This window comes from Amphritea sp. GJ51-11, assembly GCF_055808735.1.
On record NZ_CM147881.1, the window covers coordinates 1411984 to 1469444 of the forward strand.

The window sequence follows — 57461 nt, forward strand, 5'->3', positions numbered from 1 at the left end:
GTTGGAGAGCCGTTGTCACTTGCTGAAATGTGAAGAGGTGGCGGCATAAGCCGGCGATAGACGTTTTATTGTTGGATTTTGAATGTTCATATCGTCAAAGGTAGGCCCGATAGCGTTAACTCATCACAACGCTATCGGGCCTGCTTGGTGAAGGTGATAACGGAGCCTGTTGGTAAATAAAAGGTTGGTTCGCTCTTAGCGTGCCAAGTCTTTATGCAGCATATTTTGGGCTAGTCGGCCACTCATACCCCCCGAATGGTAACAATAGAACGAATAGTCCCAAGCTCTCGCCGGTTAGGCTAATAGCTGCTTTATAAAACAGTAGCGTTGCCACCAGTCACTGCCTCGCAAAACCTTGCTAACCGTTTTTCGCTCCTGTTCGTTGCCGTATTCCACGCTGGCGTTGAAGTCTTGAATCAAGGGCAGCATCCGAGAATAGAGCTGGCGACACTGCTGCTGGTATTCAAGGTAATTCGTGGCGCTTTGTGGCTGATGTAAGCGTGTGCTGATGCGGGCTTGTAGCGCAGCGTTAAAAGGGAAGACCGGCAGCTGAGGGCAGAGATAGAACAGTAGCCAAGCAGCATGTTGTTCATGGTAGCCACTGCCAAACACCTCGGCCGCCGCCTGTTGAATCAACTTGATTGCTTGTTGCTGCTTCTCCTCGTGGCTGAGTAGGTCAAGCTCGTACCAGATAGGCTCAAGTTGTGCGCGCACAAAGGCGTCTAAGTTTGAGGCCATGTTGGTAAAGTCATAGCCGTTATGCGCTAGCTCGGCCGCTTGCCACAGAATATTGAGATAGGTTTTATCAACGAGGGTTCTACCGGCGTTAAGCCACTGATAATGCGCCGCATGTTCAAGGCTGCCATAAAAGATGGACAGTAAACCGTTACTGCTACTGCGGGCATCATGGCCACTGCCAACGCGTGGGCTAGGCTGATGCCATTCTTCGATTGTGCGTTGGGCTGTTACTTTACAGATATCTGTGTTCATTATCTGGTCACTCGTTGTCAAAAGATATCACACTATAAAAATACCCAGGCTATTGCCCAAGCACCAGCTTAAGGTTCTGCTTAGGGCCAACGATTGACGTTCTTCTGCTTTGGATCGAAGTCACTCAGGCTATCGTTAGAGAGAAGGCTTGTAACCTGTGGGAGTCCTTTTTAAGGGCGATGTCGACTCGAATTTTCTGGTTCGACAGTAAAGGTTGGAACCAAAGGCTGACTCTGTAGCTTTAGTATTGTGTTACCTACACCTTTACAGGGTCTATACGGTTAAGGGGGAGCGGAGTCTGTGTTTTATGTCGTAAATAGGAAAAGCTGGGTAGTCACGTTATGCTGGGGCGATGTGCCTAGACAGATTTCTGTCTTATGCTAGCCTCTACAATACTGTCAGCTTATTCAGCTTATCCAGTAGTGTAGAGGCTTTTTGGGTTAATGATTCTGCCTGTACATCAGCCTTCTTTAACGGCGATAGGGATGATCAGCATCGGCACATGGGCGCGGTTGAGTACGTTTTTCGCCACGCTACCGAGGAAGGTATGCATGATGCCTTTTTCATGGGTTCCCATCACGATTAAATCAACTTCTAGCTCTTTTGCATACTTAAGAATGGTCTCGGCGGGAAAGCCTTCGACGACATTGATTGAGCTGATCTGCTGACGCACATGTAACTCATCGGCATGTAGGTTATCCCAGAAATTTTCCTGTCGCTGGTGCAGTTTCGCTTCGGCGTTGTGGACTCTCTCTTGCAGCAGATCGTGCCGTACATTTCGATCCATTACATAGGTTTGCAGTGTGATTTTTGCTTCGTTAGATAGCTTCTCTACAACATGGAGAATATGAATTTTGGCACCGGTTTTTTTGGCGATATAACTTGCATGTTCAAAGGCGGCGGTAGAACTTTTGGAAAGATCGGTGCTGTAAAGAATCTTGCGGACTTCAGGTAGCATAATCGAATTCCTGTCATCAAGTGATTAGGGCCGGAGGATCGCCGGCCCATTGTTAAGTGGGGTTAAGGGGACTAGTAACCAAATTGGCGTGGCAGGAAGAGCGCAATCTCTGGAAAGAAGGCGATCACGAACACGGCAATGGCCGACACAAGGGCAAAAGGCAGGGCTTTTACGGTTACTTCTTCGAGGGATATATTGGATATACCGGATGCCACGAAGAGGTTCTCCCCTAGCGGCGGGGTGGCAAAGCCTATCGATAAACTGCACACCATCACGATGCCGAAATGTACCGGATCGATTCCGAGGTTGTAGGTCACAGGTAGCAGCACCGGTGTCAGAATCATGATGGCCGCTAGGGTTTCCATAAACATCCCGACGAACAGCAGGAAGATAATAATCAAGAACCAGATCAGGTAGATGTTATCGGTCATGCTCAGCATTGATTCGGCGACAACGGCGGGAATCTGATTTTCGACCAGTAGACGTCCGAATACCGTCGCGGTGAAGAGGATCAGCAGTACCCGACCGGATAACCAGGTGGTGGTTTCCAAGGAGCGAAACAGATCTTTCCAAGTAAGCTCTCGATGGATAAAGACACCTACAAATAGGGTGTAAAATATCGCGACTATGGCCGATTCCGTGGGGGTGAAGAAGCCGGAGTAGATGCCGCCGAGAATCACTAGCGGAGCCATCACCGACCAGAAACCGGTGCGGAATGATTCAGCGATATGTTTAATATCCCAGCCTTCTTCTGTACCGGCATAACCGAGTCGTTTACAGCGGAAATAGTTCAGCGTTAATAAGCTGATTGAGATGACTAGGCCCGGCAAGACGCCGGCGATAAACATCTTAGTGATGGAGACACTCTGGAATTCGCCATGGGCGGCAATCGCTTCCGGTGGCACGCTGAGGCCGATGGCAGAGATACCAAAAATAACCATCGGAATGGACGGTGGAATAACAATCCCTAACCCACCGGATGAAGCGGTAATGGCTGAGGCATACCCCTTATCGTAGCCACGCTTAACCATGGCCGGGATCATTAGCATGCCAACGGCGGCGGTGGTAGCAGGGCCTGAGCCTGAAATTGCGCCGAAGAACATACAGGCCAAAACGGTTGCGGCAGAGATACCACCGGTGACCGGTCCGGCAAAACTTTCCGCGAGAGTGACCAAACGTTTGGATATCCCGGCGGCTTCCATCAAGGCGCCAGCCAGAATAAAGGCTGGCAGTGCCATAAGGGGAAATGATCCCACGGAGGTAAAGGCTATCTGCACGAATTTAATCGGGTTTTGATCGAGGTAGAGAAACGATGATAATGCCGCAACACCCAGTGCGACGGTAACGGGGGCGCCCATGACTAACAGGACCAAAAAGGACCCGAACAGTATTATTGCGATGGATGATTCAGCCATGTTCTGCTCCTGATCGTGCGGCGGGTTTGTTATTATTTTCGTCGAGATCCAGTTCGATCAACTCATCCAATTCTTGAGAGTCGGGGTCGCGAATATCGATGCCTTTAACCAGTTTGTAGTAGTTCACCTGAATAATTCGGATGGTCATCAGGGTGAAGGCTATCGGCAGGATGAGATAGAAGTACTTCATCGGGATGCCGAGGGTCTGGGATTTCCAGAATATATTCATCTTGTGGAAGACAAAGTCGTATGACAGATAAACAAAATATGAATTAAAGGCGATCCAGATGATGTCGGAGAGAAACTCCAGAATCGGCGGAAGCCAAGATGGCATTAGTTTGTACTGAAAAGTGACTCGGTTATGTGCTGCAAGTTTGGCAGCATAGCTTGCACCGAAGAATACAAACCAGACAAACATATACACAGAAAGCTCTTCACTCCACGAAAAGGAGTAGCCAAATAGCTGACGCGAGACTATCTGTGCAAAGAGTAGGGTGACAAATAACGCTAACAAGGTGCGGCAGATGTAGCTTTCTATGTTGTCGAGGAAATGGATAATTTTACTGCCCATTATTCGGTCTCCGTTGAACGCCAATCCACCGATTAAAACGCGGAGGATTGGCGGGTTACTGGATAAAGTTTGAAAGATTTAACCCTTAAACTTCATCACGTCCGAGTGCCCGTAGCAGTTCGTTAACCTTCTCTTTGCCGCCAATGGATTCATAGAATTTAGGCCAAACACTTTCTTGCGCTTTTTTCGCCCAGAGTGGTTCGTCTTCCAGACTATCAATCTGCATATTGTATTTGTTTACCAGCTCATCTTTGATAATGGCTTCTTGATCTGTCAGCCACTTCAAACTGTGGGCGGTAGCGGCGGTGCCAGCGTCTAAAATGGCTTTCTGGGTGGCTTCATCCTGATCTTGGAACAGGGATTCAGACATGATTAGCGGTTCAAGCAGGAATAGATAGTGCAGGTCAGCGATGTACTTTTGTACCTCACCGAACTTCATCGCGTAGATGGTGGCATAGGGCGTGTCTTGACCATCGACGACACCTTGCTGCAAGGCGGTGAAGGTTTCAGACCAAGCCATCGGGGTTGGGTTATTGCCCCATGATTTATAGGTATCGATCATGATCTCGTTTTTCGGAACCCGCACAATCACGCCGTCTAGGTCGGCTAGTTTTTTAATCGGCTGTTTCGAGTTACTCAACACCCGAAAGCCTGAATAGGTCCAGCCGACAATGCGCACGCCGGTGTCACGCACAGTGTTATTAATCAGTTCAGCCGCGATTGGGCCTTCGACGGTTTGAGTCACCTGATCGAGGTTTTCAAAGATATAGGGTAGTGAAAGAATACCCAACGAAGGCGAGAAGGGGGCGAGGTTATTACTGGCCAAGATTGAGAAGTCGAGGGTGCCAAGGGCGGCGTCATTGACGGTGTCTTGCTCCGAGCCCAATTGACCATTGAGGAATAGCTTAGCGGAGTGTTTATTGCCGGTTTTTTGTTCCAGCTGCTTAATAAATTCCAGTCCGAGAGCTTCCTGCGCACTGCCTCCACCATCGCCGACCGCAATATTCCAACTAGCGGCTAGGGTGCTGGCTGAAAAGGCCAAGCCTGCGGCTAGCGAAATTACCTTATAGATCTTATTCTTATGTTTCATCAGTAACTCCTGAGTGTTTTTGCGCAACCCATTTGCAAGATTGCTTTATTTTTTTATCTGCTCGAGGCGATAATTGCGTTACCCATTGATGGGCCCGTTTCGTTATGCCAACACTATCATCAGCCACGTTATGCCGTTAAAACTGCCTTGATTCATGCGTGAATCTCAGGGGCCTAACGTGTGCGTGATAATAGCCATACATACTCTGCCCGCCGGCCTTCGATTTTTAGAACCAGCCACTGCAGTCCATTGGAGCCAGCTTGAAAGCCGCTTGAATCGGCCTTTTGAGCCTATGTTGCGTTTATTTGGGCGGCAGATTGTAGCGTAATTAGCTGAAACTTAGGCTTTCATACCGCGCCAGATTGCTAAAATAGGCTGAAAGTGATGAATAATTACGATAAATTACCAATAATATTGTGAAAATTGTTATTTGAAATTCATCGTTATGATATGAGATGGCAATGAACAGCGCATATGAGTGTAGGGATATATGAGTAAACAGAGAAAAGACAGTGCTGACCGAGAGAATTTGCGCATCGGCCGTCAGATTAGAGATCTCCGTAAAGCCAAAGGGGTAACGCTGGTTGAGATGGCTGAAAGGATTCAGCGGTCGGTCGGTTATATCAGTCAGGTGGAGCGGGGTGTTTCTGCCTTGCCGGTGCCTGTTTTACAGTCGATTAGTGAAGTGCTCGGCGTGCAAATTAGTTGGTTTTTCCATGCGGAAAACGAGGCGCCGATTGAGGAGCTGAATCATATCGTGCGCCGGGAATCTCGGCGTAGTCTTAATTTTGCAGGCACGGGTATTCGTGAAGAGCTGCTATCGCCACGTTTATCCGGTCAGCTAAAAATGATTCTCACCAGTTTTGCGCCGGGGGCACAAAGCGGTGCGTCACGGCAGTTGAAAGGGGAAGAGGGTGGCTTGATCCAATCGGGGCGGCTTGAATTACAGATCGGCGATAAAGTTTTTATGCTCAATAAAGGTGACAGCTTTACCTTGACGGGTGAAGATACTTATCGCGCGTATAATCCATCGGAAACGGAAGATGCGATTGTGATCTGGGCGATTACCGGAGGGTACTGATCGCGGTTTGAGGTAGTGTCGAGCTGAGAACGTTAGGCCTTGCGGGTTGTTGGATGGGGTGACGGGGGATTGGTTGGCATGATTGGTAGCTCTGCCTTAAAGAGCAGAGCTACCTATTCGGTCTATTGATTGGGCTGGCCTGTTAAACTGTTGCGGGGCGCCGATCTAACCGGTGGGTTAACATTAAGCGTTAGATTTGAGTCGTTCTCCCTTGGCATCGTAAGCCACCCCTTTTATACGGCTGGCGGGGTAGTGTTGACCCAATACTTGCACCGTTAGCTCAGCATTGAGCATATCGCTATCGATGTAAGCTAAGGCGAGACTCTTTTCACAGCGGAAGCCATAACCACCGGAGGTGACCTGACCAACCACTTTACCGTCACAGTAAACCGGCTCCATACCCACCGCGGCATCAACATCCGTGTCGTGAAGTTCTAAGGTAACCAGTTTCTTAGGTACGCCCGCCTCTTGCTGTGCTAACAGTGCTGGTTTACCCTCAAATTCACCCTTATCAAATTTAGCAAAGAATCCCATATTGGCTTCCAGCAGAGTAAATTCGGTGGTTAGGTCATGGCCCCACATTGGATAGCCTTTTTCTAAGCGCATGGAATCCATCGCACGTAGACCGAAGTTGCAAATATTGTAAGCCCGGCCCGCTTCCATCAACGCATCGTAGAGTTCAATTTGATGTTCGATAGGATGGTGCAGTTCCCAGCCGAGTTCACCCACAAAGTTCATCCGTAATGCCCGTAGCGGCACACCGGCCACGTCGATTTCTTGGCCGGTAAACCAAGGGAAGCCTTCATTGCTGAGGTCCGCGCTGGTTAATTGCGATAGCACCTTACGAGCATCAGGGCCGGCAATCACTAGGCAACCATAGGTTTCGGTAATGTTCTGCAGGGTGACCGAGCCATCCTCGGGTAGACGATTGCGTAACCAATCTTCTTCGAGCAGTTCACCGACCGCCGGGGCCATCATGTAATAGCTACCATCCGCGAGTTTAGTGATGGAATATTCCCACGCGATGCCGCCTTCTTGGGTCAGCGGGTGCGCCAAAGCAATACCGCCGGTGTGGTCTGGGATCCGGTTAGGTGAGATGGATTCCAACCATTGATGGGCGTTGTCACCGCTGATCGAAAACTTAGTGAATGGTGTCAGGTCCAGTAAACCGACGTGGTTTTTTACATTAAGGCATTCGCCGGCAACTGCTTCAAACCAGTTACCGCGGCGGAAGCTATGCTGCTCAACCGGTTGCGTACCTTTAGGGGCATACCAGCTAGGCCGCTCCCAGCCAAAATAGGCACCGAATACAGCATTCTGCTCGGCTTGGCGTTGGTAGATTGGGGATTTCTTCTGGCCCCGCTGAGCGGGACGCATGGCATATTCGTTGGGGAAGCCTAACTGATATTCGTTGGCATAGACTTCAGTACCCTTAGCAACGGAGAACGCATGGTTGGCGTAATCGCCGAATCGACGTGGATCCAGTTCAAATAGATCCAGTTCGGGATGGCCATCGACAATCCATTGAGCCATGAAGTGGCCTGCGCCGCCGCCCTGTACGATACCGAAATTGAAGCCGGTGCAGACGAAGTAGTTAGTGTAACCATGTACTGGGCCGATAAGCGGATGACCATCTGGGGTATAGGTGATTGGCCCGTTAACGACGGTTTTAATGCCCGCGTTGCCGATAATGTTTACCTGCTCCATCGCGGTACACATAATATCTTCGATGCGGTCCAGTGACGGTTGCAGCAATTCTTGGCCGAAGGCGGCCGGTACACCGTCGGTCGCCCATGGAATACCGCCTTTCTCGTATGGCCCAAGAATGAGACCTTTGCCTTCCTGACGCAGATAGTAGGACACATCTGGATCACGTAGCATCGGTAGCATACTGTCTCGTTCTTCCAGTTCTGGGACATTATCGGTGACAACAAACTGATGCTCCATCGAACAGACGGGTAGCTGGTGGCCTACCATTGCAGCGACTTCATTACAGCGGAAACCGGCGGCGTTAACGATAATACCGGCATCAATCACCCCTTTGGCGGTGGTGACTTTCCAACGGCCATTCGCTTGCTGCTCGATGGCATCAACCGGGTTGTTACGCACGATAGTCGCTCCGGCCGCGCGGGCACCGGCCGCCATTGCGTTGGTGACACTGGTCGGATCGATATGACCATCTGCAGGGTCCCATAAACCGCCGATCAGCCCGGTAGTATCCAGGTAGGGGTAAAGCTCTTCCAGTCGCTGATTATCGATGATTTCCAGATCCAGCCCGGCTAAATCAGACATCGCGGCGACACGTTTGAACTCATCCATACGGTCTTGTGTATGGGCCAATCGAACCGCCCCGGTCATATGGTGATCAACGGGCTGGCCAGTTTCTTCCTGTAGACGGCTATATAACGCAATACTGTACTGCTGAAGCTTCATCACGTTATAGCTATTGCTGAAATGTGGCAGGTTGCCTGCCGCATGCCAAGTAGAACCGGAGGTAAGTTCCAGTTTTTCCGTCAGCATGACATCAGTCCAGCCCATCTTGGTCAGATGGTAAAGGGTACTTACGCCGGCGATACCGCCACCAATGATCAGCACATCTGTTTTATTTTTCATGGTTATTGTTCTCATGTTATATGACCGAGGGAGGTCTTGTCTGTCGATACCTAGGGATGGTATAAATCGTTATAGATCACCGCAAACGATTAATTATTGTTAAATAGATAAGCTTTGCTAATGAGTAGGGGTTTTAGTGTGGAGGCTCCATGAATAAAAGGCTTACCAGTAATATCCAGTTGAACTGGCTACGAACGTTTGAAGCGGCAGCACGGCAACTGAGCTTTACGCTGGCCGCCGATGAGTTGAATATGAGCCAGTCGGCGGTGAGTCAGCAGATTCAGCTATTGGAGCATCATCTGGATCAGCAACTGTTTGTCAGGGCCAACCGGGCGATTCAGTTGTCTGATGCTGGACGGGCATTTCTACCTTTAGTGCAAGATTCGATGCGGCAACTGAACGAGGGGGCGGCACAAATTTTCACGCCGTTGAATGCTTCGGTGGTTGAAGTGAATGTTAATACGGCCTTTGGAGTGCTCTGGTTGGCGCCTAATTTGGCCAGTTTTAGCGCGATCTATCCACAAATAACCGTGCGTCAGCTAGGCACTAACTGGGCAACCGATTTCAATATTTCCACGGCCGAACTGGAGATCCGTTATGGCAATGGAAACTGGCCCGGTTACGACGTTTATCCGTTAATTACCCCCCATTTAAGGCCCTATTGTACGCCGCAAAATGCTAAGCGTTTGCGCACTCCTGCCGACCTTGAAGGCCTGCCGCTGCTGGATGTTATTGGCACCCCCGAAGGTTGGAGCAGCTGGTTGGAACAGATGCAACTGCCCGGTCTAAAAGAGCAGCCGCGCCATGTGACGGATAGCCATGCTTGTGCGGTGGCAATGGCCGCGAGTGGCTTCGGCATCTGTCTGATTTATGATGATATGGTGCAGGATGGGGTGTTGGCAAAACAGCTGGTTGCCCCTTTTATTGATCGTATTCCAACAGAGGGAAACTATTACCTGTGTTATTCGAGCGATCGTGAACTGTCGCAAGCAGCCACGGTATTTCGTGATTGGTTGCTTGATAAAACCAGCTATCGGGAGCCGGAAAACCGATGAAACGTCACTTCCCGCCTTTAAATGCCTTACGCTCTTTTGAGGCCACCGCACGGCTGTTAAGTTTTCAGCAAGCCGCTACAGAACTTAATGTCACTCATTCGGCGGTTAGCCATCAAATAAAGAAGTTAGAACAGGATTTGGGCACCTCATTGTTCTCTCGGTTGGGGCGCAGTATCGCGTTGACCCCGGTGGGGGAGCTGTACTATGTGGAAATCCATGCTGCTTTGCTACAAATTGAGCACAGTACCTTAGAACTGTTTGGCGAACCGGATAAAGGTGATCTCATTGTTCAGGCCTATATGGGGGTGGCGTCACGTTGGCTAGTACCGCGGGTCGGGGGCTTTAGACAACAATACCCCGGTATTCAGATACAGTTGAATAACTCTTATCTCGGTTGGGGGATCGATCGCGATGCAGTGGATGTCGGCATTATTTATGCCGAGCAAGTTGATAACAGTTTGTCTTACCAGCGTTTATTTAAAGGCAATTTGATACCGGTCTGTAGCCCTGATCTTTTTGCCGCTGAGGGCTGCCAATCGTTAGACCAATTATTGGCCCAGCCTTTTCTCAATATCACTGAATCGCCGAATAATCTTCCCCATTGGCTGACCGCTCATCAACGACCGGACGATAGCATTACCATTGCGAGTGAACATGATAATCACCTACTGGCATTAGAAGCGGCGATTACCGGAGCCGGGGTCGCAGTGATGCCGGTGTTTTTTTGTTGTAGTGATATTGCCAGCGGAAAACTGATTGTGCCTCAGCCGTTGCCGGTGCCCGAGATAGGGGATTGGTATCTGGTGCAGCAAAATGCCAATGTGGCGAATTCACGCGCCATCTGCTTTAGCAACTGGTTGCTGCGGGAGTTATCTCAGGATGCTGTTTTACAGCAATATCTGTAGCGAGGCTTTATCTGGCAACACTGTTTTGAGCAATGTTGAACGGGTGCTAGTTCAGCTGTTTGCGTGTCAAAAGCATAAGCCTGACTAATTGACGTCGCTAGCCTTGCAAACACTCAGGAATACCCTGTGGGCTTGGGGACGGTGATTGATTGGCTATGGCCGATGTAGAGCGGTGATATTCAGATGACAGCCCGGCTAATTAGCCGGGCTGCTGAGCATTGATTATCTTAATCGTTAGGCTTTCCCTTTCCAGGGGATCAGTCGAGATTCGATTTGCCGCATGAGTATGTCGATACTGTAGCCAATCAGGCCAACGATGATGACCCCGAGCACCACAATATCCGTCGCGAGAAACTTACTGGCGACCATGATCATAAAACCGACTCCCGATTCCGCGGCCACCAGTTCGGCGGCGACGACGGTACCCCAACAGACCCCCATTGCAACCCGCATTCCGGTGAAAATCTCCGGCAGTGAGTTCGGCAAAATAACATGTAGAAGGATCTGCTTTTTGCTGGCACCGAGTGAGTATGCCGCATGAATTTTGGAGAGTTTAACGCTACCCACACCGGCTCTGGCGGCAATGACCATGATCCATAGCGCGGCAAAGAACAGCAGTAAGATCTTGGAGCGTTCACCGATACCGGACCAGATAATCACCAGCGGAATAAATGCCAGTGGTGGAATCGGACGGAAGAACTCCACCATCGGGTCGAACCAGCCTCGGATCACCTTTGACAGTCCCATGGCAAAGCCGAGCGGGATACCCACCAGACAACCTAAGCCAAAGCCGACCAAAATTCGGTATAAGCTTGCCCAGATATGTTCCCATAGAGAGAAGTTACGGTAGCCGTCTGAGGAGATGCTGATAAATTGATGCCATACTCCGGCAGGCGAGGGCCAGAATATCGGGTTGACTAACCCGAGAGCACTACCGATATACCAGACAAAGGCTAGGGTGAATACTGACAGCACACTCCAGAAGCGGCCCTCGGTAACGGCAGAGGTATCGCCGAAGGTGACGGTCTTTCGTTTGGCGATGCCGGTTTCACTCAGGCCACAACGTTGTTTGAAGTTTTGATAGATAGACATGCTCAAGCTCCTGCTACTTCAGTGCGTCCCATTATTTCTTCTTCCATCTCCCAGATCATGGAGAGGACCTCTTCCCGTTTGCCGATAAAGTCTTGTGATGCCTTTATTTCACGTGGGTCGTGATCTAAACCCGCCTCGGCGAAAGGCAGTAGGTATTCCTGTTTAATCCGCCCAGGTCGGGGTGCCATGACAAACATTTTCTCACCGAGAAACAGGGCTTCTTCAACGCTGTGGGTAATGAGGATGATGGTCTTGCCAGTCTCTTTCCAAAGCTTTAATACTAGGCTCTGCATTTTTTCTCGGGTGAGTGCGTCCAGTGCGCCGAGGGGTTCATCCATAAGAATGATATCGGGATCATTGGCAAGGCAACGCGCTAGTGCAACCCGTTGTTGCATTCCACCGGAGAGTTCATAAATGGATTTCTTGCCGAAATCTTGCAAACCGACGGTTTCCAGTAGATGGTCGACCGTCTGTTTAATTTCGTGCTTAGGGGTGCCCTGCATGGCGGGGCCGAAGCCGATATTTTCAGCAACGCTTAGCCATTCAAATAGGGCGCCTTGCTGAAATACCATGCCCCGGTCGGGGCCGGGTGCATGTAGTTCGGTTGTACCGTTGGATATGGTGCCCGTGGTCGGTGCTAAAAAGCCTGCGATGATATTCAGCAAAGTGCTCTTGCCGCAACCGGAAGGCCCTAAAATAGAAAGCAGCTCACCCTGTTGCAGACAGAAATTAACGTCCTGCAACGCTTCCACCTGACCTCCGTCGGGAGTATCAAACATCATTGATACGTTATTAACGATTAGCTCAGACATGGTTATACCCTTATTGTTATGAATCTTAGACGCAACAGCCGCGAAGGCTGTGCGTTCCTTTGGGTTGGTTGCCCTGGTCTGTTGGCTATTTCACTTGTTGGTAAAAGCTGGCGTCGATGGTTGCGCTGTAATCATCCAGTGCTTGCGGAATCTGCTTTTGCTGGACAAAGAAATCAGCCACCTCTTTGGTAAACGCCTGTACTGTGCCGCCCATCCATTGCTGCGATACCTGCTGCTCTTTGAGAGGGAAATCAAATAGGGCGAGCACCTGATTGGAATCGGCAACAGACAGCCCGGATGCCTTAGCGATCACTTGTTCGACTGATTTAGGTGATTGCTTAAAGGTGCGGTTGGCATCATCGGTGACGGAGAGGAATTGAGTCACCAGCTCGGGATGGTTTTTGGCGAACTTGTTACTGGCAGAGATGACATCAAAAACGCGGATGCCGAGTGCTTCTTGATCCTTGGCACTCATCAGTACTTCGCCGTATTCCTTCATACGGCGCAGGGCGCCACCCCAACCACAGGCCATAGCAACATCACCACGGGCCAGTGCGGCAGCACCATCAGCCGGTGCCATATCCAGTAAGCGGATCTTGGTCGCATCAACCTTTAGGTGGTTAATAATCCGTAGCATCTTGTAATGGGCAACGGTGCCAAAGGGGACGGCAACGTTTTTGCCGACTAAATCAGCCGCGTTGCTTTGGCTGATGCCGCTGGCTTTACTGACCACGCAGTTATCATTTTCGGCATAGGATACGGCGATGCCAACCATCGTGATTGGCAACCCCTGAGAAACCGCAACGGTGAATGGCACGAGTCCTTGAGAGTAAGCCATATCAACATCGCCGGAGGCCATCGCGGCAGACATCGCAGCACCGGAATCGAAGGCCCGCCATTCGACTTCGACCCCCATCTCTTTGTCGTAGGTTTTATTCACTTGGGCGGCTTGGTTAGCGGTTGGCCACTCAAGAAAGTAACCGACTGATACCTTGTCAGGTAGGTCTGCAGCTTGAGTCAAGCTAGCGCTAAGGGTTAGGGTCGTTATTGCGATCGACTGTAGAACTGTAGGGATAGATTTTTTCATATAATCCTCGTCTTTTTAGAAAGATTGCCTATGGCGGGCTTCTACTTTTTTATTGTTATGTGACCGAATATTGAGTACATGGGAGAACAACGTCACTCGGTTAAATGACCGTTTCTCGATACTGCCGTGAAACCGCCGTCACGACAATTGAGAATAATTGTTTAGATGTTAGAAAAACTAACAGGTTGTTTTTCTCTATTGAATTTAAATAAAACAATTTAAAATCAATGTCTTATATGTGATTTCTGTTGTTGGTTTAGTGTGTTTTTAGACTGTTGGTTAAATGTTGTTAGACTTTTTAGCGCTGCTTTATCGGCACGAATCTTTGCTGCTCGGTTTTTTATGGCACGACAACGGGCCGTTTATTATCGGGCTGCACCTCATGTGGTGATCGGACTCATCAGCAACGACCGTAGCGGTGCTAAAAAAAACCACCCAGATGTTTGTCCGGGTGGCCAATAGGGGCTTGGGATTAACTTAAAGGCCGCTGATCATTAACATTCAATCACGTTGACCGCGAGGCCGCCTAATGAGGTTTCTTTGTATTTATCGTGCATATCAAAGCCTGTATCACGCATGGTTTTAAGGGCATCATCGAGGCAGACAAAGTGGCTACCATCGCCGCGTAACGCCATCGATGCGGCGTTAATTGCCTTCATCGCCGCCATTGCGTTGCGCTCGATACAGGGCACCTGTACCAGCCCACCCACCGGATCGCAGGTTAGTCCTAGATTGTGTTCAATGGCGATTTCGGCGGCATTTTCGACCTGTTCCGGCGTCGCACCGATCGCTTGTGCGAGGCCTGCTGCTGCCATCGCACAGGCCGAACCGACTTCACCTTGGCAGCCAACCTCTGCTCCCGAGATAGAGGCATTACGTTTACACAGCAAACCGATTGCGCTGGCCGCTAGTAGGAAATCGATGATGCCATCTTCATCAGAATTGGGGCAAAACTTATCGTAGTAATGCATCACCGCAGGAATAATACCGGCAGCCCCATTGGTTGGGGCTGTCACCATGCGTCCGCCGCCGGCATTTTCTTCACTCACCGCAAGGGCATAGAGGTTCACCCAGTCCATAGCACCCAGCGAGGGGGTGATCATATCCATACGGGTTTTGTTTTTCAGATCCCGGTACAGGTCGGGGGCGCGGCGTTTGACATTCAGCCCGCCTGGTAGCACACCTGTCTGTGTCAGGCCTTTATTGACGCAGTGTTGCATCGCCGTCCATAGGGTTAATAAATCTGCTCGAATCTGTTGTTCCGATCGCCAGGTTTTTTCATTTTCGAGCATAACCTGACTAATGCTGAGTTGCTGGGTTTCACAAACGGCTAATAAGGCTTTGGCGGTATGAAACGGGTGGGGCAGCGGTGTGTCTGTCGGCTGTTCCGCAGCCTGTTTGATATCCGCCTCGCTCTGTATGAAACCTCCGCCGACGGAGTAATACACCCGGTGGCAGAGTTGCACGCCATCGGCATCCCAGACGGTAAAATCCATGCCGTTAGGGTGGTAGGGCAGCACGGTTTCCGGCTGATAGAGTAGGTCTCTGGCAACGTCAAAGTAGATCTCCTGACGTCCTAGCAGTTTTAGACGCTGAGTTTTGATCACCGCTTGCAGCCGCGGTTTAATTTGATCAGGGTCGATGGTTTCAGGTTGCTGACCTTCCAGCCCGGCAATGATTGCTGGTGCTGTTCCATGCCCGATACCGGTGGCACCGAGGGAACCAAATAGACGGCAGCGTAGGCGCGCGATCTGCCGGGTTTTGCCGAAGCCATGCATCTCTTCGACAAAAGCAAGTGCCGCTTTCATCGGGCCAACGGTATGTGAACTGGACGGACCAATACCCACTTTCAATAGATCAAACAGACTGATACTCATCTCTGCTTACCTCATCATTATTTTTATTGTTGTTGAGCCAGTCAGAGAGCGCACTTAGGTTCTGACTGGCTAGTATTAGCGGTTGGTTATCTTTAGCCCTAAGGGCTTATTTATACACGGGGTAATCCGCGCACAGCGCAATGACCTGTTGCTGTACCTCAGTGATCTTGCTATCTAATGCCGCGGGTTGGTTTAACACATCCAGCAAATCTGCAATCCAACCGGCGAGCATGCGGCATTGTGGCTCTTTAAAGCCTCGTGTGGTGATTACCGGAGAGCCGATCCGCAGACCGGAGGTAACGAACGGCGACTGAGGGTCACCGGGAACGGCATTTTTGTTGACAGTGATATTGGCCCGCCCAAGGGCAGCATCGGCCTCTTTGCCGGTTAACCCTTGTTTGATAAGGCTTAGGAGAAACAGGTGGTTTTTGGTGCCACCGGAGACAATTTCAAAGCCGCGTTCCAGCAAGACTTCAGCCATCGCGTTAGCGTTTTTAATCACCTGTGCTTGATAGGCTTTGAACTCTGGGGTGAGTGCTTCTTTGAAGGCGACCGCTTTTGCCGCGATAACATGCATTAATGGGCCACCCTGACTGCCCGGAAATACCGCCGAATTGAGTTGTTTCTCTAAGCTATTATCGCGGGCGAGGATCAGACCTCCCCGTGGACCGCGTAAGGTTTTATGAGTTGTGGTCGTGACCACATCGGCAAACCGAACCGGATTGGGGTATAGATCGGCTGCCACCAAACCGGCAACATGAGCCATATCGACAAACAGATAAGCATCGACTTTGTCAGCAATCTCACGAAAGCGAGCCCAGTCGACAATTTGGGAATACGCAGAGAAGCCCGCGACGATCATTTTCGGTTTGTGCTCTAGCGCTAGGCGTTCAACTGCATCGTAATCAATCTCGCCGGTGGCTTCGTTCAGACCGTATTGCACCGCGTGGTAGAGCTTACCGGAAAAGTTTACATGGGAGCCGTGGGTTAGATGGCCGCCGTGGGCTAGACTCATGCCTAATACGGTATCGCCGGGCGCACAAAGGGCCATATAAACCGCGGCATTTGCCTGAGAGCCCGAGTGTGGCTGCACATTGGCATAGCTTGCGCCAAACAATTTTTTCGCCCGGTCGAGTGCCAGCTGTTCGACAACATCGACATATTCACAGCCACCGTAATAACGCTTGTCGGGATAACCTTCGGCGTATTTGTTGGTGAGGGCCGAGCCTTGTGCCTGCATGACCCGCCGGCTGGTGTAGTTTTCTGAAGCGATGAGTTCGATATGCTCCTGCTGACGGACTTCTTCTTTTTCCATCGCAGCCCAAAGCGCTGCATCATAGTTTTGTATATTGTCATCTTGACTAAACATCAAAGATTTCTCCGGTATTAACGATCGCTTCCACGGCCGTTAGAAATGAGCGATAGCCGGTTTGGCGGTTAATCGATAACCGCTCGACCGGCTTGGCATCGGTAAAAGAGTGCTAGAGGATTAGCGCATTATCTGATTCAGGAAACAGTCCACACCCGCTTGAGCGACCACTTCATCCTGATCGGGGGTGCCTGAACTGCAGCCAACCCCGCCGATAATATGATCTTCGGCAAACAGTGGCAGGCCGCCGGCGACAATAGAAAATTTGCCTTGGTTACTGGTATTGATACCGAAAGCGGGTTTGCCCGGTACGCTGATCTCACCGTAGGCCCGGGTCGATTTTCGTGCTGCCGAGGCGGTATAAGATTTACTCATGGCAATATCGATACTGGTGATGCGGGCATTGTCCATTCGCTTAAAAAGCACCAAATTGCCACTGTCATCGGTGATAGCAATATCCATATCAATATCGATCTCACGGGCTTTGTCACGACAGGCCTGCATGATCAGTTCAGCGTCATCTAATGTTAATTTCGGAACCATTCGCATAGTGGATACCTTCTTGTTGTTATTTTTAAAGTGATTATCAGGCTTGCATGACGTCATCGAGGGTGGCTATAAAGGTATTGACGGTACGATCGACATGCTGCAATTTATCAAGGCCAAATAGACCGATCCTGAAGGTGCAGTAATCCTCGGGTTCATCGCACTGCAGCGGCACGCCGGCGGCAATTTGAACGCCCTGGGCAACGAAGCGTTTACCGTTGTGAATATCGGCGGTGTCGGTATAGCAAACCACCACGCCGGGAGCCTCAAAGCCTGGTGCAGCGACACTATTAAAACCCCGCTGCGTGAGTTGTTCGCGCACTTTACGGCCCATTTCTAGCTGGCGGTGCTTGAGCTTTTCAAAACCGATCTCGGCGGTTTCTTGCATTACCTGATGAAAGCGATTGAGAGCATCGGTGGGCAGGGTGGCATGGTAAGCGTGGCCACCTTGCTCATAGGCGTTCATGATTTGCATCCACTTCTTTAAGTCGCAGGCAAAGCTGGTACTTGTGGTGTCTTCAATACGGGCTAACGCGGTAGGGGACAGCATCGCTAGGCCAAATGCGGGTGAGCCACTCCAGCCTTTTTGTGGCGCGCTAATCAGAATATCAACGCCGCTGGCTTGCATATCAACCCAGACCGTACCCGAGGCAATGCAATCCAAGACCAGCATACCGCCAACCTGATGCACAGCATCGGCAACCTGACGGATATAGTCATCGGGTAGCATCATGCCGGATGCGGTTTCGACGTGTGGGGCAAATACCAGATCGGGCTGTTGCTCTAAAATGGTGGCTACCACCTGATCGATAGGCGCCGGTGCAAAAGGGGCTTGGCTCTCATTGGTGATCTGACGGGCTTTCATCACGGTGCATTCAGCGGGGATCGAGCCGGTATCCAATATTTGGCTCCAGCGATAGCTGAACCAACCGTTACGAATAACCAAGCATTTCTTGTCGTTGGCAAACTGGCGGGCAACGGCTTCCATAGCAAAGGTGCCACTACCGGGAACCACAATGGCGGCATCCGCTTGATAAACCTCCTTTAGGGTGGTCGAAATATCCTGCATCACCTGACAAAAGGCTTTAGACATATGGTTTAACGAGCGGTCGGTATAGACAACTGAGTATTCAATCAGGCCCTGTGGGTCTATCTGAGGGAAAATAACGGACATAAATAAATCTCCATGAAATTATTTGTTATTTTTTCACGAGGATGCATCAATAAAATTTGCTTGGCAAGCCTGAAGATTAAAAAATGTATAAAAATCACTCAGTGAACGGTGACTTTAATCGGCAAAACTAGCGGCTTGTTGATGATGCTTTTGATGGCTAATTTATTGTTTTAAATATGTTTTGTTGTATAAATTGCTGGTTTTAAGCTGATTATCTCAATAGCGGTAAAGACTCGTCTAGTTAATATTTTACGTGAAAAAATATATTGAATTTTCATTTTTGCATGTGTAGATTCGCTGAAATTGTTCAGATTCAGTTGTTTTAAAGTAACGCTATCTGGGTCTGCACTACATGCTCCTGATACAGGAGCATCTCTGTAGCTAATGCGAGTCAACCAAGAGGAATAGTCGATGCAACGGGAATCGATGGAGTTTGATGTGGTCATTGTCGGGGCCGGCCCTGCCGGTTTGTCCGCGGCCTGCCGTTTGGCACAACAGGCGCAAGAAAATGATACCGAATTGATGATCTGTGTCGTCGAAAAGGCCGCCGAGGTCGGCGGGCATATTCTCTCGGGCGCGGTGGTTGAGCCGAGGGCATTGAACGAATTATTCCCGGACTGGAAAGCGCAAGGCGCGCCACTCAAGACCGAGGTAACTGAAGATCAGATCTATCTGTTAAAAGATGCGCAGTCGGCTCGCAAAATCCCCCATGCCTTTGTGCCTAAGACCATGCATAACCAGGGTAACTATATCGCCAGTGTCGGCAATCTCTGTCGCTGGTTGGCTGAGCAAGCGGAACAGTTAGGGGTTGAGATCTTTCCGGGCTTCGCTGCTGCCCATATTATCTATGGTGATGATGGTCAGGTGGCGGGTGTGGGCACCGGTGATATGGGGCTGGATGAGCAGGGTGAACAGAAAGATAGCTATATGCCGGGGATGGATCTGCTGGCCAAATACACTCTCTTTTGCGAAGGCTGCCGTGGCCATTTAGGCAAAGAGTTGCAGGCCAAATATGCTTTGGATAAAGAATCCGATGCCCAGCACTACGGTCTTGGCATAAAAGAGTTATGGGATATTAGCCCTGATAAGCATCAACCAGGACGGGTGATCCATGGGGCTGGCTGGCCCCTGACAGAAGGCGGCGCCAGTGGCGGCTTTTTTCTTTACCATGCCGAGCCATGTCAAATCGTGGTAGGGCTAATTACCGACCTTAATTACGCTAATCCTTATCTCAGTCCGTATGATGAGTTTCAGCGTATGAAACATCATCCGCTGATCGCCGATGTATTAGCGGGCGGACGTCGTGTCTCCTATGGTGCACGGGCGATTACTAAGGGGGGCTTTAATGCGTTGCCGAAGATGAGTATGCCGGGGGCATTACTGCTGGGTTGTGATGCCGGCACACTCAACTTTGCTAAAATCAAGGGCACCCATACGGCGATGAAGTCCGGCATGGTCGCCGCTGAAGCGGTGTTTGCGGCGCTGCTTGATGGTGATGAAGGCGGTAAAGTGTTGTCGAGCTTTGATCGTGGCTTTAAAGAATCTTGGGTTTATGATGAGTTGTATCGAAGTCGTAACTTTGGCCCGGCACTTCATAAATACGGCACTTTAGTGGGTGGGGCGCTGAATTATATTGATCAGAATCTTTTCTGCCTGCCGTTTACGCTGCACGATAATATCCCCGATTACGCCAGTATGTCATTGGCCAGTGAGTGTCAGCCGGTTAACTACCCCAAACCCGATGGCATGCTGAGTTTCGATAAGCCCTCATCGGTATTTCTCTCCAATACCAACCATGAAGAGAGCCAGCCCTGTCATTTGAAGCTCGATGACCCCTCGATACCGTTGGGGCAAAACCTGCAACGTTTTCACGAACCCGCACAGCGTTACTGTCCGGCGGGCGTATATGAAATTGTTGTCACTGAGTCGGCACCAACGTTCCAGATCAATAGCCAGAACTGCTTGCACTGTAAAACCTGTGATATCAAAGACCCGGCTCAGAATATCACCTGGGTGCCACCGGAAGGCGGTGGTGGCCCGAACTACCCGAATATGTAAATACAAAAAAATGGAGCGTGAGGCTCCATTTTTTTTGTCCGGAGATGTTGAACGTGTACAGGCTAGATGCTTGATGAGAAGGGTGTAGGCGGCACTCTTTCGGCACCTAAAGTGGTGTCGCTGAAGTTATGGTTAAATATTTTTTCATTAATATAAATTTATTTTTAAACAAAACTATTGACATAAAAAGAGTCTTTAACGAATATGTTTATGAAAATAAATTCAATAATTTCACGAATGTGTTTTTCGTGATGTTTTTAATCGAGGTCTAGATGAAAGTACTGGTCGCGGTAAAACGGGTTGTCGATGCCAACGTGCAGGTGCGTGTTAAAGCCGATAACTCTGGCGTAGAACTGGCCAACGTAAAGATGGCACTTAATCCCTTTTGTGAAATAGCTATTGAAGAAGCGGTTCGTCTGAAAGAGGCGGGTGTTGCCTCTGAGGTGATTGCTGTGAGTGCGGGCGATTCTGCTTGCCAAGAACAGCTGCGGACAGCTTTGGCTCTCGGCGCTGATCGAGCTATTCAGGTCACGACAGATGCCGAACTTCAGCCTCTGGCTATCGCCAAGTTGCTTAAAGCCGTCGTGGAGAAAGAACAGGTCGGTTTGGTTATCTTAGGCAAACAGTCGATCGATAGTGATAACAATCAAACCGGTCAGATGTTGGCTGCGTTAGCGGGTATGCCACAGGGAACCTTCGCATCGAAGGTCGTTGTTGAAGGGGGTGAAGTATTGGTCACCCGTGAGGTCGATGGTGGCTTGCAGCAGGTTGCCTTAACGCTACCGGCGGTTATTACGAGCGATTTACGCTTGAATGAGCCGCGTTATCCTTCACTACCCAATATTATGAAAGCTAAGCGCAAGCCACTCGATAACATCACCCCTGAAGATCTCGGTGTGGATGTGGCTCCGCGGTTAACAACACTCGAAGTGAATAGCCCGCCGGCCCGGGCTGCCGGCCAGATGGTTGCCAATGTAGCCGAACTTGTTGAGAAATTGAAAACCGAAGCGGGAGTACTCTAATGACTATTTTGGTGATTGCTGAACACGATAATCAACAGTTGAAAGCTGCGACAGCAAATACCGTAACAGCGGCACTGCAACTGGCAGAGAAAACCGGTGCGGCGGTAAGCCTTTTGGTGGCAGGCAAAGACTGTGAGCCGGTTGCTAAGCAGGCGGCGGCAATGGCCGGTGTCGCTCAGGTGTTAGTGGCGGATTGCGATGCTCTCGCGAGTCAGATGCCGGAAAATCTAGCCCCGCTGCTGGTGAATCTAGTCAAAGCGTTATCGGTAACCCATGTACTCGCACCGGCGACTACTCAGGGAAAAAATGTACTGCCCCGTGCTGCGGCAATGTTGGATGTGGCGCAGATTTCCGAAGTAACCGCGATCATCGATGCGACAACCTTTGTGCGTCCTATCTACGCAGGCAATGCGCTGGCTACCGTACAGAGCAGCGATCCGATTCAGGTGGTTACTGTACGCGGCACTGCATTCGAGGCAGCGGCGAGTGAGGGTGGCAATGCCACTATTACGGCACTAGAAGCTGTCGCCGATAGCGGTTTGTCTCGCTTTATCCTAGAAGAGGTTAGCCAGTCGGATCGTCCGGAACTGACCTCTGCGAAGATCATCATCTCCGGTGGTCGAGGCATGCAAAATGGCGATAACTTTGTGCTGCTCGAAAATGTCGCTGATAAGGTAGGGGCCGCCGTTGGTGCATCCCGCGCGGCGGTTGATTCAGGTTTTGTTGCTAATGATATGCAAGTGGGTCAGACCGGTAAGATCGTCGCCCCAGAGCTTTATATTGCGGTCGGTATTTCCGGTGCAATTCAGCATCTCGCTGGGATGAAAGACTCTCGCGTGATTGTGGCGATCAACAAAGATGATGAAGCACCTATTTTTGGGGTTGCCGACTATGGTCTGCATGCCGATTTATTTGATGCCCTGCCGGAGCTCGACGCTCAACTGAGCTAACGAGCCTTGCTAATTACCGGCTATCTCAAGATAGTTAGCCGGCAACGAGGATTGATTTCGATGACTAAACAAACGTATCGCATAGTGCTGGATTGTCCTGATCAGGTCGGTATCGTCACCCGGGTGGGTGATGTTATTACCTCGGCAGGTGGCTGGATCTGTGAAGCGGCGCATCACTCTGATGAAGAAAGTAACTGGTTCTTTTCCCGCTTTGATGTTCTGGCGGATTCTTTGCCGTTTGGTTGTGAAGCGTTGGAAGAACGGTTTGCGGCGTTAAAACAAGAGCTGAAGATGAACCTGCGGGTTGAAGATACGGCTAAGCCTAAGCGGGTTGTAGTGATGGCGAGTAAGGGTAGCCATTGTCTGTCTGATCTACTGGATCGCTGGAAAAGCGGCGATCTGAACTGTGAAATTCCCTGTGTGATTTCCAACCACGAAGATATGCGCGGGCTGGTGGAGTGGTATGGCATACCCTTCCATCATGTGGTGATTGAGAAAGACAATAAAGCACCGGGTTTTGCCCGCGTTGAGTCGATTGTCGAAGAATGCCAAGCGGATTGCGTTGTGCTTGCACGTTATATGCAGATCCTCCCACAGGCGCTATGCGAGAAGTTACGTCATAAGGTCATCAATATACACCACAGTTTCTTGCCTTCATTTATTGGCGCGCGACCTTACCATCAAGCCTCACGGCGAGGGGTAAAGCTGATCGGTGCTACCTGTCACTATGTGACTGAGCAGCTGGATGAAGGCCCCATTATTGATCAAGACGTGGTACGGGTCAGCCACAGCGATAAAGTGGAAGATCTGGTTCGTTTGGGGAAAGACGTCGAGAAATCGGTATTGGCTCGCGGTTTACGTGCCCACCTTGAAGACCGGGTGTTGGTGCATGGCAATAAGACGGTTGTTTTTAAGTAACTCGATTCAGTTGAGTTAACTCAATATGTCAGCCTTGGCTACTGGCGCTCGGTAGCCAACACAAAAATAAATACACCATCCCCGCGTGCGGAGGTGAGGAGAGTAATCATGACAAAAACACTACCTACTTCGGCACAGGTTGTCATTGTTGGCGGCGGCGTCATCGGCTGCAGTGTGGCCTACCACTTAACGAAACTAGGCTTTACCGATGTCGTTCTGCTGGAACGGCGGCAGTTGACCTGCGGTACGACTTGGCATGCGGCAGGGCTCGTGCCAACGCTGCGGGCAACCTACAACATGTCGATGCTGGCTAATTACAGTGCCACTTTATATGAACAGTTAGAAGCGGAAACGGGTCAGGCAACCGGTTTTGTGCGTAATGGCTCTTTGACCATTGCCACCAATCAAGAGCGGATGGCGGAACTAAAGCGTGGGGCTTCGATGGCAAAAGTCGCCGGCTTCCCCTGCGATGTGGTTGATCCCGATCAGGCGAAAGAGCTTTGGCCGCTGCTGAATATAGATGATATTTGTGGCGCGATTCATCTGCCGATGGATGGCATGGCCAGCCCGGTAGATGTAACCCAGGCGTTGGCTAAAGGGGCGCGGATGGGCGGCGCGCAGATTATCGAGGGCGTTAAAGTTCTGGATATGAAAGTGCGTGATGGCAAGGCCGCCGGTGTGATTACCGAGCAGGGCGATATCGATGCCGAGTACGTGGTTAACTGTGCCGGCATGTGGGCGCGGGAGTTTGGTAAAAAAGCCGGGGTTAATGTACCGCTGCATGGCGCAGAGCACTTTTATGTGGTGACCGAAAATATGCCGGATCTGCAGCATGGCTTGCCCACGTTGCGAGATATGGATGGTTATTGCTACTACAAAGAAGATGCCGGTAAATTGTTGGTGGGCATGTTTGAGCCGCACGCGAAACCGTGGGGAATGGAGGGTATTCCAGAAGACTTTTTCTTCGACCAGTTACCGGATGATTTCGACCATTTAGAGCCTTACCTCGAATCCGCGATGCACCGTATTCCTAAACTAATGGAAACCGGCTTGCAGGTATTCTTCAATGGCCCGGAATCCTTTACCCCGGATGATCGTTATCACCTCGGTGAAGCGCCTGAGTTGCGTAACTATTTTGTCGCCGCAGGCTTTAACTCTGTGGGTATTCAATCGGCAGGTGGCGCAGGAAAGATGCTGGCTGAATGGATCAAAAAGGGGCATGCCCCTCAAGATCTATGGGATGTTGATATCCGTCGTAATATGCCGTTCCAAGGAACTCAACGTTACTTGCAAGAACGAACCACCGAGACACTGGGCCTGTTGTATGAAACGCATTTCCCGTTCAAACAGTTCAAAACTTCTCGAGGTGTGCGTCGCTCGGTATTGCATGAACAGTTGAAAGCACAGGGAGCGGTGTTTGGCAGTGAAAGCGGTTGGGAGCGGCCCAACTGGTTTGCCAAACCGGGCCAGACTGCTGAGTATGAGTATTCCTTCGGGAGACAAAACTGGTTTGAAAATAACCGGGAAGAACATGAAACGGTGCGTAATTCGGTGGGGGTTATCGATCAGAGTTCCTTCTCGAAATATCAGGTCGAGGGGCCGGATGCAGAACGCTATCTCAACCGTATCTGTTCAAACAATGTCTCTGTTCCGTTGGGCAAGATGGTCTATACCCAGTGGCTCAATGAGCGCGGGGGGATCGAAGCCGATGTTACCGTTACTCGCCTAGCGCAGGACCGCTATTTAGTGGTCTCCGGTGTTGCCTGCCAAAACCGAGATATGGATTGGCTGCGCCGCAATAAGCCCGAGGACGCGGTGGTGTTCTTCACCGATATGACTTCCGCCTATGCGGTGGTCACGGTCATGGGACCGCATTCACGTGCTACGTTGAGTAAGCTTACCCGGGATGATCTCAGCCATGAAGGGTTTCCTTTCGCCACTTCCCGCGAGATCGAGATGCACTATGCCATTGTTAGAGCTTCGCGTATTACCTATGTGGGTGAGCTAGGTTGGGAGCTCTATATCCCGACTGAATATGCGCCGAGTGTTTATGACGCCATTATGGAGGCCGGTAAAGAGTTTGGTATTCGGCCTTACGGTTATCACACCATGAACTCACTGCGGATGGAAAAGTGTTACCGCCATTGGGGACATGATATTACCGATGAAGATACGGCGCTGGAGGCGGGCTTAAGCTTTGCGTCTGACTTTAATAAAGAGGGCGGCTTTATTGGTAAAGAAGCTTTGCTGGCGCAGAAAGCCGCAGGGCCACTGGCTAAACGTTTCGTTGCGTTTCTGTTCGAAGAATCAGAGCCGCTGTGTTATCACGAAGAGCCTATCTGGGCGAACGGTAAAATTGTCGGACGAACCACGGCGGGTATGTTTGCCCATACGATGGGCGCCACGATCGCCATGGGCTATGTGGAAAACGAGGCAGGGGTCACTAAAGAGTGGCTGGATAATACTGTATTCGAAATTGAGGTTGAGTGTGAACGCTACCGGGTTAAGCCTTCGTTACGTTCCATCTTCGATCCCGAAATGGCAAAAATTAAGTGCTAATAACACGGTAAAACGGAGTAATTAGCCACAGGTGGAGTGCCATGCAGCCCTATATTAAACACGGGTTGGTTGCCCAGGCTTCGGAATCGCTTCTGAGCCTAGGGCTGTATGGCGGCTTCATACGAATAACGACTGGTTTTAGGCACGCCTTTCACGCAGTGAAGCGGGCTGATGATTTAAAATAATGAGGTTCAATCGATGTCTGCATTGATTTTGGATGGTAAAGCGTTGGCGAAAAGCCGAGAGCAAAAATTGCATACGGCGGTCGAAATGTTAACGGCTAATGGCAGTCGAAAACCGGTTTTGGCAACAATTCTTGTTGGCAATGACCCCGCTTCAGCCACCTATGTACAGATGAAAGTAAACGCCTGTGGTCGTGTCGGCATTGGCTCGATGAGAGTTGATATGCCGCAGTCCACCACAACCGAAGGGCTGTTGGAGGTCATCGAGCGTTTGAATAACGATGCAGATGTCTGCGGTATTTTATTACAGCATCCGGTGCCCGAGCAGATCGATGAGCGGGCGTGCTTTGATGCGATCGCCATTGAAAAAGATGTGGATGGTGTAACCACCCAAGGTTTCGGTTTGATGTCGATGGGAGAAGACGCATTTGGTTCGGCAACCCCAGCGGGCATCATGACGCTGCTAGAGCACTATGATATTGACCTATCGGGTAAACATGCGGTGGTGGTGGGACGCAGTCCCATATTGGGTAAACCGATGGCAGCGATGTTGTTGAATGCGAATGCGACCGTGACTATTTGTCACTCGCGGACAAAAGACCTGGCCACACTGATCTCACAGGCTGATATTGTTGTTGGTGCCGTCGGGCAGCCAGAGTTGATCAAAGCGGCTTGGATTAAAGATGGCGCAGTGGTGGTCGATGCCGGTTATCACCCCGGTGGTATTGGTGATATCGAAAAAATCGGTTTAGAGCAGCGCGTGGCTGCATTGACCCCTGTGCCCGGCGGCGTAGGCCCGATGACTATCAATGCCTTGATTAGCCAAACATTGGCGTCCGCGGAGCGAAGAGGTTAGAGCAACGCGTTAACGATCATTTTAGAAAAGGCCGATGCTCTTAATGTATCGGCCTTTTTTTGTGCATGTGTCGAGGGATATGTGCTCGATTTAAGCACTAATAACCAAGCTGATACCGATAATGATCAGTAGCCCGAACGCTAAACGGCGCATGGTGGTATCACTGAACGGTGGCGGATAATATTTCCCTATTAAGGTGAATGCTGCCACTACCGGGATGCAGATTAAGCCGTTCCAAAGCATATCGAGGCTGAGTTGGCCCTGCAGGCCTAAGACACATAAGCGAATCATATTCATCACCAGAAACATGGCTAGCAAACAGAGTCGAATGGTCTGTAAAGGTAAGGGTTGGCGGTAAAGTTGGTAGACCAAGGGGGGCCGGCAATGCTGAACAGTCCACCAAAAATGCCGGCCGCTGCACCGGCGATCGAGAAGGTTAAATTTGAACTTGGGCTGGGTAAAGGATCAGGTTTGAGCATAATGAATAGCCCACCGAAGATGATGGTGATGCCTAACAACCCTTGCAGCACCTGGGTAAAGTCACTGCTGAGATAGTTTAATAGAAATACACCAAGCAGCAGTGCCGGGAATAATCCGGCGAGGGACCATAGCATTATCTTGAGATCGAGGTGGCGTAGGTTTCCTCGTAATGCGATCGGCCCATTTGCCAGCATCAATAAGCTGATAATGACCGAGGTAAAGGTCACCGACGCCAATTCAAACTGCGCTACACAGCCGAGTATGATCATACCCATCGCAAAGCCGGTGACTGTTTGCACATAGGTGCCCAGGGCGACGAAAAGCATAAAAGCGGCGAGCTGATCTAATGGCATATTGGCCTCAGTAGCAGAGTTTCGGTTGGTCGCAGGGGCGCTGAATTGGATCGATCCCGGTTGCGTTTAGAGTATAAATAAACGGGGTTTTATCGGGATAGATCCAGTCGGCGGGTTTCTCTGGCGCCTAACTGACCCGTAACAGGGTTGGACGCAGTTGGGCCGATAGTTCAGCAATGATTTCGGCAAGCATAGCGATGCCCGGTTCAATGGCCTCCGGCGGAATGGCGGAAAAACCCAGTTTGATAAAGTTATCCGGCAGGTGTGAACCAAAGTGATAACTGTCACCGGCGATGATTAAGAGTCCACGGCGGGCTGCTGCCTGTTTGACGCTATTGCCGCTAACGCCTTTGGGGAGTTTGCACCAGAAGGATGAGCCGCCGCTCGGGCGGGTATAGCTGCCGGGTAGATGAACATCTAACGCACTGGCGAGCACATCACTACGTTTTTGAAAGTTGCGGGCCAGACGGCGTAATAGGGCGTCATGATAGCCTTGCGATAGAAATAGCGCCACAGCCCGTTGATTATTCAAAGGTGGATGACGAAGCATCAGTTGGCGCAGATTTCTGGCTTCCTGAATCAGTGCCTTAGGGCCGACCATAAAGCCCATGCGTAACCCTGGCGCCAGTGTTTTGGAGAGGCTGCCGATATAGAGTACTCGGTCATCATGATCGAGGCTTTTTAGTGCAGGCGTTGGTTTGCAATCAAAATTCATCTCCATCTCATAGTCATCTTCAATGATAATGATATCTTGCTGATGAGCTTTTTCCAGCAGTTGTTGGCGGCGCGATAACGGCATGGTTACCGTGGTCGGGCATTGATAACTCGGCGTGGTATAGAGCGCATCGCACGCGTCTAAATGGTGATCGACCACCAAACCATCTTTATCGACCGCGAGGCTAACAACCTCAGCACCCTGTACCGAAGCGACATGGGCGGCACTGGTATAACCGGGGTCTTCAATGCCAAATTTTGAGGTTTCATTCACCAGCAGTTGGGTCAGCAGATAGATCGCCTGTTGCGAACCGATGGTGACCAATATTTCATCTTTTTCCGCATTAATGCCACGGCTTGGCAAGATCCGTTTCTGGATCTGCTCGATCAGTAGTGGGTCATCGCTGTCATAGCGGTCAGAGGTCCAATCCCTGATGGCCTGAACACTCACCGCATCACGCCAGCATTTACGCCAGTTGTCGATGGGAAATAGGTTGCTATCCAGTTGACCGTATACAAAGGGGTAGGGATAGGACTGCCAAGCATGTACCTCGGTTGGATTGGGAGGTGTCGCGGGTTTGATTTTAAGCCGGGTACCCCAGTCGACTTTATCGCTTTTATCTTCTGCAGCATCGCTGGTTTCGTTTTTGGCCATGTCCGGTAAAAAACGGGGGTCGATAAAGTAGCCGCTGCGTTCGCGGGTAATGAGATAGCCATCCGCGGCCAGTTCATCGTAAACCAAGACGATGGTGTTGCGCGCAACATTGAGGCTTTTGGCTAACCGTCGGCTAGAGGGAAGCGCTTCATCGAGGGGGAGAAACCCACCCAGAATGGCGGTGACGAGCTGTTCACGAATCTGTTTTTGCAGTGTTGCTGCATTATTGTCGCGGTCGAGATGAAACAGTGCTGACATGATCCTTTCCACCTTTTTATATTTTTAGTTCGGCCTGTCGGAATGCGTATTTGGTTAATCACTGAGACCTGTTCTAGGAAACAGTATGGGTCAATGATAGTCATAAAAATAACAATTACAATAATAAATGAGACAAAATATTTCAAAAATGCAAAAAAGTGTTGATTTAATGTTTTGTGGAAACGATACTGCGAGTATCAAATCTCAACAATATTGTTGTTTTTTTGACGGTGCGACCGCTATTTAACTGGTTTCAATGGCCCGTTTTTTGGGCTGTTAAGCGCTGGTGGAGCGGGTCTGGTGAATAAAAATAAAATGAGATGGTACTTGTGATGTCTTTAGAAAAGGCCTACGACTATATCGTGATAGGTGCGGGTTCTTCCGGCTGTGTAATGGCGAACCGCTTATCCGAAGATTCTGATAAAACGGTGTTGTTATTAGAGGCGGGCGGTAAGGATACAAATCCTTGGATTCATGTTCCGATCGGTTATTTCAAAACAATGCACAATCCGAAAACGGATTGGTGCTATATGACCGAACCAGACCCGGGTATCAATAACCGTCAATTACAGTGGCCTCGGGGTAAAGTATTAGGGGGCTCTAGTTCACTCAATGGTTTGCTCTATGTACGTGGTCAGCGAGAAGACTACGATAACTGGGCCGCGTTGGGCAATCAGGGCTGGTCTTATGATGAGGTATTGCCGTACTTCAAAAAGTCGGAAAATCAGGAACGTGGTGCTAATCAGTATCATGGTGTTGATGGCCCGTTAGCCGTATCGAATATTCGTATTAAGCGTGAAATCTGCGATAAATTTATTGCTGCCGCAGAGCAAGTTGGTATTCCACGCAACGAAGACAGCAACGGCGAGACTCAGGAAGGTGTCGGCTATTTCCAACTGACTATCAATCGTAATGGAACCCGTTGTAGCACGGCGGTTGGCTTTCTGCGGCCAGCATTAAAACGGACTAATCTGACCGCTAAAACCAAAGCGCAGGTTGATCGGATCGAATTTGAAGGCAACCGAGCCGTTGGCGTAACCTTTACCATTAAGGGTATCCAGCATACGGTGCGCTGTAATCAGGAGGTCATACTCTCTGCTGGCGCGATCAACTCGCCGCAGGTGTTAATGCTCTCGGGTATTGGCGCGAAAGAAGAGTTGGATAAGCATAATATTCCGCTGGTGAAAGCGTTGCCGGGTGTTGGCAAGAACCTTCAGGATCATTTGCAAATCAGAACCATCTATAAGGTGAATAAGCCGATTACCCTGAACGATGAGGTCAATAATCCTCTGCGTAAGGTGATGATGGGGCTAGAGTATGCCATGTTCAGAACCGGGCCGTTAACCATGGCGGCCAGTCAGGTATGTATCTTCACTAAGACTGACAAAACGATGGTGCGGCCGGATATTCAGTATCACCTGCAGCCGTTGAGCGCGGATAAGCCTGCTGACGGTACCCATCGGTTTTCAGCCTTTACCGCTTCCGTATGTCAGTTACGGCCGACGAGTACTGGACGGATTGAGCTGAAAAGTGCAAACCCAACCGATTATCCGGCGATCCATCCGAACTATCTGGCGACTGAAGAAGACCAAAAAACTGCGATCGAATCGATCAAGGTAACACGTAATATTATCAATGCTCCGGCGCTGGCACCGTTGATTAAAGAGGAGCATGAACCGGGTGTGCAGCACCAGACGGATGCCGAACTGCTGGAATACGCCCGCAACCGAGCGACCACCATCTATCATCCGACGGGCACCTGTAAAATGGGCCAGGATGAGATGTCGGTAGTTGATGAGCGCTTACGGGTACATGGTATTGACGGTTTGCGAGTGGTCGATTGTTCCATTATGCCGGTTATCGTGTCGGGTAATACCAATGCGCCAGCCATTATGATCGCTGAAAAGGCTGCTGATATGATCAAGCAAGATCGTCGTGCTTAGTCCGCTATGACTTAGCCGCTACCCTGACTATTTGTGGATTTTCCGCCCTGTTGTGACAGGGCGGCTTTTTATCCGCGGCTTATCGCTCGTCGGTGTCGTCATCGTCACCATTATCGCCATCGTTATCATTCATTAGTGACGCCAGTTCTGCGGCGGATGCGCGCATATGTGGGATATTCTTCAATGCGTCTTCGAGTGAGAATCGAGCGGTCGGTGCATGCATCGCAAGGGCGGCATACATTCTGCCTTGATTGTCTCTGATCGGTACGGCTACGGCCACCATTCCCAGCAGAAACTCTTCGTTATCTACGCCGACTTCCTCTTTGCGGATTTTTCGCAGGGCAGGTTTTAGCTGTTCAACACTGGTGAGAGTATTCGGTGTATGGGCGTCGAGTGATAACTTCTCTAGCAATCTAGAGCGCTTAATACTGCTTAACTCACTGAGAAACAGCTTCCCACTGGCGGTGCAATGCAGCGGCACTCGGTCATTTATCTGTAACTGCACACGCAGTGGCCAGTGGGTTTCGACCCGATCGAAGTAGATCATCTCACCACCGTCTGGAATAGAAATGTTGCAGGTCTCGCCAAGTTTTTCCGACAGTCGCTGCAGGATTCGATGTCGCTCCGTGCGCAGGAAGTCGTTATTGCTTAAGACGCCTTGCGCCACTTTGTTGAGGGCTGGGCCGGGTAACAGTCCTCGGCCATCCATACGGGCCTGCAGGAAGCCTTCTTCTTCGAGCTGACTACAGAGACGATGAATGGTGGGTTTTGGTAGCTTTAGGGTCTGGTTGATCTCGGTCGGTGTGATCGGGCGGGTGGCGTTGGCAACAACTTGTAGAATTTGTAGAACTCTGAGGATGGACGAGCTTTTTTCTTTGCCGGCGGAACTGGCCATGAACGATATATCCTTCTGTTTACAATAAGTGCCATATTATGCTGCTTAATCATAAGCGAGTCTCATTATAACAGTATTGTGCATATTTTTATCTGCGATATTGATCGCTTTATTGGGTTTCTACCGTATTCGCTTTCCACTCGGTTTATTACGTTTTTAATGAAAAACGAGACTTTAGTCTTAATTAATACAGACTAAGGGGATTTTTTTTAGCAGATAAGTGAATTTATTTTTCACCACCTATTAGCCTGTTGCTCCTCAAATGCTTGCCGGTAGCCCCCGAATTCTCAAGGCTGCAGGGCTGTAATACTTAAGAGTGAGCAAATTTAAGCCAAATAATATTACATAATTTATCTTTAATGAGACTTTTGTTATCAATAAATGTTTGAAATAACATTAATGATGTGTTTTATTAAATGGGCAGCCAGCGCCGTTGACGAGTTGTCTGGTTGAGTTATCCCTAAATCGCATAAAAATAAATAAGGGTGTTTACAATGGAGAAGCAAAGAAACTCCTCTGCTCAGAAACAGAACACTGTTTCCCGCCGTGATTTTTTCCGTATTGCCTCTGCCTATGGCATGAGTTCGACTATGCTGGCTGCAACTGCTTTGGGGAGTTTCTCTCTACCGCAGCTTGCTCAAGCCGCTGATGCAAATTCAAAACGACGCTTTAAAAAACCAGCGAAACATACGTTGACGTTTGGTGCCTCGGGCTTTAACGAACGAAACCTTCTTATCGAACGTGCTGGTTGTCTGGATTTCTTGAAAGACATAGAAGACCGTACTGATGGTGAAGTTCGCGTTGAGTTTGTGGGTGACAATCAGATCTGTGGACAGTTGAACTGTGTCAAGAAAACCCAGCAGGGTATTGTTGATATGTTCACCGCCTCAACCCAGAACTCGGCGGGTGGTGCGCCTTACCTAAACGTGTTGGACTATGCTTACATGTTCCCAACCCGGGCGTCGCAATATCACTTCCTCTATCACAAAGACAGCCAAAAACTACTGCGTGACCCATTACGGACGAAACACGGTCTACAATTCCTCTTCTCTCATTGTGAGCTGCGCGGTTTGCAGATGGGTCTTGGTTGGGCGGATAAGCCGTTGATTACCAGCATTGAGCAGTTACGTGGCACTAAGAACCGGGTAACCGGTACGCAGCTCGGTCGCATTGCTATGCAGCTGTTGGAACTCAACCCGGTTCCTATCGCTTGGTCTGAAACCCTTGATGGTTTGAAGCAGGGTTTGATCGACGGGGCTGAAACCTGGGCCGGTGCGGTGGCGTATGCCAATATGTCGCCAGTGATCTCTCAGTCGGTTGATCTGCGGTTCTTCTGCGGCACTGAAGCGACCATGATGAGTGCCAGCATGTTCGATAGTTTCAGTGGCGAGTTACAGGATGCGGTAATGGAATCCTCTTACCTAACACAGGTTAAGATTCAAGCCGCTCAGGAAGCCGCGCTGGTTAACACCGTGGGGGCGACCACGCCATCACTGCCGGGTACGCTATTCGATAAGCACAATATTCGTATGGCGGCGCTGTCGGATGCCGAACGTGCTAAAGCTGAACGCATCTGTGCCCCTGAGTTCAATCCTGAGCCTTGGGCTAAATGGCGTGACCGTCTTGATAAGTGGTCAGGTGGCCAGGATACCTATGGTTCTATTCATCGCATCGCCCGTGAGCTACCTCGCGATATGCTGGCGGAGAATGTTGAGCCTCAGCGTTGGTGGAAAAGCTAACCCTATCGCTTATAAGCACCGGCTGGCGTTGCCCGGTTGGTGTTACCTTCCCATCATCAGATCAATTTTTCTGGCTGTCATCACTGTTGGTAGTTCTGATTTGTATGTGGGGAAGCATCTTCGTACTAGATCAATAATAAATGGAGAGTCACCGTGATTTTGGGTGGAAATACTTCAACTAAAAAAGGTCGGACTATGCTGGCCAATTCGTCCGGAGGGCTAACAACATGACATTTGGGTCTATGTTTAGCGCGTTTGAACGCAACATCGAGAAAAGCGTGATTCTCGCGTCTTATGCTTCGATGGCAGGTATTATTTTTGTCGAGGTTCTCCGTCGGTTCTTCTTCAATGAACAGGCACCTTGGAGCACCACAATCCCGATTTATATGTTCCTCTGGCTGGCCTGGATGGGCGCTTCTTATAACACGATGCGTCGTTCGCATCTGCGCTTCACCGAAGTACGTGAGCGACTTCCTTACAAGGGGCAGTTTATCTGCTTACTGATTGATGCGCTGTGCTGGTTCATCATGGGTGCGGTGGTCATTTTCTTTTCCGTTGAACAGGTCTATATCGCCTACGATAACTTTGCCATCGTGCAAGGCACCGATGATGTGATGCAGTGGTGGTTTTACACCGCAACACCGTTAGCCTGGAGTCTATTGCTGGTACGGGTGATTCAGAATCTGCGCCAGGATATTCGTACTTACAAAGCTGGGCGTCCGTTAACCGCTCAGACTGCAATGTTTGACTAAGGAGAACTGAGATGGATGGATTACTAATAACCCTGATCAGCCTTGGTGTCACCGGTCTGTTTATTCTGGGTATCCCTATTTTTTTGGTCATTTCACTGTGGGTGGTGGGTGTCAGCTTGGTGATTGATTTTACCTTGGCGAACGTCGGCGTGACCCTCTATGAAGGGCTTAATTTCTACGGCTTATTGGCCTTACCTCTGTTTATTCTCACCGGCGACTTGATTAATGCCGCCGGTATCGCAAAACGCTTATCTGACTTTGCCTATGCTTGTTTGGGTTGGTTACGGGGCGGTTTGGGGATGGCTTCGTTGGGCGCCTGCGGTATGTTTGCCGCGATATCCGGGTCGAACTCGGCTACTACGGCGACGATCGGGGGCATTATGCACCCCGAAATGACCAAAGGTAAGTACGACTCCACGTTTGCCGCAGCGACCGTCGCAGCCGGCGGCACCGTTGGTATCATTATTCCACCGAGTATTATTTTTATCGTGTATGGCTTCATGATGAACCTGCCGATCGGTGATCTGTTTATGGCCGGTCTTATCCCCGGTATCCTGATGGTTATCGCGATGCAGCTGGTCTGCTGGTATATGGCCAAGAAACACGGCTGGGGTGTACTGACACCTTTCCGTATGAAGACTGCCCTCAAGACGGGCCTGCGCGCCTGGTTAGGTTTTCTGGCGATTGGTATTGTCCTTTGGGGGATCTATTCCGGTGCCTTTTCACCGACAGAAGCGGCGGGTATGACCACCGGATTCTGCTTACTGGCTGGGGTGCTGGTGACCCGCGAACTTAAATTGTCGCAGTTACCAACCATCATGATGCGTTCCGGTCAGATCACCGGTATGTTAGCGCCGTTAATCGCGGTTTCGGTGGTGATGCAACAGGTGTTGTCACTGCTGGGCGCAAAAGCATTTTTGACCGATGTGATTGGTATGCTGGGCGGTTACTACCCGATTCTGTTTGCTTGCCTGTTTATGGTGCTGCTTGCCGGTACGGTGCTGGAGAGCTTGCCGAATACGATTATCTTGGCGCCTATTCTGGCACCTATTGCGATGAACATCGGGGTTGATCCGATTCACTTCGCGGTACTGTTCTTGATCGGTGATGCCATCGGCTTTATTACACCGCCATACGGCTTGAACCTGTATGTTGCCAGTAGTATGACCGGCATACCCTATCTACAGATTGTCAGGTCGGTGTTGCCATACCTGTACGCACTGTCGGTCACCTGGGTGATTGTTGCGTTGTTTCCACAAATCAGTCTATGGATGCTGTCTTTCTAACGTACTTACAGGGGGGAATGCGGGTGTTGGCCTAGGTCGACACCCGCCATTTACCGCCGCGCTGTATGGGTATGGAAAAGGTCATTTATCGACCGCTTACGATGATTAATCCGCTGCGTTAATGGGCGCCGGATTATCTTTCAGCATCTGCTGAACACAAAACAAGGTGAGATTATGTTGCCAAAAACGAAACATATTTTATACGCATCCGATATGGGCAAAGCGTCCCGTCCGGCCTTTTTTAGAGCGGTTAGCGAAGCCATAAAGCATGATGCCAAGATCACATATCTTCATGTTATGGAACCGATGAACCGTTCCACTGAGACGATGATCGAAAGCTACTTATCGGAAGACGTTTTGGAAGCGTTGCGAGATAAGGGGGCACAATCCCTAAAGCATAAAATGACTGAACGGGTGAATGCCGCCATTCAAGAGGAGCTTAAATCAGCGGAGATTCCTGCCGGCCTGATTGAGCATCATCTTGAAGCCGGTAAACCCTCAGACGTTATTATTAAAGTGGCGGCGCAATTGAATGCGGATATGATTGTGATGGGAACCCGCACACACTCGTCGATCGGCAAGTTACTGATGGGTTCTACTGCGCAGAAGGTATTACAGGCAGCTACAGTGCCCGTGTTGGTTGTGCCGCTTTAATGATTGAGTGGTGTTAGTACTAAAAAAACCAGCCTGTTAGGTGTGCACTTAACAGGCTGAATTATCAATCAAGCGCTTTGATTTGGCGACGAATCTCATCGATTTTCGAGGTCATCACCTTTTCAAGGTGGTCGAGGTCCGTTAAGAATTTATCTTTTGGATCTTTTGGTGGTTCTTCTTTACGGGTTGCCGCTAAGCTCTTCAGCTCTTCCAACGCCAGTAGCAGTTGTGGGCTGATGCGTTCCACCGTATCGAAGGCTTTCGAGTTGCGGGCTTCAAGAGGGATCGCGTTACGTCCACGTACAAAAGAGAACTTTTTACTGCGAGACAGTAGTGAGCCTTTGTTACGCTTATAGTAAATTTTTAACACATCAGTATCGCCCTGATGACGTAAAGTGTACTTGTCGACACTCTCTACCGATGTGATACCCATTTTGTTTAGGGTTGGATAATCAGACATTCTCAGTATTCTCAATTAGTGGGCTGCTATCTCAGGCAGACCAGACTCAAACAGTAGTGACGGCACTTGTTAATGACAAATGCTTGGTTCGTCTTTTCAGGACGTTCTCTTATCCAAGAGTGAGCCGCAGACGCCTGCACCGGGCCTCTTGGGGCGGTGCTGAATAGATGGAAACAGTCGTTGCGGTTATCGGGCTGGCTCTGGCCTAGGTGCGGAGCATTTAGCACTTGCTGCCGTGCGGATACTAACGCTATACCTTGGCTACCAATAGAGCCAAAGGTTAAAACAGGCTGGGGCCAGTACAGCAATGCTTGTTTGCTGCTAGGGTAAAGAGGTGCCTTGAGGTAGCTCGGGTCGGTGTTTCGCCAACATAATAACAAGACTAGGGTATTGGCCAGGATAATAACATGATGACAACCATCTCTGCGCAAGCGTTACTGGGTCTTTATGATAAAGACTATTTGAAAAATGTCTCTACATTAGGGGCATTGTCCGATGATGCGTTAATGTTTTTACTCGAACAAGGGGATATTCTTCAGCCCGCCGCAGGTGAGCGGCTGTTTAGTTATGAAGACCCTGTCGATTGTTTTTATGTGGTGTTAGATGGTCAGATCGATTTTTATAAACCCTGTCGCAACGGCCGGACCTTGATTCGCCAATATCACCGCGGCATGGAGATCGGCTTTGTTGCCATGATCGGCCTGCATGGTCGGGCAGGAGATGCGGATGCCGGGCCGCAGCCGACCTATCTATTACGGGTCAGCACTGGGTTGTTCAGCGATCTGCAGCAACAGATGCCGAATGACTTCGGTATTCTGCTATTAAACTTAGCGCGAGAGATGTCACGGCGATTAAGGGAAGCAGATATTCGCTTGGCCGAGCTTGAGTAATGGGTTGAGGCTGCATGGCGTATTTGACGCTATTTTTTAGCTAAGATCTTGTTTTAAATGATTTCGCATCTTAAATAACGTCTCGTTTAAAGCACTTCGGGTGTTAAAAAACGGCGGTAGCTGGTAGAGCGGTACTGACCTATCAAATAGCAGACTGCGATACGGATACGCCAATTATCTATTGGACTAAACGATATCGCCGTCGGTCTATTGATTGTCAGCATGGCGGTTGTAGCGGAGAGCAAGACCGGTTAGCGCCTTTTTCTTAGCATCTGAATGATCTCTTTAAACACTCTATTTTCCAGCACTTCAGGCAGATCTAGCTCTAGACTGTTGCGATAGTAGGTCGACAGGTCTAGGCCAAAGCCCAGCGCATAGAGTTCGATATCACCCCGGGCTTCAATCATGCGGGCGACTTGTCGTAGATGGTTATCGAGAAAGTAATCATCATTGCTTTGTGCAGTGGCGGCTTCCATTGGACAACCGTCCGAGAGCACGATCAGAATGCGTCGCTCTTCGGGACGGTTGTTCATCCGTTCCGCCGCCCAGAGCAGCGCTTCACCGTCGATACCTTCTTTAAAAATATCCTGTTTTAGCATCGCCGCGATATGGTTACGGGCGCGTTTCATCGGCGTGTCGGCATCTTTATAGATAATATGCTGAAGTTCGGCTAGACGGCCCGGCGCTTCATGACCGGCTCTGCCGCGCCACTGTTTGAACAGTTTGCCGCCTTGCCAGCTACGGGTGGTAAATCCGAGTATTTCGCTGCGGGCACCGGCTTGTTCTAACGCCCGAGTCATGATTTCGATCAGCGTGGCGATGGATGTTATATGCTCTTTCATTGAACCGGAGTTATCGACTAAGAAAGTAACCAAGCAGTGGCTACGGGGTTGATAGCGCTCTTGACGAAACAGCTGTCGGTAATCGGGAGAGGTTACCAAGCGACTCAAACGACGTGCATCGATATAGCCTTCCTCTTCACCGAAGTTCCAGCCATCCCGTTCTGGGGCCGAGAGAATCTGTTGGAGTTCCCGTGCCAAGCGGTGCACATTAACCCCTTGACCTTTGATCCGCTGATCGAGCTTCAGGCGCAGTTTTTGACGTTGAAAGGAGGCAACTAATTTTTCCGCTGAGATCACCCGATCATTAGCCCTTGAGTAGACTTTGTAACCCGCTAATTGTGCCACGAGCTCACGGTATTCAATCCGATTGTTGCGTCGGCCGGGCAGTGCGGGGGTGTCGCCGTGACCCTCAAAATCCTCATCGAAGTAGAGGCCAAAGCTATTGATCGTTTTCTGATCCCGATCTTTGTTGTCATCCTCTGGCTTATCAAATTTGGTGGCGATTTCATCGATCACCTGGACAATGCCCAGCGCATGTTCAGCATAGCTCGGCTGATGATGTACATTACGCTTAAGACCCACCAGAAAGGTGCCAATATGGGGGGCGAGCATCATTCTCTGTGGTTCGATCAGGCCTTCAATGGCTTCGTTAACCGGTTGGCCGGATAAGCGTGACCAGGCTACCTGAGCGATGGTGTAAACCAATAGGCCCACATGGCTTTCAATCATATCCGAGGCGCAGAACTGGGCACACCACTGCTTATAGCGATGGTCTAGGTTTTTCGCCATACCGGGATAGCACTGCTCAACCAGCTTTTCGACCCGCAGCTGTTCCAGTAATTCAAAGATCATCTGACCGACGGGGGATTCCGGCATTAGGCGACGGTGCAAATGTACGTCACTGTGTTTCAGGCGCAGTGCGATACCATCGGCAGCTCCGCGACAGGAGGTGAAGTCATCTTCGTTAGGGTCGGTGCGCAGATGAGGCGCACGGATCCCGGCGGGCCGGCCATTGACCTCTGGTTGGCGGCCTCGGTATTCAAAGCCTTTTTCACCGGACCAGGCGCGTACGGTAGCGGCGCAAATCTCTTCGATCTTTTGTTGCAGTTTCTCTTTGCGGGGCGCAACAATGACCGGCTCGAAGCCGGTATTTCTGACCGGTTGGCTAGCCATGCTCAGTCCTTATTCATCACCTGAGCCGCGTGGTGGGCCCAGGATTCGTTCAGCTCTTGATCAAAGCAGCGTTGGAAAAATTCGGCAATCATAGGGCGTTCGGCTTCATCACACTTATTGAGGAAGGACAGTTTGAAGGCGATGCCGGGGTCGCGGAAGATTTCGATATTTTCTGCCCATGAGATAACTGTGCGCGGTGACATCAAGGTGGAAATATCCCCGGCGGCAAAACTGTTGCGGGTCATGTCGGCCACGGCGATCATGGCACGGGCCAGTGTCGCCCCGGCTTCATTCGCCATGCTGCTGACCCGCGCCTGCACGATTTTGACCTCATCATCGGTAGGTAGGTAGTTAAGTGTGGTGACGATATTCCAACGGTCCATCTGTGCCTGATTGATCATCTGCGTACCGTGATAGAGACCGGTGCTATTCCCCAAGCCAATGGTATTTGAGGTGGCAAAGAGTCTAAACTGGCTGTGCGGGCGGATCACTTCGTTCTGATCCAGCAGGGTGAACTTGCCATCGCGTTCGAGAATCCGCTGAATAACAAACATCACATCGGGGCGGCCGGCATCGAACTCATCAAAAATCAACGCTGTAGGACGGCGCAGCGCCCAAGGTACGATACCTTCTTGAAACTCGGTAACTTGCTTGCCGTCTTTCAGAATGATGGTGTCTTTACCGACAAGATCTAAACGGCTGATATGGCCATCGAGGTTGATACGGACACAAGGCCAGTTCAGGTGTGCGGCTACCTGTTCGATATGAGTCGATTTACCGGTGCCGTGCAGTCCTTGCACCATCACGCGCCGATCACGACTGAAACCGGCCAATATCGCCAGCGTCACTTCAGTATTGAACTGGTAAGCGGGATCGATCTCTGGCACATGATCATCTCGATGACTGAATGCCGGTACTTTAAGGTCGGTATCGATACCAAACACATCTCGTACAGAGATCATAATATCGGGTTGATCAACTTTTATATCGGACATTCGAACGGCACCTTAAGCAATAGAGAATAACAACCAGTTTAGGGAATCGCTCAGCGATGGGCGTGGGCCAGTTGTTGTTTTTGTATGCTGCCAGAGGCGCCGTTTAGCGCGACTGCTTCAGTGTTAAATATTCTTCACCACTAGACTCATACCGATAATAATCAAGAGGAAAAAAGCCATCCGCCGCAATGTGGTTGGGCTAACCTTTGGCGGATACTTTTTGCCGCACAGAGTAAACAGACTAACAATCGGCAGGCAGATCAGTGAGAAGATACCCATTTCTAGCGTTAACCCGCCCTGTGCGCCGACCAGCGTTGTCCGGCCTACGGCGCTGAGTAAGAAGATACTGATCAGGCACAGACGGATTGTTTTGAGCTCAAACGGTTGGCGATAAAACAGATAGACCAAGGGCGGGCCGGCCATGCTGAATAGTCCGGCCATAAAGCCCGCAATGATACCTGAACCCGCAAAGATCAATGTGTTTGATACTTTGGGGAGCGGCGCGGGTTTCAGCATAATCATTAATCCGGCGGCGATGATCGTCGCCCCCAAACAGATTTGCAGCAGGTTATTGAGGTCGCTACTCATATAATCGAGCAGAATTAGCCCACCCAGGATCGCTGGCAACATCGCACTAGAAGTGATGATGACCCGCTTCAGGTCGACGGATTTGAAGTTGCCTTTCAAGGCGACGGCACCATTGATAAGACTCACCACACTGATCACCACCGAGGTGAAGGCGACGGGAACGAGATCAAAGGTGGTTACCGCGCCCATCACGATCATGCCTAGCGCGAAGCCGGTGACGGTTTGCACATAGGTGGCGAAGGCAATGATAACGAGGAACGAGATAAGGGTGGTTAGGTCCATTAAGCGGGAGTCTCAGTCAGGTTAAGCAGTGCAACACGTCGCACCAAGATACTGAGGGTTATTATAAGTGAGCCAGTCACTTTGTTGGTTGGCCAGATTAGACCTTTGAGTGAGTCCAGTTGCAAGGTCAGCGATTGAGTTGGAGATCTGTTGGGTGGTTCCAACCCTTGGATGAATATTGCCTGCTCACGGCTACGGCTGGCTCCATTGGTGATGCGTGTTTGGTCGTTGTCTTCATCCTGTTCTGTTCATAGCATGAATGTCAGAAGTGCATCTCTGTCGCTAGACCAGCAGGGATCGATTTTAGGTGTAGTGACGGTATTTAAACGGATGGTTGCACAACCTGCGATGTCGTGACGATGGCATAAACAATAGGCCCCGTGACGCTTAAACAGCAGATATCGGCAGTATTCGTTATCGGCAGCGAGCTTGATCCACACCTGAGTATCAATAGTTAAACCCGATTGTTTAATGGAGAGTTAGAGTATGAAATTTGAAACACGCAACCCTGCAACGGGTGAGCTGCTTGAGCAATTCGATTGCCTGACCGATGAGCAGTTGGAACAGAAGCTTACGCTGGCTGAAACAACCACTCAGAATTGGGCGGCTAGCAGCTTCGCCGAGCGGACAACGTTAATGAATGCGGTTGCCGATGCATTGCAGCAACAGCGAGAAGCGTTGGCACATGTTGTCTCGGTGGAGATGGGTAAACGGTTAGTCGAAGCGTTGGGTGAAGTGGATAAATGTGTTTCAGCTTGTCGTTACTATGCAGAAAATGCGGCGGGAATGCTGCAGGATCAACTGGTCGAAACACCCGCTCGTAAAAGTCTTATTACCTATGAGCCATTGGGTATTGTGCTGGCTATTATGCCGTGGAATTTCCCTTTGTGGCAGGTGTTTCGTTGCTTGATTCCAGCTTTAATGGCCGGTAATGGTTTGTTGCTCAAGCATGCACCGAATGTGCCTCGTTGCGCCAAAGCGATTGAGCAGGTTCTACGCGATGCTGGTGCGCCGGAAGGTTTGGTAACGGACCTAACGATTTCGGTGGAACAGAGTGCCAAGGTGATTGCCGATCATCGTGTGCAAGGTGTCTCATTTACCGGCAGTGAAACCGCCGGGCGTAAGATCGCTGCGTTGGCCGGTCAGCATCTGAAAAAAGTGGTGTTGGAGCTGGGGGGATCGGACCCTTTCATTATCTTGGATGATGCCGATATCGATGCTGCCGTTGAAGTCGCGATGCGGGCGCGTTTTGGTAATGCGGGACAGATCTGTATTGCGGCGAAACGTTTTCTGGTGGTGCCTTCACGAATTAAAGAGTTCACTGAAAAAATGGTGGCTCAGGCGAAAGCGCTGCAGCCTGGTGATCCACTTTCGCCAGAGACGACCATTGCGCCGATGGCCCGAGCCGATCTGCGCGAGCAGGTTCAGCGCCAGGTTCAAGCTTCCATCGAGGAGGGGGTTGAAGTTTTGACCGGCGGTGAGGCGTTACCCGGCGATGGTTTCTTCTTTGCTCCGACCGTATTGGGTAACGTTAAGCTTGGTATGACCGCGTATAACGAAGAGATCTTTGGCCCGGTGGCCGCGATTGTGGCGGTGCGTGATGAAGCGGATGCCGTGGCTCAGGCCAATGCAACTCGTTTCGGTTTAGGTGCGAGCGTCTGGACTGCGGATCTTGAAAAGGGTGAGGCGATATTGCGCCAGTTGGATGTGGGCAACGCTTTCCTTAATGCGCAGGTCGCCAGTGATATTCGTCTGCCGTTCGGAGGGGTTAAAGCATCAGGGTTGGGCCGCGAACTGGGAGAAGCCGGTATTCGCGAATTCTGTAATACGAAATCCATCTGGATTAACTAAGGAGCCTGACTAAGGCTTGTTCTGAATGGGTGTCTCTTGAACCAGTCGCACCCAGAGGAATAAGCCACTCAGTCCTCTGTTTACATTTATCGAGATGGAGGGCTGTGTTTTCCGGTGCGCAGCATGAAGCAAGGAGGTTAATGCCTCCTTGCTTTTAAGTGGAATTGTTTTTGAACGGTTATAGGCTGTTTTTAAAGGCGGGCTAGGTCGTCTCGTAGCTCTTGGATTTTTGCACTCATCACCTGTTCCATTCGATCAATCTCTTGTTCTAGGATACTGCGACGGTCAGATTTTTGCTGCTGTTTGGATAGCTGATTAAGCTCGGCAATGGCAGCAAGCAACATCGGGTCACTTCCTTTTGCGTTGTGCGTTAACGCTTGGTTATCGGCGGCAATCGCATTATTGATAGCAAAGTCGAAGCTGCTACTGCCTGGTAGGGTAGAGCCTTGCGCTCGTTCAAAATAGATCTTAAGTTCTTCGACGTTATCTTTCTGGCTCAGTTTATAGTGGCTGATGCTGTTTATATCGATAAGCCCCATCGCCTGCAAAGTTGTATAGTCTGCCATTACGCTGCCTATTTCTTGGAGTTATTTATAGTTGTATCCCAGCGTTATTTTTATGTTTTATATTGGCAATAACTAGGCCCAGTTGTGCATCGCTAATATGTCCAGTTGGACCGACTGGCCCCAAAAACTGTTATTTTCTGGTCCTAATGCCGACTCCGGTGACCTCTTATATTGAAATCATCGCGGATAGCCGGTTTTGCATCGGTGCTAATAGCCCACGCCAGCAGTGCTCGGCTATCGGTAAAGCACAATAATTAGATTAGGAGATAATGATGGCGACTAAGTCCTTTGTGAATGTTGAGTTGCAACCGGAAGCGGTTGAGCTGTTTGATCGATACCATAAATATACGGGTACATCCCCAGAGGCGTATATTCAGCAGTTGGTTGAAAAGACGTTGCCGACGGTCGAGGCGATGGTCGCGGCAATGGATGAAGCCAGTGAAAAGCCGGATGACAATATTGATGTGATGGCGTTATTTGGGAAGAAAATGGCTGAAGCGGCCTTGGCGCAAAAAGAGGCGGCGAAGGCGAATCCTCTGATCGTTAACTAGGATTCGGGAAGTACGTTGGTATTGCAACTTGGTCTAGCGGCTATTTGGTTAATGTCTAGAGCGCTTACTGAGAGCCCTTAATTAAGGTTCTCAATCAACACCCAGGTTAGACAAACTTTACCAGTTCCGATTTGCGGTTGATTTTGAGTTTGTCGAAGGCGCGTTTTTTATAGGTGATCACGGTGGATTCTGATAACGCCAGATCGTTACCGATCGATTTGGCGGTATGACCTTTAAGGATCATATTACAGATCTGGGCTTCCCGTTCCGATAGACCCGAGGCGAGCAGTGATTTAACAACCCCTCTGCGTTTGCGTTCATCCCTAAAGTGCTTTAACAATAATGATCCCATCAGGGATGAACTCTGTTTCAGCGCATTGAGTTGGGTATCGGCAAAGGCGGCCTCTTTTTTACTGTAGAAGTTGATATAAAAAAGATGCTGGCTTTGTGGGTCTAATACCACAAATGAGAACTTGGTATCGAAATTAGGCACATTGAAAAACCGTCGCCGGTAGATCGGCGGAAGATGCCTTTTTTCTAATAGCTGGCAGGGGGCATCATCCGGTGAATTGAGTACCGAGGCTTTAAGTTCTTCTAACATTGGATCATCTAAATAGGCCCCATCGAGATAGAGTGATGCCAGTTCTAGCCCTAGGTCCGGCCGTTCAATATTGTGGGCTAAACGGCAGGTGGCGTAATCGCCGTTGGGTGAAAATTCAAACACCATATATTGATCAATGGGGGCGAGCAGACGCATCATTTGAAAGAAACGTGGATAAAAGACACCACTGCCGAGGCTATCAATACAGCCGGCAAGTTGATCTGATACCGCTTGGTTGAGTACTCGACTGTACATGGTTGTGCCAACGATATTAATGAGGGTTAAGTATACCGCTTGTGTCGATGGATTTTGTCCCCATTTAAACAACTTAAAAATAGCTTAATGCTTTTGCTGTTAGGAAAGGGATGTTTGTGTGCCAAAGAGGTAGATGAGGGGCCTTTAGTTATGTTGGGTAACCGCCGTATCCTCTGTAAATGGTATTGTGCGGCGCCCAATCAAAAAGCCCGTTCAAAACCGCAAGTCGCTGATTTTCTCACTACCTAGGGAGTGGCCCGCAGTACAGGAGGCCACTTTTCAGTGGTGGCTAATATGATTCATACGGGGCGCTTGGTTGCCCCTTTCCCGCAAAGTATTCCGACCTCTGAAGCATTTTATCTCGCCAGCCCTGTGCATCAGTATGAGCACCCCCATGCTGAGACCTTTCGAGCTTGGCTACTAGAAGAGGCTGAGTTGGCCAGAGTCAGTGCTGCAATGATGACAGGCTAACCTTGGGGCACATAGGCTGGTGCTGATTATGATGTAACTTATCGGGTGAGGTGCTGTAGGCTTTTTTGCGCTGCCTGATAACCTAATTCGATCATCTGTGTCGCGCGGTCAAACTCCAACATGCGGCAGGCGTTGCGGGGGATCTCGACAAATTGGTCCGGTGGGTAGGCCGCCAGTTTCTGCCGTGCAATGGTGCTCTGCATGGCATCGAATGCTTGATGGGCAATATCGTAGACGCCGTTGTCTGGCGTTTCTAGGGCGCTATCGGAGTCTTTAAAACTGTCGAGAAAGGCGGTGATCTTCGCCGAGAATAGATCTTTTTTGGCACCATTAGCGGCGTTGTTTAAGGGAGTTTTACTTTTGCCCTTACCATTGGCTTTGCCGCTGAGGTTAACGGCGATGGTGAGATCGGTCTTGTCATTAAAGGTCGGCGCAATCGGCACCGGATTTAAAACCCCTCCATCGATTAGGTCTATGCCTTTGTAGCGGAACGGCGTTAATAATAGCGGCAATGAAATGGAGGCGCGAATGCCGTCAAACAGCTTACCAGAATTGATCCATACCTCTTTCTCATTGAGGATATCGGTGGCCACTGCGGTGTAGCGGATAGGCAGATCCTCAATCATCACATCACCGACGAGTTCGGTGAGTATGCTGATGACTTTGTCGCCTTTAACCAAGCCACTTCTTTTCCATGAGATATCCATAAAGGTGACAATATCCACTTTGCGTATTGCCTGCACCCAAGCAGAGAAGTCTTCTAGTTTGCCTGCCGCATAAACGCCACCGATAAGCGCCCCCATGGAGCTGCCGGAAATGGATTCGATTTTAAAGCCATTCTCTTCCAACCAATGAATCACGCCGATATGGGCAAAACCACGGGCACCGCCACTACCTAATACCAGTGATACGGTTGTCTGTTGTGTGCTCATAGGCTGGTTGGACTCCTTGCAGTGGCGGTGTTAATCCTTCAATGCGACTAGCGCAACGCCGATGCTGTGCTGTTTAGGTATGATTCGAGTGGTTTAATTTTACGGACAGATGGCTCAGGGGGGAATACTTATCGACTTATAAGATATCTAGCGCCGCATTAAGTGAGTCATTCATCGTTTGTGGCACGTTAATTTAAAGTTTAGCCACGGAGCAAGTGAATTGTGTCTATACTGAAGACTCTATGAAAAGCGCAAATAATAATAAAATGATAGAGGAACACAAAATATGTCAACAAAATTGATTGTTGGTTTAGATGGGAGTGAGCCAGGGGAACGTGCACTCACGTACGCCAAGCATCTGTCAAAGTTGATAGGCGACTGTGTGATTGAGTTGGTTTACGTCATCGAATGGTCACCTTATAGTTTTCAAACCGCCGAAGAAAACGCCATGCGACATAAGCGTCGCGAGCAAGAGATAAAGCTTGCTTCAGAACGGGTTATCACACCTGCATTAGAAACCATGAAAACCGAAGGTTTTAGCGCCGGGGGACGGGTATTACACGGTGATGCTGCCGAGTTATTGAACTCAGTGGCAGTCAAAGAGAAGGCGCAACAGATTATTGTGGCACGCTCGACCGAGAGCGGATTAGCGGCAAAACTGTTTGGTAGTGTCACCGCTAAGTTGGTGATGAGCGCTAACGTTCCTGTCACTGTCGTTAACTGAGGTTGTCTTATGCATATTAAAAAAATAATAAGCAGCGCATTTGTCTCTCTATTTCTATGCTTTGCTAGCGCTTCGGCTATGGCCGAAGAGGGGAGTATTGATCAGACAGTTAATGAAGTTTTTGCTTCGGCGACCGGCTGGTTTGTTAATCTAATTTTTGCGCCTTTACCGGGCACGACGTTCCCATGGATCGTTCTGTGGTTGGTCACTGGGGCAACGGTGTTCACCGTCTACTTTGGTTTTATCCAATTTAAAGCGATACGTCATTCTATTTCGTTGGTTAAAGGGGATTACTCTGATCCTGATGATGCGGGTGAGGTGTCTCACTTTCAAGCATTAGCGACAGCGCTTTCCGGTACGGTTGGTTTAGGTAATATCGCGGGTGTTGCTGTGGCTGTGAGTATTGGGGGGCCCGGTGCAACCTTCTGGATGATATTAGCGGGTTTGATGGGGATGGCCTCCAAGTTCACCGAGTGTACCTTGGGTGTAAAATATCGAAATGAATATGCTGATGGTACCGTATCGGGTGGTCCCATGTATTACATCTCGAAAGGCTTTAAAGAGAAGGGACTTCCGGGCGGTGGCATACTGGCGGTGTTGTTCTCGATCTTTTGTATTCTGGGCGCCCTTGGCGGCGGCAACATGTTTCAGGCCAATCAGGCGCATGCGCAGATTAGTAGTATTGTCGGTGACTATCCCGGTTGGATTACTGGTGTGATTTTTGCATTGATTGTGTTCGCTGTGATTGTCGGAGGTATTAAGTCGATCGCCAATGTGACCGAAAAAGTGGTGCCATTCATGGGCATTCTTTATGTGTTGGCTTCTCTGGTTATTATCCTAATGAATCTCGATAAAGTCGGTTGGGCCTTTGGTCAGATTTTTGAAGGTGCCTTTACTGGGCTCGGGATTGCGGGTGGTTTTGTCGGAGCGTTGATTCAAGGTTTCAAACGAGCGGCGTTCTCAAACGAGGCTGGTGTTGGTTCGGCGGCAATTGCTCACTCGGCGGTGCGGACGAAAGAGCCGATTACGGAAGGGTTCGTCTCGCTGCTTGAGCCATTTATCGATACGGTGGTGATCTGTACGATGACGGCGTTGGTGATCATTATTACGGGTCAGTTGACCACGGATCCAACCACAGGGCTTTACTTGGTGGGTGAAAGCGGCCGCATTATTACTGCCGATGGCTCTTCGGGTGTCGCCTTGACGTCAGCTGCTTTTGGCTCGGCTTTCAGTTGGTTCCCTTATGTGCTGGCGGTTGCGGTGGTATTGTTCGCATTCTCAACCATGATTAGCTGGTCTTACTATGGCCTGAAGGCTTGGACCTATCTCTTTGGTGAAGGAAAAACGACCGAGTTAGTCTTTAAAGTCATCTTCTGTTTGTTCGTCATTATTGGTGCAGCAGCCAATCTTGGTCCGGTTATCGATTTCTCCGATGCCTCCATCTTTGCTATGGCGGTGGTCAATATCATCGGCCTGTACTTCTTGATGAGCTTGGTTAAAGTTGATCTTAAATCATATATGGCACGTTTGAAGTCGGGTGAAATTAAAAAATTCAAAAACTGATTATTAACGCAGTCTCACTGCTTTAACATCAACGGGGTAAAAGAGATTCTTCTTTTACCCCGTTTTTTATGGGCCAATGTCAACGTTACGCATGAGGCTTTAAAAAATAATCGCGGAGGGTTAGAGTTACACCGTAATTTTACATAAATCGAACTTCGGGGCGGGGCGAAATTCCCCACCGGCGGTGATTTTGATGGGCTATCCCGTCAAACAGCCCGCGAGCGCTTAATGCGATTGACTCAACCACATTAAGGTCAGCAGATCTGGTGAGATACCAGAGCCGACGGTCATAGTCCGGATGATAGAAGATCGACCAGTCAGCAGCTGTCTCTGAAATATTCAGAGATGGCTTTGTTGTGTTTGGCTGTGTTTAGCTAATGGCAACGGCTGGTACATTCGTTTTCATCACCCCTGGCATCTTATTTTGGGAGAAACCAAAGATGGCAGGCACATGTTTTATCATGATCGCGTGTTTTACCTGGGCACTTGATACATTAATTCGCTATCCCTTATTGGCGGCGGGTTATGCCACACTGCAAATCGTTTTAATCGAACACCTCACGTTGGTGCTGTTTGTCAGCCCGATGCTGTGGCGCTATCGTCATGTCTTTCGTCAACTATCACTGAATAACTTTCTGTGTCTGTTTTTTATTGGCGGGGTCGGTTCTGCACTCGGCACCTTGGCTTTTACGGAAGCGTTTCATTATCTGAATCCAACGGTGGTGATTTTATTACAAAAGCTACAGCCGTTGGTGGCTATTGTGCTGGCCTATGCTTGTCTAAATGAGCGCATCGAAGGCGCGTTTATTCGTTGGGCGATAGTGATTGTATTCGGCAGTCTAGTAATGTTATGGCCCGATATTCAGTCGTTGGGTGAGGCGCAGTGGCACTATGGTAACGATAGTTTGAGTGTTTTAACCGGCTATGGTTATACGTTATTGGCGGGGTTGTGGGTTTTGTTACCTTTAGCTCTGCTACAGCAGGATAGTTTGATGCCGATGCCACCGGTCGATCTAAGCTTAGCGATCGCTATGGCGTTATTGAGCGGATTGATTGGTATGCGTTTTTATTATCAAGGGTTAAAAACAATACCGGCACAGATGGCCACCTTGGCAGAGCTCTCCTTTCCCGTGTTTGCCGCGGCGATCAACTGGTTTGTGCTTGGAATGGGGTTAACGCATTATCAGATTATCGGCGGATTGATGCTGATTTTAGGCAATTTTGGTTTGCGGCTGAAAGCGTTGCAGCGCAGTGATTCAAGCTCAGTGCTTTATCAGTCTTAATCGCTGTTTTAACGGCCTAACAACGATTGTTAGGCTGTTTCGCACATTTTTTGTCAGGTATATTGGTTTATATATCTGGGTTTTATTTATACGTTCAATTGCGGTTCTTTTTAGGCGTTCTCTGCACCGGCCTCGATTGAGGCGTTACTATGCTCTGTGTTTGAGCGGCGTCTTTCGCTTTACGGGAGGTTGAATTGTTATTAACCCTGCGGCATAAAAAGAATACAGCGAACATAATAGAAGGCGAGGAAGGTGTTAATGGGTGAGCAGCAATGGCAGGGTGATCTGCAACAGTTGATCTTAGGTTTTGAGCAGGGACGGACTGATCTATCGTGGCTGGGGTATGACCTCTGTGTGTTTAAGTATGCTTGGGGGGAGTTGGTGATCTCATTGGCGGGTGGTCAGGTGCTGTTGTTTCGTCCGACCGGTGAGCAGCCACTGTTGTGGTTGAGTGATAAACCGGCTAAGACAGGCGCGATACGAGGGGGTGTGCCGGTGTGTTGGCCTTGGTTTGCTGAGCATGTTGATAATGCCTCTCAACCCAAACACGGCGTAGCGCGAACAGCACATTGGACCCTAGATCGGGCTGAGGTTAATGCGCAAGGTGGTCATTGGCAGCTGTCTCCGCCAGCATCCCTCTGGTCAGGACTGGATCTTACGCTTGATGTTGACGTTGATCAGGGGGAGCTTCGTCTGTCATTAATCAGTCATAACTATACGGATCAGCGGATAGCGTTGACTGCGGCGCTGCATAGCTATTTTGCCGTGTCGGATCGTGCGCGGGTGGCGCTGCAGGGTGTCGATGGCCTACGCCTTCGAGATAAGTTACAAGGCATGCAGGAGCGGCAGCATAGCGGTGTGGTTGAGTTTCCGGTGGAAACTGATGTTATTTTCCAGCATGAGGGTGATAGCGAAGTGATGCTGGTCGATCATGGATGGCAGCGGGTGATTGCTATTCGTAAGCAGGGAGGCAATTCTACCGTGGTCTGGAATCCCGGTGATGCAGCCGTCGCGATGCCGGATGTCGGGCTTGATCAAGTATCTCGATTTGTCTGTGTTGAAGCGGCCCGCACCCGTTTTTATGATCACCCGTGGCTGGACGCCGGTGAGTCACAAACCCTAACGACCGCATTTCGGCTGTTGCCTTATTCGCAATAATTTAGCCCGGAATCGCTTAGCCAGTGATAGCTTAGTTCGGAATAACCCCCATGACAGGCTAAGCGGCACTGATGCCGTAGCGAGGTAAAATTTCATGGATGACGGTAAAGCGGTGAGCCTGTAGGGCGTCATGAAAGTGTTTCCAATCACTGTCTAAAAATGAGGGATGGTATTTAAATAGCTGATTTTTTAATTGTTTTGAGCGGGTATCTTTAATCGCCTGATATTTCCACGAGCCAACGCCTTTAGCTGCATAGCGTAGTTGTACTGCAGGAAAACCAAAGACGCCGTCGGCGATAGCCTTGAGCCATATTTGATGACGTTTATCACCGTTTTCCTCAACGGTGTTGCGCATCATGGCGTCTAATTGATCTCGACTCGCCGATGGCAGTCCGGCAACCTTGGCATCGGCATCACCCAGTTGAAAACGTCGCATCGCTTTGCACATCTCATCGGCGGCAGTGATAAAGTCTTTGGGGTTATCTCGTTCAACATGGGCCCCTTCGCCATTGGTGTAGTGCCATTTAAGGTAGGGGCGGTCGGGGTAGCTCAACGCGGCACCGTGGCCAAGGGGCAATAGACCGCCGACAAACTGTGATTGAGCTTCATCGAAGCGATCAAGGAAGTAGTTTTTCACCTGCTCTAACAGGCTTGGATCAGGCTGGTTATTTTCATCGAGCACATCACGAACCAGATTGATTCTATCGTTGATACCTGCAAATCCCTGATGCGCCCATGTATCGGCAAACACATGCATGGTGATCCCGAGGCGGTGCAGGGCGTTGGGTTTCTGGTGATCATCGATGCAAGCACGTACCATCTCCTGCGCAATAAAACTATTCGGCCGGCAGACAATTTTATGACGAAAATCAGCATCTGGATTTCGTCCCGCCGCTAAGCCTTCATTACCGGGGAGGAAGTGAAACGGAATCCATACCTGATGGTTGGCGAGTTTTTGAATATTTTTGTAGTCGATCATTTTGTGGGCCGAAGCGATACGCTGATACATCGCCTGATTCTCGAAGTAGATCACTCCTGCATTGGTGGCATCATCTACATATTGAGCCGAATGGGCGATAATCTCCGCTTTAGCATGCGCAAAGCCTGAAAGTCGGGCAACCACGTAAGTGACGGCATGGTGAAAGTCGATCTGCATAAGAATGCTCCTGTGCCTGAGTGAATGCCTAAGCTGTCGCTGTTTTCATAAGCATCGGTTCGATGATTAAAAATATAGTTCAGATAAACCGTCATATAACGTCTGGCTGACAAAAGGCGGGCGTTATTCCGGCGGATGTTGCGTTAGGTCAAGTATTGCTTTTGATCCGCCGTATTCGCCGTGCGAGCCCGCACGGCAGGTTTAACGCTATGCTATTGCAGCTCAATCGTATACTCATCGAAATCACGTGCAGGTAAGTTATCGTCATCCCGTTCACGAACACGCCAAGCATTCACTTTTAATTGAATACGGTTGTTGTCGCTTTGGTTAAAACTGGCGGTCATGAAGTGTTCCCGGGTACGGGTCTTAGGATAGGCGGATAATAACCAACCTTTTTTAGTGCTAACGGCAAATGATTGATCATAGTGGACGGCCTTGGCGGTCCAGCCGGGGATCTCGACAACTGAAGGATCTGGAAAATGGCTGGGTTTGAAACTGGGACTGGCGGTGGCGATACCGTTAAGGCCGGTGAGGTTCGACAGCGGGGAAGATATAACTTCAACCAGTCGCCCGCCTTGTGGCCCTAAGGTGGCGGTGGCGATCCGGCCAAAATGCACATCACCGCTGAGCAGCACAATATCGTGCCCCGTTGTGCCGAGCGCCTGCAGCAGTTGTTGATATTGGGTTTTGAAACTAAGCAGGTTGCGTTCGGTTGGATTTTTCTCAACGATTAAGGGTTGTGGTAATACCAACACGCCGGGTGATTGTAGCGAGCTGGCCCAGTCGGTTAGGCGTTTGAATTCAGCTGCCGGCATAAAACCGTTTTCGTCACGAAAAGAGCGCAGATCGGCGAGACAAAATGAGAGATCGCTGCCAAGGTTAAATATCTCGATCTTGGGGCTTTGTTGCACCCGTTGCACACCATCTAAAGAGGCTCGAGACCAGGTCTTTCTAACGGATTTGATCTTTAATACCAGTAATGTCGGGATCAGTGAATCGTGAAATGGGTAATCGTTCCAGTATTCATGGTCATCCGGCAACATCCAGGTGGCACCACGGTTGAGAATGCTGCCTAGGGCTTGCCAATGCAAAGCATAGTCATCGGCGACGCGTTGTCTGATTTCGCTGTCGATAAAGGAGAGCGAATCAAAGCCTATATCCAGATAGACCTGATCGCCGGTGAGAAAGGTGATATCCGGTTTCACGGCTTCATCGCCACGATCATAGAGGGCCTTATAAGCCCCCGCCGCTTGGCCACCATCGCGGTGATTATAGAAGCAACTGCCAAAGCCGATGGTAAAGGGTTTTTGATGGGATTTAGGTAGCTGCGCTGGCAGGGTATCAAATTGAGCGGTGCGTAATAGTTGCCAAGATGCCTCACGGACCCCGTTGACTGCCTCAATGCGTCGCAGAAAACGCACTTTATAATGACTGCCGGGCAGTAGTTGTGAAAAATTGGCGGTGATATAGAAGCGTTTGCGGATACGACTGAAGGGTCTGTTCCAATCGGTTTTGACAATGTTATGGACGCTGACGCTGTTATCGGGGGCAATTAGCTCGATGCGGGCCTGTTCGGGCATGGTTAAGGTGGAGAACAGGGTGCCTGCCCACACCTTGACGCTGTGCTGAGTCGCTCGCAGCACGACTAGTGACCATTGGCCGGTACTGGTAATAATCTCATCGCTCATGTTGCAACTCCCTCGCAGACCTATGTCCGTTCTCTTAATTAGCTTTACGCCCTAGGGTGGCGCCGTTAGGAATGATTCGTTATATGGATGGTGCTATGTCATACCTTAATGTAGGCAATGGCAAGGTCGTTAGCCAATAAAACCCCCGGCAGGGATATGCGCTTAATTCATACAGCTGTTTTAGTCGCGGTTGTTATTTCTTGGCGCGGTTTTTCTTGAGCAAAAAGCAGCGGTCGGCTAGGGGAACAAAAGTGATGTTTTAACAGGGCGTTAGCGTCGCCGCTAGACTACAATTTTAGTAGTGGCGAAGTTGAACCGCGTTTGCGATTCGGTTCACAGGAATCGGCATTAATGTGTTTCGGTTTAAGTATCGGCTTAAGTTTAGGCGGCTGGCGTGGCTGTACCTTACTAGGATTTATAATATGAATAATAATATCCAGACGATTATTGAACGTTATCAAGGGGATAAAACCCGCTTGCTGGATATGCTTTTGGATATACAGCGCCTTTATCACTATCTTCCTGATGCCGCGACAGCCGCACTTGCCCACGGCTTGAATATGTCGGCAAACGATGTGCGGGAAACCCACTCTTTTTATCACTATTTTCATAGCCAACCCAGCGGTAAGCATACCCTCTATCTGAGTCATACAGTGATTGCGAGACTGAAGGGCTACGAAACGGTTTTGGCCGCCTTGGAGCAGGCTACCGGTGCGAAGATCGGTTCGCTGGACCCCTCGGGAACCTTTGGTCTCTATGAAACCGCCTGTATTGGTCTGAGTGATCAGGAACCGGCGATGCTGATTGATGAGGTTGTGTTTACCCGACTGACCGCCGACAAAGTTGTGAGGATTATCGAGCAGTTAAAGCAGGGCTTAACAGCGGCTGAGATTGCAAACCCTCATAAGCTGCCGGAAGACAGTATCGCTTATATCGATCAGCTCGTTGAAAGCACTATCTGTCAGGCGGGGCCGGTGTTCTTTCAGGAGCCGAGTGATTATAGCGCGCTGTTAAAGCGTTGTTTGGCGCAGCACCCGGATCAGGTGATTCAAACGGTTATCGATGCGCGATTGCAGGGGTTAGGCGGGGCGGGTTTTGGCACCGGTGAGAAGTTTCGTTTGTGTCGCCAAGCTGTTGGTGAAACGAAGTATGTGATCTGTAATGCGGATGAAGGGGAACCGGGAACCTTTAAAGATCGGGTGTTGCTGACCCGTTCTCCGAAGGTGGTGTTGCTGGGCATGATTATCGCTGCTTGGGCCATCGGTGCGAGCCAAGGCATTCTCTATCTGCGGGCCGAATATAGCTATCTTAGGGCCTTTCTTGAGACGCAATTAGCGCAGCTTCGAGCCGAAGGTTTATTGGGCGATACGATTCTCGGTCAGGACTTTCATTTTGATATTCGCATTCAAATGGGAGCAGGATCTTATGTCTGTGGGGATGAATCCGCCTTGATTGAATCCTGTGAAGGCAAGCGAGGCACCCCACGGATAAAACCGCCTTTTCCCATTCAGCAGGGGTATCTGGGGATGCCGACCACGGTGAATAATGTTGAAACTTTAGCGGCGGTAACTCGGTTAATTGAAGAGGGGTCTGGTTGGTATGCAGAGCTTGGCACCGATGGTTCCTGTGGTACTCGGTTATTCAGCGTCTCGGGGGATTGTGATCGACCGGGTATTTATGAGGTTGAATGGGGCATGAGTCTGAAGCATCTGCTTGAAAGAGTGGGGGCGACGGATCCTTGGGCGGTGCAGGTAAGCGGGCCATCCGGTGAGTGTGTTGCGGTAAAAAAGGGTGCTGATCGCTGTTTTGCTTATGATGATCTTTCCTGTAATGGCTCGTTGATGATTTTTAATCGCTCGAGGGATTTGCTGGCGATTATACGGCAGTTTATGCAGTTCTTTGTCGATGAATCCTGTGGTATCTGTACCCCCTGTCGGGCAGGTAATACTGAGCTGTTGCATAAGGTAGAGCGGGTGATAGCGGGTAAAGCCTGTCAGCAAGATCTCGATGAGATGGTTAGCTGGGGTCAGTTAGTGAGCAGTACCAGTCGATGCGGTTTAGGGGCTACATCACCGAATCCGGTATTAAGTACATTGCAGCAGTTTACTGAGCTTTATCAGGAAAAATTGGTCGAACCTCAAGGTGTGTTGTTGCCTTCTTTCGATAAAGTGGCGGCGTTGTTGGGTAGCGAGTTAGCACGCGCGGAGCTTATCCCGACAACATCGATCAACGGGTCTACGCAGCTATCGGAGCGGGTGAAATGAATATTCAACTAACAATCGATGAGCGATTAATCACCGCCACCGCCGGACATAATTTGGTGGCGGTGGCCGCTCAACATGGGATTCATATTCCAACCCTGTGCTATCGGCCTGATCAGTCCTGTCTTGGCACCTGTCGCGTCTGTTCTGTACGGGTGAACGGTCGAATAACCCCCGCCTGCTCCGTACATGTTGCTGACGGGATGGTGGTCGAGGTGAGTGAGCCGGAGGTGGCCGATATGCGTAAGGCGCTGGTCGAGTT

52 protein-coding genes and 1 riboswitch (2 of these 53 only partly in view) are annotated in these 57461 nt (G+C 49.9%); of the genes, 26 read left to right on the forward strand and 26 right to left on the reverse strand.

What is annotated here, in order from left to right; genetic code table 11:
- A protein-coding gene (gene thiM / locus AC0L4K_RS06105) for a hydroxyethylthiazole kinase (protein WP_473268596.1) crosses the window boundary here: on the forward strand, positions 1-49 show its 3' portion. Its footprint begins 770 nt before the window's first position; the window shows 49 of its 819 coding nt (coding positions 771-819); its start codon lies off the left edge, out of view; the stop codon is at positions 47-49.
- A 245-nt stretch (positions 50-294) separates the two neighbouring features.
- On the opposite strand, the gene AC0L4K_RS06110 is transcribed toward thiM, so the two are convergent.
- From AC0L4K_RS06110 to AC0L4K_RS06130, 5 genes are all read right to left on the reverse strand, one after another.
- The gene (locus AC0L4K_RS06110) at positions 295-990 is read right to left on the reverse strand and encodes a hypothetical protein (protein WP_473268597.1); all 696 of its coding nucleotides are present in this window, start codon (positions 988-990) and stop codon (positions 295-297) included.
- 460 nt (positions 991-1450) lie between these two features.
- On the reverse strand, positions 1451-1948 hold the full coding sequence (locus tag AC0L4K_RS06115; protein WP_473268598.1) for a universal stress protein: 498 nt from the start codon (positions 1946-1948) through the stop codon (positions 1451-1453).
- 71 nt (positions 1949-2019) lie between these two features.
- Positions 2020-3363 (reverse strand): TRAP transporter large permease, encoded by a 1344-nt coding sequence (locus tag AC0L4K_RS06120; RefSeq protein ID WP_417227144.1) that lies wholly within the window; start codon positions 3361-3363, stop codon positions 2020-2022.
- Entirely contained in the window at positions 3356-3934 is a 579-nt protein-coding gene (locus AC0L4K_RS06125) for a TRAP transporter small permease (RefSeq protein ID WP_473268599.1), read from the reverse strand. The genes AC0L4K_RS06120 and AC0L4K_RS06125 overlap by 8 nt, the downstream gene beginning before the upstream one ends.
- 85 nt (positions 3935-4019) lie before the next feature.
- On the reverse strand, positions 4020-5024 hold the full coding sequence (locus tag AC0L4K_RS06130; RefSeq protein WP_417227148.1) for a TRAP transporter substrate-binding protein: 1005 nt from the start codon (positions 5022-5024) through the stop codon (positions 4020-4022).
- Between the two features lie 490 nt (positions 5025-5514).
- On the opposite strand from AC0L4K_RS06130, the gene AC0L4K_RS06135 reads away from it, so the two are divergent.
- Positions 5515-6105, forward strand: coding sequence for a helix-turn-helix domain-containing protein (locus AC0L4K_RS06135; RefSeq protein ID WP_473268600.1), 591 nt, complete (start codon positions 5515-5517; stop codon positions 6103-6105).
- 183 nt (positions 6106-6288) lie between these two features.
- On the opposite strand, the gene AC0L4K_RS06140 is transcribed toward AC0L4K_RS06135, so the two are convergent.
- Entirely contained in the window at positions 6289-8718 is a 2430-nt protein-coding gene (locus tag AC0L4K_RS06140) for a GcvT family protein (protein ID WP_473268601.1), read from the reverse strand.
- Between the two features lie 149 nt (positions 8719-8867).
- Between AC0L4K_RS06140 and AC0L4K_RS06145 the strand changes: the two genes are divergently transcribed.
- Positions 8868-9773: a LysR substrate-binding domain-containing protein gene (locus AC0L4K_RS06145; protein WP_417227154.1), complete on the forward strand. Its 906-nt coding sequence runs from the start codon at positions 8868-8870 to the stop codon at positions 9771-9773.
- Positions 9770-10678, forward strand: a complete 909-nt coding sequence (locus AC0L4K_RS06150) for a LysR substrate-binding domain-containing protein (protein ID WP_417227156.1) — start codon at positions 9770-9772, stop codon at positions 10676-10678. The genes AC0L4K_RS06145 and AC0L4K_RS06150 overlap by 4 nt, the downstream gene beginning before the upstream one ends.
- A gap of 234 nt (positions 10679-10912) precedes the next feature.
- Here AC0L4K_RS06150 and AC0L4K_RS06155 read toward each other — a convergent pair whose 3' ends face one another.
- The 7 genes from AC0L4K_RS06155 to AC0L4K_RS06185 form a co-directional block, all read right to left on the reverse strand.
- A complete protein-coding gene (locus AC0L4K_RS06155; RefSeq protein ID WP_417227158.1) occupies positions 10913-11770 on the reverse strand; it encodes an ABC transporter permease subunit in 858 nt (285 codons plus the stop codon).
- A gap of 2 nt (positions 11771-11772) precedes the next feature.
- Positions 11773-12582 (reverse strand): ATP-binding cassette domain-containing protein, encoded by an 810-nt coding sequence (locus tag AC0L4K_RS06160; RefSeq protein WP_473268602.1) that lies wholly within the window; start codon positions 12580-12582, stop codon positions 11773-11775.
- Between the two features lie 85 nt (positions 12583-12667).
- Positions 12668-13669 carry a taurine ABC transporter substrate-binding protein gene (locus AC0L4K_RS06165; RefSeq protein ID WP_417227162.1) on the reverse strand — a complete coding sequence of 334 codons (1002 nt, stop codon included), beginning with the start codon at positions 13667-13669 and terminating at the stop codon, positions 12668-12670.
- Between the two features lie 494 nt (positions 13670-14163).
- The gene (locus tag AC0L4K_RS06170) at positions 14164-15546 is read right to left on the reverse strand and encodes an L-serine ammonia-lyase (RefSeq protein WP_417227164.1); all 1383 of its coding nucleotides are present in this window, start codon (positions 15544-15546) and stop codon (positions 14164-14166) included.
- A 106-nt stretch (positions 15547-15652) separates the two neighbouring features.
- Positions 15653-16915, reverse strand: a complete 1263-nt coding sequence (gene glyA, locus AC0L4K_RS06175; RefSeq protein ID WP_473268603.1) for a serine hydroxymethyltransferase — start codon at positions 16913-16915, stop codon at positions 15653-15655.
- A gap of 120 nt (positions 16916-17035) precedes the next feature.
- Complete coding sequence (locus AC0L4K_RS06180) at positions 17036-17464, reverse strand: GlcG/HbpS family heme-binding protein (RefSeq protein WP_417227168.1); 429 nt, start codon at positions 17462-17464, stop codon at positions 17036-17038.
- Between the two features lie 37 nt (positions 17465-17501).
- Positions 17502-18635, reverse strand: a complete 1134-nt coding sequence (locus AC0L4K_RS06185; RefSeq protein ID WP_473268604.1) for an aminotransferase class V-fold PLP-dependent enzyme — start codon at positions 18633-18635, stop codon at positions 17502-17504.
- A 411-nt stretch (positions 18636-19046) separates the two neighbouring features.
- On the opposite strand from AC0L4K_RS06185, the gene AC0L4K_RS06190 reads away from it, so the two are divergent.
- From AC0L4K_RS06190 to AC0L4K_RS06215, 6 genes are all read left to right on the forward strand, one after another.
- Positions 19047-20693, forward strand: coding sequence for an electron transfer flavoprotein-ubiquinone oxidoreductase (locus AC0L4K_RS06190; RefSeq protein ID WP_473268605.1), 1647 nt, complete (start codon positions 19047-19049; stop codon positions 20691-20693).
- Positions 20694-20965: 272 nt separating this feature from the next.
- Positions 20966-21715 carry an electron transfer flavoprotein subunit beta/FixA family protein gene (locus AC0L4K_RS06195; RefSeq protein WP_417227174.1) on the forward strand — a complete coding sequence of 250 codons (750 nt, stop codon included), beginning with the start codon at positions 20966-20968 and terminating at the stop codon, positions 21713-21715.
- Positions 21715-22665 carry an electron transfer flavoprotein subunit alpha/FixB family protein gene (locus AC0L4K_RS06200; RefSeq protein ID WP_417227176.1) on the forward strand — a complete coding sequence of 317 codons (951 nt, stop codon included), beginning with the start codon at positions 21715-21717 and terminating at the stop codon, positions 22663-22665. The genes AC0L4K_RS06195 and AC0L4K_RS06200 overlap by 1 nt, the downstream gene beginning before the upstream one ends.
- Before the next feature lie 60 nt (positions 22666-22725).
- On the forward strand, positions 22726-23583 hold the full coding sequence (gene purU, locus AC0L4K_RS06205) for a formyltetrahydrofolate deformylase (protein ID WP_417227178.1): 858 nt from the start codon (positions 22726-22728) through the stop codon (positions 23581-23583).
- Between the two features lie 108 nt (positions 23584-23691).
- Positions 23692-26142: a GcvT family protein gene (locus tag AC0L4K_RS06210; protein ID WP_473268606.1), complete on the forward strand. Its 2451-nt coding sequence runs from the start codon at positions 23692-23694 to the stop codon at positions 26140-26142.
- Positions 26143-26340: 198 nt separating this feature from the next.
- Positions 26341-27180 (forward strand): tetrahydrofolate dehydrogenase/cyclohydrolase catalytic domain-containing protein, encoded by an 840-nt coding sequence (locus tag AC0L4K_RS06215; RefSeq protein WP_473268607.1) that lies wholly within the window; start codon positions 26341-26343, stop codon positions 27178-27180.
- A 90-nt stretch (positions 27181-27270) separates the two neighbouring features.
- Here the strand turns inward: AC0L4K_RS06215 and AC0L4K_RS06220 are convergent, their stop codons facing one another.
- The 3 genes from AC0L4K_RS06220 to pdxR all read right to left on the reverse strand — a co-directional run bounded on the left by AC0L4K_RS06220 (position 27271) and on the right by pdxR (position 29640).
- Positions 27271-27477, reverse strand: coding sequence for a hypothetical protein (locus tag AC0L4K_RS06220; RefSeq protein ID WP_473268608.1), 207 nt, complete (start codon positions 27475-27477; stop codon positions 27271-27273).
- A gap of 14 nt (positions 27478-27491) precedes the next feature.
- Positions 27492-28013: a TSUP family transporter gene (locus tag AC0L4K_RS06225; protein ID WP_473268609.1), complete on the reverse strand. Its 522-nt coding sequence runs from the start codon at positions 28011-28013 to the stop codon at positions 27492-27494.
- A gap of 127 nt (positions 28014-28140) precedes the next feature.
- The gene (gene pdxR, locus AC0L4K_RS06230) at positions 28141-29640 is read right to left on the reverse strand and encodes a MocR-like pyridoxine biosynthesis transcription factor PdxR (RefSeq protein ID WP_417227186.1); all 1500 of its coding nucleotides are present in this window, start codon (positions 29638-29640) and stop codon (positions 28141-28143) included.
- A gap of 332 nt (positions 29641-29972) precedes the next feature.
- Here pdxR and AC0L4K_RS06235 point away from each other — a divergent pair, with 332 nt between their 5' ends.
- Positions 29973-31583: a GMC family oxidoreductase gene (locus tag AC0L4K_RS06235; RefSeq protein WP_417227188.1), complete on the forward strand. Its 1611-nt coding sequence runs from the start codon at positions 29973-29975 to the stop codon at positions 31581-31583.
- A gap of 79 nt (positions 31584-31662) precedes the next feature.
- On the opposite strand, the gene AC0L4K_RS06240 is transcribed toward AC0L4K_RS06235, so the two are convergent.
- The gene (locus tag AC0L4K_RS06240) at positions 31663-32478 is read right to left on the reverse strand and encodes an IclR family transcriptional regulator (protein WP_417227190.1); all 816 of its coding nucleotides are present in this window, start codon (positions 32476-32478) and stop codon (positions 31663-31665) included.
- 494 nt (positions 32479-32972) lie between these two features.
- On the opposite strand from AC0L4K_RS06240, the gene AC0L4K_RS06245 reads away from it, so the two are divergent.
- The 4 genes from AC0L4K_RS06245 to AC0L4K_RS06260 all read left to right on the forward strand — a co-directional run bounded on the left by AC0L4K_RS06245 (position 32973) and on the right by AC0L4K_RS06260 (position 36909).
- Positions 32973-34217, forward strand: a complete 1245-nt coding sequence (locus AC0L4K_RS06245) for a TRAP transporter substrate-binding protein (protein WP_473268610.1) — start codon at positions 32973-32975, stop codon at positions 34215-34217.
- 227 nt (positions 34218-34444) lie between these two features.
- Positions 34445-34969, forward strand: a complete 525-nt coding sequence (locus tag AC0L4K_RS06250) for a TRAP transporter small permease (RefSeq protein ID WP_417227194.1) — start codon at positions 34445-34447, stop codon at positions 34967-34969.
- An 11-nt stretch (positions 34970-34980) separates the two neighbouring features.
- Complete coding sequence (locus AC0L4K_RS06255) at positions 34981-36255, forward strand: TRAP transporter large permease (protein ID WP_417227196.1); 1275 nt, start codon at positions 34981-34983, stop codon at positions 36253-36255.
- A 174-nt stretch (positions 36256-36429) separates the two neighbouring features.
- Positions 36430-36909, forward strand: a complete 480-nt coding sequence (locus AC0L4K_RS06260) for a universal stress protein (RefSeq protein WP_473268611.1) — start codon at positions 36430-36432, stop codon at positions 36907-36909.
- 64 nt (positions 36910-36973) lie between these two features.
- Here AC0L4K_RS06260 and AC0L4K_RS06265 read toward each other — a convergent pair whose 3' ends face one another.
- Positions 36974-37369, reverse strand: a complete 396-nt coding sequence (locus AC0L4K_RS06265) for a DUF3461 family protein (protein ID WP_417227200.1) — start codon at positions 37367-37369, stop codon at positions 36974-36976.
- A 407-nt stretch (positions 37370-37776) separates the two neighbouring features.
- On the opposite strand from AC0L4K_RS06265, the gene AC0L4K_RS06270 reads away from it, so the two are divergent.
- Positions 37777-38259, forward strand: coding sequence for a Crp/Fnr family transcriptional regulator (locus tag AC0L4K_RS06270; RefSeq protein WP_473268612.1), 483 nt, complete (start codon positions 37777-37779; stop codon positions 38257-38259).
- 251 nt (positions 38260-38510) lie between these two features.
- On the opposite strand, the gene AC0L4K_RS06275 is transcribed toward AC0L4K_RS06270, so the two are convergent.
- The 3 genes from AC0L4K_RS06275 to AC0L4K_RS06285 all read right to left on the reverse strand — a co-directional run bounded on the left by AC0L4K_RS06275 (position 38511) and on the right by AC0L4K_RS06285 (position 42139).
- Positions 38511-40274 carry a cobaltochelatase CobT-related protein gene (locus tag AC0L4K_RS06275; RefSeq protein WP_473268614.1) on the reverse strand — a complete coding sequence of 588 codons (1764 nt, stop codon included), beginning with the start codon at positions 40272-40274 and terminating at the stop codon, positions 38511-38513.
- Positions 40275-40276: 2 nt separating this feature from the next.
- Positions 40277-41269: an AAA family ATPase gene (locus AC0L4K_RS06280; protein WP_417227205.1), complete on the reverse strand. Its 993-nt coding sequence runs from the start codon at positions 41267-41269 to the stop codon at positions 40277-40279.
- 123 nt (positions 41270-41392) lie between these two features.
- The gene (locus AC0L4K_RS06285; RefSeq protein ID WP_417227207.1) at positions 41393-42139 is read right to left on the reverse strand and encodes a TSUP family transporter; all 747 of its coding nucleotides are present in this window, start codon (positions 42137-42139) and stop codon (positions 41393-41395) included.
- Between the two features lie 150 nt (positions 42140-42289).
- Here AC0L4K_RS06285 and AC0L4K_RS06290 point away from each other — a divergent pair, with 150 nt between their 5' ends.
- Positions 42290-42496: a hypothetical protein gene (locus AC0L4K_RS06290; protein WP_473268615.1), complete on the forward strand. Its 207-nt coding sequence runs from the start codon at positions 42290-42292 to the stop codon at positions 42494-42496.
- Positions 42497-42625: 129 nt separating this feature from the next.
- Positions 42626-43990, forward strand: a complete 1365-nt coding sequence (locus tag AC0L4K_RS06295) for an NAD-dependent succinate-semialdehyde dehydrogenase (protein ID WP_473268616.1) — start codon at positions 42626-42628, stop codon at positions 43988-43990.
- Between the two features lie 191 nt (positions 43991-44181).
- On the opposite strand, the gene AC0L4K_RS06300 is transcribed toward AC0L4K_RS06295, so the two are convergent.
- Positions 44182-44556: a DUF3461 family protein gene (locus AC0L4K_RS06300; protein ID WP_417227211.1), complete on the reverse strand. Its 375-nt coding sequence runs from the start codon at positions 44554-44556 to the stop codon at positions 44182-44184.
- A 269-nt stretch (positions 44557-44825) separates the two neighbouring features.
- Here AC0L4K_RS06300 and AC0L4K_RS06305 point away from each other — a divergent pair, with 269 nt between their 5' ends.
- Positions 44826-45107 (forward strand): hypothetical protein, encoded by a 282-nt coding sequence (locus AC0L4K_RS06305; protein ID WP_473268618.1) that lies wholly within the window; start codon positions 44826-44828, stop codon positions 45105-45107.
- A 106-nt stretch (positions 45108-45213) separates the two neighbouring features.
- On the opposite strand, the gene AC0L4K_RS06310 is transcribed toward AC0L4K_RS06305, so the two are convergent.
- A complete protein-coding gene (locus AC0L4K_RS06310) occupies positions 45214-45963 on the reverse strand; it encodes a helix-turn-helix transcriptional regulator (RefSeq protein ID WP_473268619.1) in 750 nt (249 codons plus the stop codon).
- Between the two features lie 294 nt (positions 45964-46257).
- On the opposite strand from AC0L4K_RS06310, the gene AC0L4K_RS06315 reads away from it, so the two are divergent.
- Positions 46258-46434, forward strand: a complete 177-nt coding sequence (locus AC0L4K_RS06315) for a hypothetical protein (RefSeq protein WP_473268620.1) — start codon at positions 46258-46260, stop codon at positions 46432-46434.
- Positions 46435-46472: 38 nt separating this feature from the next.
- Here AC0L4K_RS06315 and AC0L4K_RS06320 read toward each other — a convergent pair whose 3' ends face one another.
- Positions 46473-47366, reverse strand: coding sequence for a patatin-like phospholipase family protein (locus tag AC0L4K_RS06320; RefSeq protein WP_417227218.1), 894 nt, complete (start codon positions 47364-47366; stop codon positions 46473-46475).
- Between the two features lie 286 nt (positions 47367-47652).
- Here AC0L4K_RS06320 and AC0L4K_RS06325 point away from each other — a divergent pair, with 286 nt between their 5' ends.
- The 4 genes from AC0L4K_RS06325 (at position 47653) to AC0L4K_RS06340 (ending at position 52094) form a co-directional block, all read left to right on the forward strand.
- A complete protein-coding gene (locus tag AC0L4K_RS06325) occupies positions 47653-48090 on the forward strand; it encodes a universal stress protein (RefSeq protein ID WP_417227220.1) in 438 nt (145 codons plus the stop codon).
- Positions 48091-48099: 9 nt separating this feature from the next.
- Positions 48100-49653 carry an alanine/glycine:cation symporter family protein gene (locus tag AC0L4K_RS06330; protein WP_417227222.1) on the forward strand — a complete coding sequence of 518 codons (1554 nt, stop codon included), beginning with the start codon at positions 48100-48102 and terminating at the stop codon, positions 49651-49653.
- 147 nt (positions 49654-49800) lie between these two features.
- Positions 49801-49967, forward strand: a riboswitch (FMN riboswitch).
- Between the two features lie 126 nt (positions 49968-50093).
- Entirely contained in the window at positions 50094-50936 is an 843-nt protein-coding gene (locus AC0L4K_RS06335) for a DMT family transporter (RefSeq protein WP_473268621.1), read from the forward strand.
- Positions 50937-51194: 258 nt separating this feature from the next.
- Positions 51195-52094, forward strand: coding sequence for a D-hexose-6-phosphate mutarotase (locus tag AC0L4K_RS06340; protein ID WP_473268622.1), 900 nt, complete (start codon positions 51195-51197; stop codon positions 52092-52094).
- Between the two features lie 58 nt (positions 52095-52152).
- Here AC0L4K_RS06340 and AC0L4K_RS06345 read toward each other — a convergent pair whose 3' ends face one another.
- The gene (locus AC0L4K_RS06345; RefSeq protein ID WP_417227227.1) at positions 52153-53250 is read right to left on the reverse strand and encodes a DUF6765 family protein; all 1098 of its coding nucleotides are present in this window, start codon (positions 53248-53250) and stop codon (positions 52153-52155) included.
- 212 nt (positions 53251-53462) lie between these two features.
- Complete coding sequence (locus tag AC0L4K_RS06350) at positions 53463-54938, reverse strand: metallophosphoesterase family protein (RefSeq protein ID WP_473268625.1); 1476 nt, start codon at positions 54936-54938, stop codon at positions 53463-53465.
- A gap of 422 nt (positions 54939-55360) precedes the next feature.
- Between AC0L4K_RS06350 and AC0L4K_RS06355 the strand changes: the two genes are divergently transcribed.
- Positions 55361-57202, forward strand: coding sequence for an NAD(P)H-dependent oxidoreductase subunit E (locus tag AC0L4K_RS06355; protein ID WP_473268628.1), 1842 nt, complete (start codon positions 55361-55363; stop codon positions 57200-57202).
- Positions 57199-57461, forward strand: the 5' portion of a protein-coding gene (locus AC0L4K_RS06360; protein WP_417227233.1) for a 2Fe-2S iron-sulfur cluster-binding protein. It continues 439 nt past the right edge of the window; the window shows 263 of its 702 coding nt (coding positions 1-263); the start codon lies at positions 57199-57201; its stop codon lies off the right edge, out of view. The genes AC0L4K_RS06355 and AC0L4K_RS06360 overlap by 4 nt, the downstream gene beginning before the upstream one ends.

Bases quoted from the DNA above. Each gene is read 5' to 3' on its own strand.
- AC0L4K_RS06110 (WP_473268597.1), bottom strand. From the start codon at position 990: ATGAACACAGATATCTGTAAAGTAACAGCCCAACGCACAATCGAAGAA.
- AC0L4K_RS06115 (WP_473268598.1), bottom strand. From the start codon at position 1,948: ATGCTACCTGAAGTCCGCAAGATTCTTTACAGCACCGATCTTTCCAAA.
- AC0L4K_RS06120 (WP_417227144.1), bottom strand. From the start codon at position 3,363: ATGGCTGAATCATCCATCGCAATAATACTGTTCGGGTCCTTTTTGGTC.
- AC0L4K_RS06125 (WP_473268599.1), bottom strand. From the start codon at position 3,934: ATGGGCAGTAAAATTATCCATTTCCTCGACAACATAGAAAGCTACATC.
- AC0L4K_RS06130 (WP_417227148.1), bottom strand. From the start codon at position 5,024: ATGAAACATAAGAATAAGATCTATAAGGTAATTTCGCTAGCCGCAGGC.
- AC0L4K_RS06135 (WP_473268600.1), top strand. From the start codon at position 5,515: ATGAGTAAACAGAGAAAAGACAGTGCTGACCGAGAGAATTTGCGCATC.
- AC0L4K_RS06140 (WP_473268601.1), bottom strand. From the start codon at position 8,718: ATGAAAAATAAAACAGATGTGCTGATCATTGGTGGCGGTATCGCCGGC.
- AC0L4K_RS06145 (WP_417227154.1), top strand. From the start codon at position 8,868: ATGAATAAAAGGCTTACCAGTAATATCCAGTTGAACTGGCTACGAACG.
- AC0L4K_RS06150 (WP_417227156.1), top strand. From the start codon at position 9,770: ATGAAACGTCACTTCCCGCCTTTAAATGCCTTACGCTCTTTTGAGGCC.
- AC0L4K_RS06155 (WP_417227158.1), bottom strand. From the start codon at position 11,770: ATGTCTATCTATCAAAACTTCAAACAACGTTGTGGCCTGAGTGAAACC.
- AC0L4K_RS06160 (WP_473268602.1), bottom strand. From the start codon at position 12,582: ATGTCTGAGCTAATCGTTAATAACGTATCAATGATGTTTGATACTCCC.
- AC0L4K_RS06165 (WP_417227162.1), bottom strand. From the start codon at position 13,669: ATGAAAAAATCTATCCCTACAGTTCTACAGTCGATCGCAATAACGACC.
- AC0L4K_RS06170 (WP_417227164.1), bottom strand. From the start codon at position 15,546: ATGAGTATCAGTCTGTTTGATCTATTGAAAGTGGGTATTGGTCCGTCC.
- glyA (WP_473268603.1), bottom strand. From the start codon at position 16,915: ATGTTTAGTCAAGATGACAATATACAAAACTATGATGCAGCGCTTTGG.
- AC0L4K_RS06180 (WP_417227168.1), bottom strand. From the start codon at position 17,464: ATGCGAATGGTTCCGAAATTAACATTAGATGACGCTGAACTGATCATG.
- AC0L4K_RS06185 (WP_473268604.1), bottom strand. From the start codon at position 18,635: ATGTCCGTTATTTTCCCTCAGATAGACCCACAGGGCCTGATTGAATAC.
- AC0L4K_RS06190 (WP_473268605.1), top strand. From the start codon at position 19,047: ATGCAACGGGAATCGATGGAGTTTGATGTGGTCATTGTCGGGGCCGGC.
- AC0L4K_RS06195 (WP_417227174.1), top strand. From the start codon at position 20,966: ATGAAAGTACTGGTCGCGGTAAAACGGGTTGTCGATGCCAACGTGCAG.
- AC0L4K_RS06200 (WP_417227176.1), top strand. From the start codon at position 21,715: ATGACTATTTTGGTGATTGCTGAACACGATAATCAACAGTTGAAAGCT.
- purU (WP_417227178.1), top strand. From the start codon at position 22,726: ATGACTAAACAAACGTATCGCATAGTGCTGGATTGTCCTGATCAGGTC.
- AC0L4K_RS06210 (WP_473268606.1), top strand. From the start codon at position 23,692: ATGACAAAAACACTACCTACTTCGGCACAGGTTGTCATTGTTGGCGGC.
- AC0L4K_RS06215 (WP_473268607.1), top strand. From the start codon at position 26,341: ATGTCTGCATTGATTTTGGATGGTAAAGCGTTGGCGAAAAGCCGAGAG.
- AC0L4K_RS06220 (WP_473268608.1), bottom strand. From the start codon at position 27,477: ATGAATATGATTCGCTTATGTGTCTTAGGCCTGCAGGGCCAACTCAGC.
- AC0L4K_RS06225 (WP_473268609.1), bottom strand. From the start codon at position 28,013: ATGCCATTAGATCAGCTCGCCGCTTTTATGCTTTTCGTCGCCCTGGGC.
- pdxR (WP_417227186.1), bottom strand. From the start codon at position 29,640: ATGTCAGCACTGTTTCATCTCGACCGCGACAATAATGCAGCAACACTG.
- AC0L4K_RS06235 (WP_417227188.1), top strand. From the start codon at position 29,973: ATGTCTTTAGAAAAGGCCTACGACTATATCGTGATAGGTGCGGGTTCT.
- AC0L4K_RS06240 (WP_417227190.1), bottom strand. From the start codon at position 32,478: ATGGCCAGTTCCGCCGGCAAAGAAAAAAGCTCGTCCATCCTCAGAGTT.
- AC0L4K_RS06245 (WP_473268610.1), top strand. From the start codon at position 32,973: ATGGAGAAGCAAAGAAACTCCTCTGCTCAGAAACAGAACACTGTTTCC.
- AC0L4K_RS06250 (WP_417227194.1), top strand. From the start codon at position 34,445: ATGACATTTGGGTCTATGTTTAGCGCGTTTGAACGCAACATCGAGAAA.
- AC0L4K_RS06255 (WP_417227196.1), top strand. From the start codon at position 34,981: ATGGATGGATTACTAATAACCCTGATCAGCCTTGGTGTCACCGGTCTG.
- AC0L4K_RS06260 (WP_473268611.1), top strand. From the start codon at position 36,430: ATGTTGCCAAAAACGAAACATATTTTATACGCATCCGATATGGGCAAA.
- AC0L4K_RS06265 (WP_417227200.1), bottom strand. From the start codon at position 37,369: ATGTCTGATTATCCAACCCTAAACAAAATGGGTATCACATCGGTAGAG.
- AC0L4K_RS06270 (WP_473268612.1), top strand. From the start codon at position 37,777: ATGATGACAACCATCTCTGCGCAAGCGTTACTGGGTCTTTATGATAAA.
- AC0L4K_RS06275 (WP_473268614.1), bottom strand. From the start codon at position 40,274: ATGGCTAGCCAACCGGTCAGAAATACCGGCTTCGAGCCGGTCATTGTT.
- AC0L4K_RS06280 (WP_417227205.1), bottom strand. From the start codon at position 41,269: ATGTCCGATATAAAAGTTGATCAACCCGATATTATGATCTCTGTACGA.
- AC0L4K_RS06285 (WP_417227207.1), bottom strand. From the start codon at position 42,139: ATGGACCTAACCACCCTTATCTCGTTCCTCGTTATCATTGCCTTCGCC.
- AC0L4K_RS06295 (WP_473268616.1), top strand. From the start codon at position 42,626: ATGAAATTTGAAACACGCAACCCTGCAACGGGTGAGCTGCTTGAGCAA.
- AC0L4K_RS06300 (WP_417227211.1), bottom strand. From the start codon at position 44,556: ATGGCAGACTATACAACTTTGCAGGCGATGGGGCTTATCGATATAAAC.
- AC0L4K_RS06305 (WP_473268618.1), top strand. From the start codon at position 44,826: ATGATGGCGACTAAGTCCTTTGTGAATGTTGAGTTGCAACCGGAAGCG.
- AC0L4K_RS06310 (WP_473268619.1), bottom strand. From the start codon at position 45,963: ATGTACAGTCGAGTACTCAACCAAGCGGTATCAGATCAACTTGCCGGC.
- AC0L4K_RS06315 (WP_473268620.1), top strand. From the start codon at position 46,258: ATGATTCATACGGGGCGCTTGGTTGCCCCTTTCCCGCAAAGTATTCCG.
- AC0L4K_RS06320 (WP_417227218.1), bottom strand. From the start codon at position 47,366: ATGAGCACACAACAGACAACCGTATCACTGGTATTAGGTAGTGGCGGT.
- AC0L4K_RS06325 (WP_417227220.1), top strand. From the start codon at position 47,653: ATGTCAACAAAATTGATTGTTGGTTTAGATGGGAGTGAGCCAGGGGAA.
- AC0L4K_RS06330 (WP_417227222.1), top strand. From the start codon at position 48,100: ATGCATATTAAAAAAATAATAAGCAGCGCATTTGTCTCTCTATTTCTA.
- AC0L4K_RS06335 (WP_473268621.1), top strand. From the start codon at position 50,094: ATGGCAGGCACATGTTTTATCATGATCGCGTGTTTTACCTGGGCACTT.
- AC0L4K_RS06340 (WP_473268622.1), top strand. From the start codon at position 51,195: ATGGGTGAGCAGCAATGGCAGGGTGATCTGCAACAGTTGATCTTAGGT.
- AC0L4K_RS06345 (WP_417227227.1), bottom strand. From the start codon at position 53,250: ATGCAGATCGACTTTCACCATGCCGTCACTTACGTGGTTGCCCGACTT.
- AC0L4K_RS06350 (WP_473268625.1), bottom strand. From the start codon at position 54,938: ATGAGCGATGAGATTATTACCAGTACCGGCCAATGGTCACTAGTCGTG.
- AC0L4K_RS06355 (WP_473268628.1), top strand. From the start codon at position 55,361: ATGAATAATAATATCCAGACGATTATTGAACGTTATCAAGGGGATAAA.